General features: G+C 67.6%; 18 protein-coding genes (2 of these 18 only partly in view). 11 read left to right on the plus strand and 7 right to left on the minus strand.

Annotated elements, in window-relative coordinates; translation table 11 throughout:
• From AAHK21_RS24220 to AAHK21_RS24230, 3 genes are all read right to left on the minus strand, one after another.
• On the minus strand, nucleotides 1–7094 hold the 5' end (the start) of the coding sequence (locus tag AAHK21_RS24220; RefSeq protein ID WP_367858588.1) for an amino acid adenylation domain-containing protein. Its footprint begins 7429 nt before the window's first position; the window shows 7094 of its 14523 coding nt (coding positions 1–7094); the start codon lies at nucleotides 7092–7094; the stop codon falls past the left edge of the window.
• On the minus strand, nucleotides 7091–42037 hold the full coding sequence (locus AAHK21_RS24225; protein ID WP_367858589.1) for a non-ribosomal peptide synthase/polyketide synthase: 34947 nt from the start codon (nucleotides 42035–42037) through the stop codon (nucleotides 7091–7093). Before AAHK21_RS24225 ends, AAHK21_RS24220 begins: the two co-directional genes overlap by 4 nt.
• A 213-nt stretch (nucleotides 42038–42250) precedes the next feature.
• Nucleotides 42251–43276, minus strand: a complete 1026-nt coding sequence (locus tag AAHK21_RS24230) for an Ldh family oxidoreductase (protein WP_367858590.1) — start codon at nucleotides 43274–43276, stop codon at nucleotides 42251–42253.
• A 143-nt stretch (nucleotides 43277–43419) separates the two neighbouring features.
• Between AAHK21_RS24230 and AAHK21_RS24235 the strand changes: the two genes are divergently transcribed.
• The 7 genes from AAHK21_RS24235 (at nucleotide 43420) to AAHK21_RS24265 (ending at nucleotide 50328) form a co-directional block, all read left to right on the plus strand.
• A complete protein-coding gene (locus tag AAHK21_RS24235) occupies nucleotides 43420–44292 on the plus strand; it encodes a MurR/RpiR family transcriptional regulator (RefSeq protein WP_367858591.1) in 873 nt (290 codons plus the stop codon).
• Nucleotides 44293–44318: 26 nt separating this feature from the next.
• On the plus strand, nucleotides 44319–45071 hold the full coding sequence (locus AAHK21_RS24240) for a transporter substrate-binding domain-containing protein (RefSeq protein WP_023632571.1): 753 nt from the start codon (nucleotides 44319–44321) through the stop codon (nucleotides 45069–45071).
• A gap of 104 nt (nucleotides 45072–45175) precedes the next feature.
• Nucleotides 45176–45895 carry an ABC transporter permease gene (locus AAHK21_RS24245; RefSeq protein ID WP_046855416.1) on the plus strand — a complete coding sequence of 240 codons (720 nt, stop codon included), beginning with the start codon at nucleotides 45176–45178 and terminating at the stop codon, nucleotides 45893–45895.
• Nucleotides 45892–46602 carry an ABC transporter permease gene (locus AAHK21_RS24250; protein WP_367858592.1) on the plus strand — a complete coding sequence of 237 codons (711 nt, stop codon included), beginning with the start codon at nucleotides 45892–45894 and terminating at the stop codon, nucleotides 46600–46602. Before AAHK21_RS24245 ends, AAHK21_RS24250 begins: the two co-directional genes overlap by 4 nt.
• Before the next feature lie 16 nt (nucleotides 46603–46618).
• The gene (locus AAHK21_RS24255; protein ID WP_367858593.1) at nucleotides 46619–47863 is read left to right on the plus strand and encodes an FAD-dependent oxidoreductase; all 1245 of its coding nucleotides are present in this window, start codon (nucleotides 46619–46621) and stop codon (nucleotides 47861–47863) included.
• 23 nt (nucleotides 47864–47886) lie between these two features.
• Complete coding sequence (locus AAHK21_RS24260; RefSeq protein ID WP_367858594.1) at nucleotides 47887–48669, plus strand: amino acid ABC transporter ATP-binding protein; 783 nt, start codon at nucleotides 47887–47889, stop codon at nucleotides 48667–48669.
• Nucleotides 48670–49599: 930 nt separating this feature from the next.
• Nucleotides 49600–50328, plus strand: a complete 729-nt coding sequence (locus AAHK21_RS24265) for a DUF899 domain-containing protein (RefSeq protein ID WP_367858595.1) — start codon at nucleotides 49600–49602, stop codon at nucleotides 50326–50328.
• Nucleotides 50329–50340: 12 nt separating this feature from the next.
• On the opposite strand, the gene AAHK21_RS24270 is transcribed toward AAHK21_RS24265, so the two are convergent.
• Nucleotides 50341–51222 (minus strand): LysR substrate-binding domain-containing protein, encoded by an 882-nt coding sequence (locus tag AAHK21_RS24270; protein ID WP_367858596.1) that lies wholly within the window; start codon nucleotides 51220–51222, stop codon nucleotides 50341–50343.
• A gap of 158 nt (nucleotides 51223–51380) precedes the next feature.
• On the opposite strand from AAHK21_RS24270, the gene AAHK21_RS24275 reads away from it, so the two are divergent.
• Nucleotides 51381–52043, plus strand: coding sequence for an ankyrin repeat domain-containing protein (locus tag AAHK21_RS24275; RefSeq protein ID WP_367858597.1), 663 nt, complete (start codon nucleotides 51381–51383; stop codon nucleotides 52041–52043).
• 8 nt (nucleotides 52044–52051) lie between these two features.
• On the opposite strand, the gene pobA is transcribed toward AAHK21_RS24275, so the two are convergent.
• The gene (gene pobA / locus AAHK21_RS24280) at nucleotides 52052–53239 is read right to left on the minus strand and encodes a 4-hydroxybenzoate 3-monooxygenase (RefSeq protein ID WP_367858598.1); all 1188 of its coding nucleotides are present in this window, start codon (nucleotides 53237–53239) and stop codon (nucleotides 52052–52054) included.
• 183 nt (nucleotides 53240–53422) lie between these two features.
• Here pobA and AAHK21_RS24285 point away from each other — a divergent pair, with 183 nt between their 5' ends.
• From AAHK21_RS24285 to AAHK21_RS24295, 3 genes are all read left to right on the plus strand, one after another.
• Nucleotides 53423–54295: a helix-turn-helix domain-containing protein gene (locus AAHK21_RS24285; RefSeq protein WP_217869444.1), complete on the plus strand. Its 873-nt coding sequence runs from the start codon at nucleotides 53423–53425 to the stop codon at nucleotides 54293–54295.
• Between the two features lie 83 nt (nucleotides 54296–54378).
• A complete protein-coding gene (locus AAHK21_RS24290) occupies nucleotides 54379–54780 on the plus strand; it encodes a MerR family DNA-binding transcriptional regulator (RefSeq protein WP_023631568.1) in 402 nt (133 codons plus the stop codon).
• Between the two features lie 20 nt (nucleotides 54781–54800).
• Nucleotides 54801–55700 (plus strand): hydroxymethylglutaryl-CoA lyase, encoded by a 900-nt coding sequence (locus AAHK21_RS24295; protein WP_367858599.1) that lies wholly within the window; start codon nucleotides 54801–54803, stop codon nucleotides 55698–55700.
• A 538-nt stretch (nucleotides 55701–56238) separates the two neighbouring features.
• On the opposite strand, the gene AAHK21_RS24300 is transcribed toward AAHK21_RS24295, so the two are convergent.
• Nucleotides 56239–56769, minus strand: coding sequence for an MgtC/SapB family protein (locus AAHK21_RS24300; protein WP_046855407.1), 531 nt, complete (start codon nucleotides 56767–56769; stop codon nucleotides 56239–56241).
• A gap of 32 nt (nucleotides 56770–56801) precedes the next feature.
• A protein-coding gene (locus AAHK21_RS24305) for an HD domain-containing phosphohydrolase (RefSeq protein ID WP_367858600.1) crosses the window boundary here: on the minus strand, nucleotides 56802–57671 show its 3' end. The gene runs 2007 nt beyond the window's last position; only the last 870 of its 2877 coding nucleotides appear in the window; the start codon falls outside the window, past its right edge; it ends in the stop codon at nucleotides 56802–56804.

Genomic DNA, 57671 nt, shown 5'->3' on the forward strand with positions numbered 1-57671 from the left:
TGCCAGTATTCGCCCTGGCGCTGCAGCGCGTCGCCGGCCAGCCAGCGCCGCTGCCACAGGGCGTAGTCGCCGTACTGGATCGCCAGCGCCGGCAACGGGTCGTCGCGGCCTTCGCTGAAGGCCTGGTACAACGCCGCCAGCTCCTGGGTGAACACCCCCATCGACCAGCCGTCGGCAACGATATGGTGCAAGGTCAGCAGCAGCACATGATGCTCCGCCGCCAGGCACAGCAGGCGGCCGCGCACCGGCAGCTGGTGCGCCAGGTCGAATGGCAGCAACGCCTCGGCCTGCATCAGCTCGGGCAACTGCTGCGCCGCGCCACGCAGGTCGTGCCAGGCCAGGGCGAAGCCGCCCCGTCCGGGCGCCACCCGCACCCGCGCCTCGGCGCCTGCCTGGGTGAAGTGGCTGCGCAGGCTCTCGTGGCGCTCGACGATGCGCTCCAGCGCCCGCTCCAGGGCGGCACGGTCCAGCGGACCGTGCATGACCAGGCCCAGGGGAATATGGTAGGCGGCGCTGGCATCGTCCATCTGTGCCAGGAACCACAGCCGTTGCTGGGCGAACGACAGCGGCAGGGACTGGCCGCGCGGCGCCGGCTCGATGGCCGGCAGTACGTCATGGCGCTCCTCGGCCAGGGTCGCCGCCACCGCCAGCAGGCGGTCGTCGGCGAACAGCTCGCCCAGCGACAGCTCCAGGCCCAGCCGTGTGCGCACCTGGCCGACCATGCGCATGGCCAGCAGCGAATGGCCGCCCAGTTCGAAGAAACGGTCCTGACGGCCTACCCGTTCCAACTGCAGCAGTTCGCACCACAGCTCGGCCAGCGCCGTTTCCAGGGCGCCTTCAGCGGCCTCGTGGGCCTGGCTGGCCGACGCTTCGCGCTCGGGCAACGGCAGCGCCCGACGGTCGACCTTGCCGTTGGCGGTCAGCGGCCAGGCGTCCAGGCGCACCAGGGCCGCAGGCACCATGTAGGCCGGCAGACGCTGTTGCAGGGCGGCGCGCAGGGCGCCGACCGGCTGCGCCTCGGTGCCAGCGATGTAATAGGCCACCAGGCGCGGCTGGCCGGGCTGGTCCTCGCGGGCCAGCACCAGTGCTTCGGCGACACCAGGCAAGGCCAGCAACTGCGCCTCGATCTCGCCCAGTTCGATGCGCAGGCCGCGCACCTTCACCTGATCGTCGTTGCGCCCCAGGTACTCCAGAGTGCCGTCGGCGTTCCAGCGGGCCAGGTCCCCAGTGCGGTACATGCGTGCGCCAGGCTGCTCGCTGAACGGATCGTCGAGGAAGCGCTCAGCCGTCAGTTGCGCGCGGTTCAGGTAGCCACGCGCCACCCCGGCACCGCCCACGTAGAGCTCGCCGGTCACCCCGCACGGTACCAGTTGCCGTGCCTCGTCCAGCAGGTAGACACGGGCGTTGGCGATTGGCCGGCCGATGTCCAGGGCCCCGCCCGGCAGCACCAGGCCGGAGGTGGCGACCACCGTCGACTCGGTGGGGCCATAGTTGTTGACCACCACGCAGCCCGGGTCGCCGCTGAACTGGCGCAGACGGTCGCCACCGATCAGCAGTGTGCGCAGGGTCGGATGGCGCAGCCCCTGGGTAAAGGCATATTCGGCGACCGGCGTCGGCAGGAACGCCACTTTCAACGGTTGCTCCAGCCACCAGGCCAACAGCCCGTCGAGCTGCTCGTTGCCCAGCTCGGCCGGCGGCAGATGCAGCACCGCGCCGGCGCACAGGGCCGGCCAGACCTCCCAGGCCATCGCGTCGAAACCGAAGCCGGCGACGCTGGCGGTGTGCTCGCCGGCGTCCAGCTCGAAGGCCTTGCAGTGCCATTGCACCAGATTGCCCAGGGTACGGTGCTCGACCATCACGCCCTTGGGCTGGCCGGTGGAGCCGGAGGTGTAGATCACGTAGGCCAGGTGGCTGGCCAGCAGGCCAGGCAGCTGAGGGTTGTCCATGCGCGCCGGCCAGTCCGGCCGGTCCAGCGCCAGCACGGGCACGGTCAGCCCATCCAGGCGCGCCAGCAGCACCTGCTGGGCCAGGATCACCACCGGGGCGCTGTCCTCGAGCAGGTAGCGCAGGCGCTCGTCCGGATGCGCCGGGTCCACCGGTACATAGGCGCCACCGGCCTTGAGCACCGCCAGCAGCGCGACCAGGGTATCCACGCCGCGCCGGGCGACCACCGCGACCCGCTCGTCGGGCCCCACGCCCCGTTCGATCAGGTGATGGGCCAGGGCGTTGGCGCGCTGGTTCAACTCGCCGTAGCTCAGGCGTGCATCGCCGGACACAGCAGCCAGCGCCTGCGGCGCTCGGGCCACCTGGGCCTCGATCAGCGCCTGCAACGGCTGGCCGCTTGGGAACACCCGGGCACTGTTGTTGAAGGTATGCAGCAGGCGCCGGCGCTCGGCGGCGCCAACCAGTTCGACCTCGGCCAGCGGGGCCTGGTCGTTGGCAGCCATTGCCCGCAGCAGGGTCTCGAAGTATCCGGCGAAACGGCGCACGGTGCTTTCATCGAACAGCGCCGTGGCGTACTCGAGGCTGCCGACCAGTGCCTCGCCCTGCTCGCCCATGCTCAGCGACAGGTCGAACTTGGCCACCTGGTTGGCCTGGGCCACACCCTCCAGGCGCAACCCCGCCAGGCTCGCTGCGGCGCCCTCGGTGGCCAGCCAGTTGAGGGTGGTCTGGAACAACGGCGTATGGCCGAGGCTGCGCGCCGGGCGGACGATCTCCACCACCTGCTCGAACGGCAGGTCCTGGTGCGCCTGGGCATCGAGCAGGCGTGCCTTCACCTGGGCCAGCAGGCGTTCGCTGCTTGGCGCGCCCGACGTGTCGATACGCAGCGCCAGGGTGTTGACGAACAATCCCACCAGCGGCTCCAGCTCGGCATGGCCGCGCCCGGCCACCGGGCAGCCCACCACCACCTCACTCTGGCCGGACAGCCGTGCCAGGGTCGCGGCCCAGGCACTGAGCAGCACCATGTACAGAGTCGTCTGCTGCCGTTGGGCCAGGGCCCTCAGGGCTGCCCCCAGGCGCGCATCCAACTGCAGCGCCAGGCTGGCGCCGCTGAAGTCCTGGCGTGGCGGCCGTGGCCGATCGCTTGGCAGACTCAGCAAGCTCGGCGCGCCGTCCAGCGCCTGGCGCCAGTAGTCGGCCTGGCGTTGCAGTTGCTCACCGGCCAGCCAGCGCCGCTGCCACACGGCATAGTCGCCGTACTGGATAGCCAGGGCCGGCAACGGATCGGCCAGGCCCTGGCACATGGCCGGGTACAGCGCGCCCAGCTCACGGGTCAGCACGCCGAGGGACCAGCCGTCGGCGACGATATGGTGCAGGGTCAGCAGCAGCACATGGTGCTCATCCCCCAGGCGCAACAGGCTGGCGCGTAGCAATGGCCCCTCGACCAGGTCGAAAGGTACTACGGCCTCGGCTTGCAGGTGCCCGGCCAGATCATCGGGCGCCAGGCTCAGGCGTCGCAACCAACCGGGTTGCGGCGTGGCGGCGACGTGCACTTCGGCGCTGTCGCCTGTGGGCACGAAGCGGCTGCGCAGGCCTTCATGACGGGCAACGATGCACAGCAGGGCGCGCTCCAGCGCGTCGCCATCCAGTACCCCGCGCAGGCCCAGGGCCAGCGGCACGTTGTAGGCCTGGTTGCCGCCCTCCAGCTGGGCCAGGAACCACAGGCGCTGCTGGGCGAACGACAACGGCAACGGCTGCTCGCGGTCAACCGCGACAATCGCCGGCAGCTCAGTGTGACCCGCATTGGCCAACACCTGCGCCAACGTAGCCAGTTCGGAATTGGCGAACAGATCCGCCAAGTGCAGTTCCACTCCCAGGCGCAGGCGTACCTGGGACACCAGTCGCATGGCCAGCAGGGAATGGCCACCCAATTCAAAGAAGTGGTCGTGGCGGCCGACCCGCTCGATCTTGAGCAGCTCAGCCCAGATTGCCGCCAGAGCGCTTTCTATCTCGCCCTGCGGTGCCTCGAAGGCGCGACTGACCACAGCCTCGCTGCCCGGCTGCGGCAAGGCGCGGCGGTCGAGCTTGCCGTTAGCGGTCAGTGGCAGCGCATCCAGACACACGTAGGCCGACGGCAGCATATAGTCCGGCAGTTGGCCTTGCAGTTGTCGGTGCAGGTCGGCGATCGCCTGATGCCCCGTGAAATAGGCCACCAGCCGCTTGTCGCCCGGCACGTCCTCACGCACGATCACGGCGGCGTCACGCACACCCGGGCATTCGCCCAGACGCGCCTCGATCTCGCCCAGTTCGATACGGAAGCCACGCAGCTTGATCTGCTGGTCGGCACGGCCCAGGTAACGCAGGGTGCCGTCGGCCTGCCAGCTGACCAGGTCACCACTGCGGTACATCGTGCCGCCGTTGAACGGATCCGGCAGGAAGCGCTCAGCCGTTAGCTCCGGCTGACCCAGATACCCCAGGGCGACACCGTCACCGGCGATGTACAACTCGCCCACCACCCCCACCGGCAGCAACTGCTGCCGGGCATCGAGCACGTAGCAGCGGCTGTTGCCGATCGGTTTGCCAATCGGGATGCTGCCCTCGCCCACCTCGATAATTTCGTGGGTGGTGCTGAAGGTGGTGGCCTCGGTCGGGCCGTAGCCGTTGAGCAGGTGTTGCGGCGCGCCATCGCGCAGCACCCGGGCGATCACTGCCGGGTCCAGCACGTCGCCACCGACCATCAGGTAGCGCAGTTTGCGCAATGCCGGCAGCAGGTCGTCGGCGAACTGGTGGAACAGGCCGGCGGTCAACCACAGCACGGTGACGCCCTGTTCCAGCAGCACTTCGCGCAGCCCCTGACGCGACAGGACCGTGTTCTGCTCGATCACCACCACCGCACCGCCGTTGAGCAGCGGCGCCCAGACCTCCAGGGTGCTGGCGTCGAACGCCGGGTTGGAAGCGAACGCCACGCGGTCCTGGCTATTGAAGTCGGCAAAACCGTTGTTGATCACCAGGCGCACGATGGCCCGGTGCGGCACCTGCACGCCCTTCGGCGTACCGGTGGAGCCAGAGGTGTACATGATGTACGCCGCACTGCCGGCATCCACCGCCAGGCCCAGCGGCGCATCGGCATAGTCGCTCAAGTCGAGCCGATCAAGTTCGACCCGGCGTGCGCCTTCCACTTGAGGCTGCTCACTGTGGGTCAGCACCAGCCGCGCCTGGCTGTCGTGCACCATGAACGCCTGCCTCTCGACCGGGGCATTGCCGTCCAGCGGCACGTATATCGCCGCGCATTTGCTTACGGCCAGTTGAGCTGCCAGCAGATCGAACGAACGAGGCAGCAGCAAGGCCACGCGATCACCGGCGCGCACGCCCTGTTCGAGCAAGTAACAAGCCAGGCGATTGGCCTGGGCCTCGAGCTGGGCAAAGCTCCACCGACGCGGACCATGGACCACTGCCAACGCGTCCGGCGAATTCGCGGCCCGGGCCTCGAACAACCGGTGCACGGCCAGGTCACGCGGATAGTCCCGCGCCGTGGCGTTGAACTGACGTACCACCCGCTCGCGCTCCTGCGCAGGCAGCGCAAACAGCTGTTGCAGAGGAGTGCCTGGAGCGCTCTCCAGCGCCTGGGCCAACTCTGCCAGGACACCCTGGAACAGCTGGCAGACCAGACCTCCGTCCACGGGTGCCACAGTCTGCAGGGTCAGGGAAAAACCGCTGCCCAGGTCATCGACGCTGACCACCAGCGGGTAGTTGGTGGCCTCGGCCGCATGCATGATCTCGATCCCGGCCCAGCCGGCGCGCAGCACCGCTTCAGACCCCGAGACCGCGCTGTGGCGGTAGTTGAGCAAGGCGTTGAACAGCGGCGTCGGCGCCGCCACACCGCTGCAGCGCTGGGCCAGGGCCAGGGGCGCGTGCTCGTGGCGCATCAGCGTGCTCAGCCGCTGGTGGGTGGCCTTGATCGCGCAGGCCAGGTCGGCACCGTCCAGATCCACCCGCAGCGGCAGCGTGTTGATGAAGATACCCAGCGCCCGATCAGTGCCTTCGGCGCCTTGCAGGCGGCCCATCAGCACGGTGCCGAACACCACCTGATCGCGTCCGGTCAGGCCGCCCAGCACCCGTGCCCAAGCCAGGTGGAACAGGCTGGCGACGCTCACGCCCTGGCTGCGGGCCTGGGCGCGCAGTTCGTGGCACAGCGTCAGGTCGAGGTTCAGCACGTGTTCGCTCAACGCCGCGCCGTCACCCTGCACGTCGGCCAAGCCATAGGCCAGGGTTGGCGCATCCACGCCGCCAAGCATCTCGCGGAAAAACGCCTCGTGCTCGGCCTGGCTGACGCCCAGCAGGGCCTGGGCCACATGGTTGCGGAACGGTACCGGGCGGCCCAACTGGCCGCTTTCGCCGAGCAGGAAGGCGAGCATCTCGTGACGCACCACGTCGAGGGCGCTGTGGTCCATGGCCACATGGTGGAACTGCAAGGTCGCGTGGACCCGCCCGTCCACCTCCGCCGCCTGGCATTGCAGGCGGATCAACGGTGCCTGGGTCAGGTCGAAGCCGCTGTCCGGCAACTGGCCCTCGGCAAGCTGGGTGACCCGCAGCCGGGCCTTGCGCCAGACCATCTGCACCGGCGTTTCGAGCGTTTTCCAGTGCACCGAGGTGCGCAGGATGTCGTGGCGGTCGATCACCCCTTGCAAGGCCTGGGCAAAGGCCTCGACCCGGGCGCTGCTGGCGAACACGAAGCGCGCCTGCATCATGTAGGGATCGTGGTCGCCGGCGCTGGCGTGGTGGAACAGCATGCCTTGCTGCAACGGTACCAGCGGGTAGATGTCCTGCACGTTGGCCGCGCCGCCGGGCACACCTTCTACCAGCTGGTCGATGCTGGCCTGGTCGAGCTCGACCAGGCTGAGCATGGCCGGGGTGATTCGCGCGCAGTCGACCGGGATGCGGTTTTCCGGTACCTCGACGCTGCCGTGGCGCACCGCCACATACTCGCCCCGCTCGAGCATCCCCAGCAGCGCAGGCTTGTGCTCGCGCAGTCGGGCCACCAGCGCGGCGTCGCTCAGGGCCTGGCGATTGCCCTGGACCACCAGCTGGCCATCCTTGAGAGCCAGCTGGACATTGTTGGCGGCCAGGGTCGCCAGTAGTTCGTTGATGCTCACAGGACGATCTCCATTCTGTCTGTGATGGCGGCATAGTCTGCCAGCGTCGGGTATTCGAACAGGCTGCGCACGTCGGCCTCCAGACCCGCCTCGCGCAGGCGCGAGGTGAGGGTCACGGCCAGCAGCGAGTGGCCGCCCAGCTCGAAGAAGTTGTCGTGGCGCCCTACCTGCTCCACGCCCAGCAGCTCGCCCCAGATGCGCGCCAGCAGCTGTTCGGTGTCGCCCTGCGGCGCCTCATAGTGGCGTGCCTGCACATCCGGCTGCGGCAGCGCCTTGCGGTCCAGCTTGCCGTTGGGGGTCAGCGGCCAGTTGTCGAGCGCCATGAACAACGCCGGCACCATGTACTCGGGCAATTGCCCCAGCAGTGCCTCGCGCAGGGCCTCGGCAGGCGGCGCATCGCCGGTGACGTAGGCCACCAGGCGCGGGCCGGCCGGCTGGGCGTCGTGCACCAGCACCACGGCTTCGCGTATCCCGGCAACCCGGGTGAGGCAAGCCTCGATCTCGCCCGGCTCGATGCGCAGGCCGCGCAGCTTGATCTGGTGGTCGGTGCGGCCGAGGAACTCGAGGCTGCCGTCAGGGCGCTGGCGCACCAGGTCGCCGCTGCGGTACAGGCGCTCGCCGTCGACGAACGGGCTGGCAATGAAACGCTCGGCCTGTTGCTCCGGCAGGCCCAGGTAGCCCCGCGTCACTCCGGCCCCGCCGATATGCAACTGACCGGCAACGCCGAACGGCACCGGCTGGTCGTGGGCGTCGAGGACGTACAGACGGGTGTTGTCGATCGGCCGACCAATCGGTAGTGCGCCCGGCGTCAACGGATCCTGCGGGTGCAAGGTGCAGACGCTGCAATCGACCGTGGTTTCGGTCGGTCCGTAGACGTTGTGCAACCGTACCTGCGGCAAGCGCTCGCGGACCTGACGGACCAGGGCCTCGGTCAGCTCGCCGCCACCGCAGACGATATCGGTGAGGCTGGCGCAGGCGGCACTGCCGGCGTGCTCGAGGAACTGCTGCAGCAAGGCCGGCACGAACTGCACTACGCCGACCTGTTGCCGCTCGATCAGCTCGGCCAGGTATTGCGGGTCGCGCTGACCGTCCGGCTTGGCCAGCACCAGGCGCAGCCCGCTGCACAGTGGCCAGAACAGCTCCCACACCGAGGCGTCGAAGCTCACCGGGGTCTTGTGCAGCACCGCGCCTTCGCTCGGGAACAGCCCGGCGCTCCAGTGCACCAGGTTGACCACGTTGCCGTGCTCGACCATCACCCCCTTGGGCAGGCCAGTAGAGCCGGAGGTGTAGATCACATAGGCCAGGTGCTGCGAGGTCAGGCCAGGCACCTGCGGATTGCTGTCCGGCAGGTCGCCCCAAGTCGGCTGATCGAGGTCGACCAACGTCGCCGACGAACCCACCAGGGCCCGGGTGGCCTGTTGCACCAGCAACGCCCGCGGCTGGCTGTCGGCAAGCATGTGGCCGAGGCGCTCGGCCGGATAGTCCGGGTCGAGCGGCACATAGGCGCCACCGGCCTTGAGGATCGCCAGCAAACCGACCACCAGCGGCAAACCGCGCTCGACACAGATCGCCACCCGGTCGTCGGGCTGCACGCCCAGCGCGATCAGGTGATGGGCCAGGCGGTTGGCCTCGGCGTTGAGCTGTTCATAGCTGAGTTCACCCTGCTCGGCGCTGAGCGCAACCGCTTTAGGCGCACTCAGGGCTTGAGCCTCGAAAAGCTCCTGGAGAGTCAGGGTCAGGTCGTGGGGCTGCGCCGTACGGTTGAAGTCGTGCAACAGCTGGTGGCGTTCCTCGACCGAAAGCACCGGCAGTTGCAGCAGCCCTTGCCGTGGCTGCTGTGCCAAGGCTTCGGCCATGACTTCCAGCACACGCCGCATCTGCGTGCAGATACGCGTAGCACCAACCGCCGCCGGAGCCAGCGCGACCAGGCGGAAGCCTTCACCGATATCGTCCACGCTCAGGCTCAGCGGATAGTTGCTGCGCTCGATGCTGTCCAGGGTCTCGATGCCCTGCAGAGCCAGGCGCCGATCGTCGTCTGCCTGGCCGCCGTGGCGGTAGTTGAGCATGGCGCTGAACAGCGGCGCCGGGGCCGGCACGCCACTGCAACGCTGGGCCAGGGCCAGCGAGGCATGCTCATGGGCAAGCAAGGCACTGAGGCGCTGCTGGGTCTGCTGCACCGCATCGCGCAGGTCGATACCGGCCAGGTCCAGGCGCAGCGGCAAGGTGTTGATGAACATGCCCAGCGCCTGGTCAGCTCCCTCCCCGCCTTCCAGACGACCGAGCAGCACGGTGCCGAACACCACGCTGTCGCGGCCACTGGCGGCGGCCAGCAGGCGAGCATAGGCCAGGTGGAACAGGCTGGCGACGCTGATACCCAGTTGCCGGGCCTGCTGACGCAGACCGCTGGCCAGGGTTTCGTCCAGCCACAGCTGGGCCTCTTCGATGCCGAGGCCGTCGACCTGCACATCGCCCAGGCCGAACGGTAGGGTCGGCTCGTCGATATCACCCAACTGCTCGCGGAAGAACGCCTCGTGCTCGGCCTGGCTGACGCCCAGGCGCGCCTGGGCCACGTAGTTGCGGTACGGCACGCCCTGTTCGGCGGGCACCGACGCGCCGTGCAGGTAGCCGACCAGCTCCCGGCCGAGCACATCCAGCGCGGTATGATCGAGGACAATATGGTGGAACTGCAACGCTGCCAGCAACCCTGGACCTTGCGGGTCCGGCCAGTGGTACAGGCGCACCAGTGGCGCCTGCTCCAGGGCCAGGGCATGGGGCACCGCAGTCTCGTCAGCCACCTCGAACACCGCCAGAGCGGCCTGGCGCCACACCACCTGCACTGCCTGCGGCAGGCCGTCCCACAGTACCGAAGTACGTAGTACGTCGTGGCGGGCGATGACCTTGCCCAAGGCATCGACGAAGGCATGCAGGCGTTCTTGGCTGGCGAACGCCATGCGCGAGGCCAGCACGTAGGGATCGTGCTCCGGCGAACTGAGGTGGTGGTAGAGGATGCCCTCCTGCAACGGCGCCAACGGGTAGATATCCTGCACGTTGGCCGCCCCGCCCGGCACCGTGGCGACGATGCGCTCGATGGCAGCCGGTTCAAGATCCACCAGTGGCAGCATGTCCGGGGTGATCTGGGTGCAGCCGGCCGGGATCCGGTTGGCCGGGACCTCGACCTGACGGCCCTGGCCCAGGGTCGCCGCCAGCGCCGCTACCGTCGGCTGGCCGAACAGGGTGCGCACGTCGGTCTGCAGGCCGGCCTGGCGCAGGCGCGCGGTGAGGCTAACGGCCAGCAGCGAGTGACCGCCGAGCTCGAAGAAGTTGTCGTGGCGACCAACCTGCGCAACGCCCAGTACCTCGGCCCAGAGTGCGGCGATGGTGGTTTCCACCGGGCCTTCCGGCATGGCATAGGCCTGACCGGGGAGCATGGCTGGTTCCGGCAAGGCCTTGCGGTCCAGCTTGCCGTGGCTGGTCAGCGGCAGCTCGACCAGGCGGACGAAGGCCTGCGGTACCAAGTGCCCCGGAAGGCTGGCTTGCAACCCTTGGCGCAAGGTGTCGAGATCGACCTCGGCGGTTTCGGTGAACCAGGCCAGCAGACGCTCGTTACGTACCAGCACCACGGCATCCGAAATACCCGGCTGGGCCTTCAGCGCGGCTTCGATCTCACCCAATTCGACCCGTACGCCACGGATCTTCACCTGGTCGTCGTTGCGGCCCTGGTAGTCCAGCGTGCCATCGGCGTTCCAGCGCACCAGGTCACCGGTGCGGTACATCCGGCCGCCGCTGAACGGATCGTCGAGGAAGCGCTCGGCGGTGAGGTCGGGGCGGTTGAAGTAGCCACGGGCGACCTGGGCGCCACCGATGTACAGCTCGCCGGTCACGCCGACCGGTACCGGCTGGCGCTGCTCATCCAGCACATAGACATGGGTGTTGGCGGTCGGCTTGCCGATATGCAGCGCGCCGCCCGGTTGCAGTTGCCCCGACGTCGCCACCACGGTGGTCTCGGTCGGGCCGTAGTTGTTGACCAGCACGAAGCCCGGATCACGCTCGAACTGGCGCAGGCGATCGCCACCCACCAGCAGCGTGCGCAGGGTCGGGTGCTGGCGTTCGCGGCGCAGCGCCTGCTCGGCGACCGGCGTCGGCAGGAAGCTGACCTGCAGCGGCTGCTCCAGCCACCAGTCGAGCAGTTCGTCCACGTGCTCGCCGCCAATCTGCGCCGGCGGCAGGTGCAGCACCGCCCCGGCGCACAGCGCCGGCCAGGCCTCCCAGGCCATGGCGTCGAAGCCGAAGCCGGCGACGCTGGAGGTGTGGCTACCGGCGCCCAGGTCGAAGGCCTGGCAATGCCAGTGGACCAGGTTGGCCAGGGTACGGTGCTCGACCATCACCCCTTTGGGCTGCCCGGTGGAACCGGAGGTGTAGATCACATAGGCCAGTTGATGCTCGTCCAGGCCCTGAACAACCGGATTGTCATCGGCTTGGTCCAGCCACTCATCGCTGTCCAGTGCGACCTTGGCCACCTCGCCCACCAGCGACTCAGTGCTCGATTCGACCAGCACCAGCGTCGGCGCACTGTCACTGAGCAGATAGGCAATGCGCTCCGCCGGATAACCCGGATCGACCGGCACATAGGCCGCGCCGGCCTTGAGCACGGCCAGCATCGCCACCAGCCGTTGCGGGCCACGCTCCAGGCACAGTGCCACGCGGTCGCCCAGCATCACGCCACGCTCGATCAGGTGATGAGCCAGGCGGTTGGCGCGCTGGTTCAGTTCGCCATAGCCCAGGCGCTGCTCGCCCTGCACCACGGCCAACGCCTCGGGTGCCTGGGCCTCGACCAGCGCATGCACGGTGTGCCCTTGCGGGTAGCTTGCAGCCGTGGCATTGAAGCCTTCGAGCACTTGGCCCAGCGCTGTGTGATCGAGGATGGGCAATGTGTCGACCTGCACCGCGCCACCTTGCTCCAACGCCAGGATCAGCCCGGCCACAGCCGCGTTCATCCAGCCCGCGACCCGCTCGGCGCCGATCCCCAACAGGGCCAGCACGCTCAGGGTGAAGCCTTCGCCGTGGTCGTCCACGCTCAGGGTCAGCGGGTAGTTGCTGCGTTCCTCGCCGCCCAACTGGTGCATACCTTGGAAGCTGTCGCCAGCTGCTGCGGCGACATCAACCGGACTGTGACGGTAGTTGAGCAAGGCGCTGAACAGTGGCGACGAGGCCGCCACCCCACTGCAACGCTGGGCCAGCGCCAGCGATGCATGCTCATGGCCAAGCAGCGCCGACAGCCGCTGGTGGGTGAGCCGTACCGCGTCACTGGCCCCCTTGGCCGTGTCGATGCGCAACGGCAAGGTATTGATGAACACGCCCAACGCACGGTCGGCGCCCTCGCCGCCTTGCAGGCGGCCCATCAGCACGGTGCCGAACACCACGTCGTGACGCCCCGCCAGCACGCCGACCACGCGGGCCCAGGCCAGGTGCATCAGGCTCGCGGCGCTGACACCCTGCGCCCGCGCCTGTTCGCGCACCCGGCGCGATAAGGCGGGATCCAGTGGCAGGCGGGCTTCCTCGATATCACGCCCGTCACCCTGCACATCGGCCAGGCCCATGGGCAGGGTCGGCTCGTCGACATCGCCGAGCATGTCGCGGAAGAACGCCTCGTGCCCCGCCTCGGCGGCGCCCAGGCGTACCTGGGCCACATAGGTGCGGTACGGCACGGGTGCGCTCAGCAGGTGCTGGCGCCCGGACAGCAACGCCTGCATTTCATGGACAATGACCTCCATCGCCGTGTGGTCCAGGGCCAGGTGATGGAAGTGCAGCACCGCGACCACGCGCTGCCCGGCCGGGTCCATGGCGTAGGTCAGGCGCAGCAGTGGCGCCTGGGTCAGGTCCAGGCGCTGCGAGCGTGCGTCGAAATGATCGTGCAGGCGCTCGATCACCGCCTCCTCGCCCAGCCCAGTGACTTCGTGCACGTCCAGGCGGGCTTGGCGCCAGACCACTTGCACCGGCTCCGCCAAACCTTCCCAGACCACCGAAGTGCGCAGGATGTCGTGGCGGTCGATGACCTGCTGCAAGGCACCGGCACAGGCTTGCAGCCGTTCCAGGCTGTCGAAGGCCAGGCGGGTCTGCAGCAGATAGGGGTCACCCTGCTCCGCGCTCAGGTGGTGATAGAGGATGCCTTCCTGCAATGGCGCCAGCGGGTAGATCTCCTGCACATTGGCGGCGCCACCCGGCACTCTGGCGACAATGCGATCGATGCTGGCCTGGTCGAGATCAATCAGGCTGAGCATCTCTGGCGTGATCCGGGTCGCATCGTGTGGGACACGGTTCTCGGGTACGGCCACCTCTCGTCCAGAGCCCACCGCCGCCGCCAGCGCGGCCAGAGTCGGCTGGGCGAACAGCACGCGCACATCGGCAGCCAGGCCGGCCTTGCGCATGCGCTCGACCAGGCTCACCGCCAGCAGCGAGTGGCCGCCCAGTTCGAAGAAGTGGTCGTGGCGACCGACCTGCTCAACCTTGAGCACATCGGCCCAGATCGCGGCCAGTGCCGTCTCCACCTCGCCCTCCGGCGCCTCGAAGACGCGGCTGACCACGGCCTCGCTGCCCGGCTGCGGCAGCGCACGGCGGTCGAGTTTGCCGTTGGCGGTCAATGGCAAGGCTTCAAGTCGCACATAAGCCGACGGCAGCATGTAGTCCGGCAGCACGCCTTGCAGGCGCTCGTGCAGTTCGCCGATGGCCGCAACGTCACCGGTGAAGTAAGCCACCAGGCGTTTGTCCCCCGGCACGTCCTCACGCACGATCACGGCGGCGTCACGCACACCCGGGCATTCGCCCAGGCGCGCCTCGATCTCGCCCAGTTCGATACGGAAGCCACGCAGCTTGATTTGCTGGTCCGCGCGGCCCAGGTAACGCAGGGAACCGTCGGCCTGCCAGCTGACCAGGTCGCCGCTGCGGTACATTGAACCGCCGTTGAACGGATCCGGCAGGAAGCGCTCGGCCGTCAGCTCCGGCTGGCCCAGGTAACCCAGGGCCACGCCGTCGCCGGCGATGTACAACTCGCCCACCGCCCCCACCGGCAGCAGTTGCTGACGGGCATCGAGCACGTAGCAGCGGCTGTTGCCGATCGGTTTGCCGATCGGGATGCTGCCCTCGCCCACCGCAGTGATTTCGTGGGTGGTGCTGAAGGTGGTGGCCTCGGTCGGGCCGTAGCCATTGAGCAGGTGTTGCGGCGCGCCATCGCGCAGCACCCGGGCGATCACTGCCGGGTCCAGCACGTCGCCACCGACCATCAGGTAGCGCAGTTTGCGCAACGCCGGCAGCAGGTCGTCGGCGAACTGATGGAACAGGCCCGCAGTCAGCCACAGCACCGTCACGCCCTGCTCCAGCAGTGTTTCGCGCAGGCCCTGGCGCGACAGCACCTGGTCCTGGTCGATCACCACCACCGCGCCGCCGTTGAGCAGCGGCGCCCAGACTTCCAGGGTGCTGGCGTCGAACGCCGGGTTGGAAGCGAAGGCCACCCGATCCTGACTATTGAAGTCGGCGAATCCATTGTTGATCACCAGGCGCACGATGGCCCGGTGCGGCACCTGCACGCCCTTCGGCGTACCGGTGGAGCCCGAGGTGTACATGACGTACGCCGCACTGCCGGCGTCCACCGCCAGGCCCAGTGGCGCATCCGCGTAGCCGCTCAGGTCAATGCAATCGAGTTCGACCCGGCGAGCCCCCGAAACCAGCGGTTGGTCACTGTGAGTCAGCACCAGCACCGCCTGACTGTCGGCCACCATGAACGCCTGACGCTCGGCCGGCGCGTTGCCGTCCAGCGGCACGAACACCGCCGCGCACTTGCACACTGCAAGCTGAGCTGCCAGCAGATCGAACGAACGAGGCAACAGCAAGGCCACGCGATCACCGGCTCGCACGCCCTGTTCGAGCAAGTAACAAGCCAGGCGATTGGCCTGGGCCTCGAGTTGGGCGAAGGTATACCGACACTGACCATGGACCGCTGCCAACGCATCCGGCGAATTCGCGGCCCGGGCCTCGAACAACCGGTGCACGGCCAGGTCACGGGGGTAGTCCCGCGCCGTGGCGTTGAACTGCCGTGCCACACGCTCACGTTCGGCGTCCGGCAAGGCGTTGATACGGTTCAACGGCGCCGTCGGCGTGTCCGCCAGCGTATCGGCCAACCGTGCCAGGGCCGTCTGCAGCAACTGACAGACCAATGCCCCATCCACTTGCGGCACCGCCTGGACGGTCAGGGCGAAACCGTCACCCAGATCGTCGACGCTGACCACCAGCGGGTAGTTGCTGCGCTCATGGGCGACCAGCAATTCGATGCCCTGCCAGGCCTGCGCCCGCTCGGCGCCGGTGGCTGCGCTGTGGCGGTAGTTGAGCAGGCTGGTGAACAGCGCCTGGGAAGCCGGCACGCCACTGCAGCGCTGGGCCAGGGCCAGGGACGCCTGCTCGTGAGCCAGCAGCCGCGCCAGGCGCTGGTGAGTCAGGCGCACGCCTTCGACCACGTCCATGTCGCCCACGCTGACCCGCAGCGGCAAGGTGTTGATGAACATGCCCAGCGCCCGCTCGGCGCCTTCGCCGCCCTGCAGGCGACCGAGCAGCACGGTACCGAATACCACCTCGTCGCGGCCGGACAACTGCGCCAGCACCTGCCCCCAGGCCTGGTGCACCAGGCTGGCGACGCTGATCCCCAGCGCCCGTGCCTGACCGCGCAAGCGTTGCGCCAGGCTGTCGTCCAGGTACTGACGATGGTCAAGCACATGGCTGCCATCGCTCAGCGCGTCACGCAGGCCGAACACCTCGGTCGGCGCATCGATATCGCCCAGCAGCTGGCGGAACATCGCCTCCTGCGCCTGACTGTCGTCGCGCAGTCGCGCATGGGCCACATAGTTGCGGTACGGCACGCTGTCGCTCTCGGGCATGCGCCCCAGCAACACATCGCCGACCTCGGCCACCAGCAGCTCCATGGCGGCGTGGTCGAGGAGGATATGGTGCAGCAGCAGGGTCGCCTGCAAGCGCCCTTGCTCCACGTGACTGCTCAGGTGCATCAGCGGAGCGCGGCCCAGGTCCAGGCGCACGTTGTCCAGGGCCGGCTGGATCTCCAGGCGCGCTTCACGCCAGACCACCTGCACCGCTTCGTCGAGCCCCTGCCAGTGCACGCTGGTGCGCAAGATGTCGTGGCGGGCGATGACCTGGTTCAGCGCCGCGACGAAGGCATCCAGCTCGGCCTGGCCGGCGAAGGCGAAGCCCAGTTGCAGCACATAGGGGTCGACCTCGGTGCTGGCCAGGTGATGGTAGAGAATGCCCTGCTGCAACGGCGCCAGAGCGTACAAGTCCTGGATATTGGCCGCGCCGCCAGGGATCCGCTGCACCAGACTGTCGAGTGCAGTCTGTTCCAGCCTTGCCAGCGGCAGCATGTCGGTGGTGATGCGCGTGCAGCCCGCCGGGATACGGTTTACCGGTACCTCCGGCGTCACTTCACCGCCCACCGCCGCCGCCAGCGCGGCCAGGCTCGGCTGGCCGAACAGCACCCGCACATCCGCCGCCAGGCCCGCCTGGCGCAGGCGCGCAGTCAGGGTCACGGCCAGCAGCGAGTGGCCGCCCAGTTCGAAGAAGTTGTCGTGGCGCCCTACCCGCTCCACGCCCAGCAGCTGAGACCAGATCTCGGCCAGCAGCAGCTCGGTTTCGCCTTCGGGCGCCTCGTATTGGCGCGCCTGCACATCCGGTTGCGGCAACGCCTTGCGGTCGAGCTTGCCGTTGGGGCTAAGCGGCAGCGCCTCGAGGTGGGTGAACGAGGCCGGCACCATGAACTCCGGCAACTGGCCCAGCAGCGCCGAGCGCAAGCTGTCCGACGCCTGCAGGGCGCCGGTGTAGTACGCCACCAGACGCTGCTCGCGGGCCAGCACCACCGCCTCCTTGACCCCTTCGACACGGGTCAGGCAAGCCTGGATCTCACCCAGTTCGATACGCAGGCCGCGGATCTTCACCTGGTCGTCGTTGCGACCCAGGTACTCCAGGTTGCCGTCGGCCAGGTAGCGGGCCAGGTCGCCGGTGCGGTACATCCGCCCGCCGGCTCCAAGCGCGAACGGATCATCAAGGAAGCGTTCGGCGGTCAGTTGCTCGCGGTTGAGATAGCCGCGCGCCACCTGCACGCCACCGATGTACAGCTCGCCGGCCACGCCTACCGGCACCGGCTGACCCTGGGCGTCCAGCACGTACAGCGCGGTATTGGTGATCGGCTTGCCGATCGGAGTGTTGTCCGGTGCCGTTATGCAGTGCCAGGCACTGACATCCACCGCCGCCTCGGTCGGTCCGTACAGGTTGTGCAACTCGACCGTCGGCAACTGTGCGTGGAAACGCCGCACCAGGCTGCCGGGCAAGGCTTCGCCGCTGCACAGCACACGTTTGAGCTGATGCGGCAGGGCTTCACCATGGGCGAGAAACACATCGAGCATCGACGGCACGAAGTGCAAGGTACTGACTTGCTCGTCACGGATGATCTCGCGCAGGTACTCGGGATCGCGATGCCCGCCTGGACGCGCCATCACCAGGCGCGCTCCGGTCTGCAGCGGCCAGAGGAACTCCCACACCGACACGTCGAAGCTGAACGGGGTTTTCTGCAGTACCACGTCGTCTGCGCCCAACCCATAGGCGTCCTGCATCCACAGCAGGCGATTGACCACCCCGGCGTGCTCGTTCATCACGCCCTTGGGCAGGCCGGTGGAGCCGGAGGTGTAGATCACATAGGCCAGGTGCCGCGGGGTCAGCCCGGATACCTGTGGGGCCTGCGCCGGCTGCGCCTGCCAGGTCGGTCGGTCAAGATCCACCAGCGGCGCCTCGGCCAACTGCGGCAAGTCACGGGTGGCGCCGTGCACCAGCACCGCCAGCGGCGCGCTGTCATCGAGCATGTGGCGGATGCGCTCGGCCGGGTACTCCGGGTCCAACGGTACATAGGCGCCACCGGCCTTGAGAGTCGCCAGCAGGCCGACCACCATCGACAGGCCGCGCTCGACGCAGATCGCGACACGGTCGTCGGGCCGCACGCCCAGCGCGATCAGGTGATGGGCCAGGCGGTTGGCCTGCTCGTCGAGTTGACGATAGGTCAACTCGCCTTCCTCGGCCCTTACGGCCATGGCGTCCGGAGTGCGTCGTACCTGGGCCTCGATCAGCCCGTGCAGGGTCTGCTCAAGGTCGTAGTCCACTTGTGTTTCGTTGAATTCGACCAGCACTTGGCGCCGCTCCTCGGCACTCAGCACCGGCAAGCGATTCAACGGCTGCTGCGGATGCTGTTCTAGCGCCAGCAGCAGGCCGTCGAGCACCTGCAACATCTGCGCGCAGATCCGCTGCGCCCCCACCTGGGCCGACACCTGCACGCCCAGGCGCAGGCCATCGCCGAAATCATCGACGTTCAGGCTCAGCGGATAGTTGCTGCGCCCTTCGCCGCCCAGGGTCTCGATCCCCTCCCAGGCCTGTGACTGCGGCGCAGTACGGCTGCTCTGCCGATAGTTGAGCATCGCGCTGAACAGCGGTAGCGGCGCGGCCACCTGGCTGCAGCGCTGGGCCAGGGCCAGCGAGGCGTGCTCGTGAACCAGTAGCGCCGACAGCTCGCGGTGGGTGGCCAACACGCCGTCGCGCACGCCCAGCCCGTCCAGCTCGACCCGCAGCGGCAGGGTGTTGATGAACATGCCCAGTGCCCGCTCGCTGCCCTCGCCGCCCTGCAGGCGGCCCAGCAGCACGGTGCCGAACACCACGCGGTCCTTGCCGCAGGCCACCGCCAGCAGGCGCGCCCAGGCCAGGTGTACCAGGCTCGCGGTGCTCACCCCCAGCTGGCGGGCCTGGTCGCGCAGGCGGCCATAGCGGGCGCCGTCGAACTCCACCTCGGCCTCGTCGAGAGGCTGGCCTTCGCCCTGCACCTCGCGCAGGCCGAACGGCAGGCTCGGTTCGTCGATGTCGCCCAGCCGGGCGCGGAAGAACGCCTCGTGCTCAGCCTCGCTGACACCCAGGCGCGCCTGCGCCACGTAATTGCGGTACGGCACCGAGGCCGGCAGCGGCTCGGTCTGGCCCAGCAGGTAGCCACGCAGCTCCGCATGCACCACCTGCATGGCGATATGATCGAGCACGATATGGTGGAACTGCAGCACCGCCTCGACTCGCTGACTGCCCGGCTCGCTACGGTGCAGCAGGCGGATCAGCGGCGCCTGGCCAAGGTCCAGGCGTGCCAGGTGGGCGTCATCGAGAGGCGCCAATTGCAGCGGCGCCTGGCGCCAGACCACCTGCACCGGCTGCGGCAGGCCGTCCCAGAGCACCGCGGTGCGCAGGATGTCATGGCGGGCGATGACCTGTTGCAGGGCCTGGGCGAACACCCGCAGGCGCGCCGGGCTGTCGAAGCGCAGCCGGGTCCGCAGGGCGTAGGGGTCGGCGTCCACGGCGCTGAGGTGCAGATAGAGGATGCCCTCCTGCAGCGGCGCCAGGGGGTAGATGTCCTGCACATTGGCCGCGCCGCCCGGCACCATGGCGACGATGCGCTCGATGGCGGCCGGTTCCAGCTCTAGCAACGGCAGCATGTCCGGGGTGATATGGGTGCAGCCCGCCGGGATCCGGTTGGCCGGCACCGCCACCGCGCCGCCCTGGCCCAAGGTGGCCGCCAGCGCGGCCACGCTCGGCTGGCCGAACAGGGTGCGCACATCCACTTGCAGGCCTGCCTGGCGCAGGCGCGCAGTCAGGGTCACGGCCAGCAGCGAGTGGCCGCCCAGCTCGAAGAAGTTGTCGTGCCGCCCTACCCGCTCCACGCCCAACAACTGCGACCAGATCTCGGCCAGCAGCTGTTCGGTGTCGCCCTGCGGCGCCTCATAGTGGCGTGCCTGCACATCCGGCTGCGGCAGCGCCTTGCGGTCCAGCTTGCCGTTGGGGGTCAGCGGCCAGTTGTCGAGCGCCATGAACAACGCCGGCACCATGTACTCGGGCAATTGCCCCAGCAGCGCCTCGCGCAGGGCCTCGGCAGGCGGCGCATCGCCAGTGACGTAGGCCACCAGGCGCGGGCCGGTCGGCTGGGCGTCGTGCACCAGCACCACGGCTTCGCGTATCCCGGTAACCCGGGTGAGGCAAGCCTCGATCTCGCCCGGCTCGATACGCAGGCCGCGCAGCTTGATCTGGTGGTCGGTGCGGCCAAGGAACTCGAGGCTGCCGTCAGGACGCTGGCGCACCAAGTCGCCACTGCGGTACAGGCGCTCACCGTCAACGAACGAGCTGGCGATGAAACGCTCGGCCTGTTGTTCCGGCAAGCCCAGGTAGCCCCGGGTCACCCCGGCCCCGCCGATGTGCAACTGCCCGGCAACGCCGAACGGCACGGGCTGGTCATGGGCGTCGAGGACGTACAGGCGGGTGTTGTCGATCGGCCGTCCGATCGGCAATGAGCCCGCCGGCAGCGAATCCCCCGCTTCCAGGGTCCAGACGCTGCAGTCGACCGTGGTCTCGGTGGGGCCATAGACGTTGTGCAGGCGCACCTGCGGCAAGCGCTCGCGTACCTGGCGGGCCAGGGCTTCGGTGAGCTCACCACCGCCGCAGACGATGTCGGTAAGGCTGGCGCAGGCGGCGCTGGTGTCCTCGTCGAGGAACTGCTGCAGCAAGGCCGGCACGAACTGCACTATGCCGACCTGTTGCCGCTCGATCAGCTCGGCCAGGTATTGCGGATCGCGCTGGCCATCCGGGCGCGCCAGCACCAGGCGCAACCCGCTGCACAGGGGCCAGAAAAGCTCCCACACCGAGGCGTCGAAGCTCACCGGGGTCTTGTGCAGCACCGCGCCTTCGCTCGGGAACAGCCCAGCGCTCCAGTGCACCAGGTTGACCACGTTGCGGTGCTCGACCATCACCCCCTTGGGCAGGCCGGTGGAGCCGGAGGTGTAGATCACATAGGCCAGGTGCTCCGAGGTCAGGCCAGGCACCTGCGGATTGCTGTCCGGCAGGTCGCCCCAAGTCGGCTGATCGAGGTCGACCAACGTCGCCGACGACCCCACCAGGGCCCGAGTGGCCTGTTGCACCAGCAACGCCCGCGGCTGGCTGTCGGCGAGCATGTGGCCGAGGCGCTCGGCCGGATAGTCCGGGTCGAGCGGTACATAGGCGCCACCGGCCTTGAGAATGGCCAGCAAACCGACCACCAGCGGCAGACCGCGCTCGACACAGATCGCCACCCGATCGTCGGGCTGCACGCCCAGCGCGATCAGGTGATGGGCCAGGTGGTTGGCCTCGGCATTGAGCTGGGCATAACTCAGCTCACCCTGCTCCGCGCAGATGGCCACGGCCTCGGGCGTACGCAGGGCCTGGGCCTCGAACAGCGCCTGGAGGGTCTGGGTCAGGTCGTGGGGCTGCGCCGTACGGTTGCAGTCGTGCACCAGCTGACGGCGTTCCTCGACCGAAAGCACCGGCAGTTGCAGCAACGCCTGGCGTGGCTCGCGCGCCAGCGCTTCGGCCATGACTTGCAGCACCTGCCGCAGTTGCCCGCAGACCCGTGCGGCACCGACCGCCGCCGGTGCCAGGGCCACCAGACGGAAGCTTGCACCGACGTCATCCACGCTCAGGCTCAGCGGATAGTTGCTGCGCTCGTTGCTCTGCAGGGTCTCGATACCCTGCAGCGCCAGGCGCTGGGCCTCGTCGACCTGGCCGCCGTGGCGGTAGTTGAGCATGGCGCTGAACAGCGGCGCCGGCGCCGGTACGCCGCTGCAGCGCTGGGCCAGTGCCAGCGAGGCATGCTCGTGGGCGAGCAAGGCGCTGAGGCGCTGCTGGGTCTGATGCACCGCCTCCTGCAGGGTCGCGGCCTGCAGGTCCAGGCGCAGCGGCAGGGTGTTGATGAACATGCCCAAGGCCTGTTCGGCGCCCTCGCCAGCTTCCAGCCGGCCCAGCAGCACGGTGCCGAACACCACGCTGTCGCGGCCGCTGGTGGCGGCCAATAGACGGGCGTAGGCCAGGTGGAACAGGCTGGCGACGCTGACGCCCAACTGCCGGGCCTGTTGCCGCAGGTCTGCGCACAGGGTCTCGTCCAGCCACAGCTGGGCCTCCTCGATACCCTGGCCATCGACCTGCACGTCGCCCAGCCCGTAGGGCAAGGTCGGCTCGTCGATATCACCCAGTTGCTCGCGGAAGAACGTTTCGTGCTCGGCCTGGCTGACGCCCAGGCGCGCCTGGGCCACGTAGTTGCGGTACGGCGCGCCCTGCCCGGCGGGCATCGCTGCGCCCTGCAGGTAACCGACCAGTTCCCGACCGAGCACATCCAGGGCGGTATGGTCGAGGACGATATGGTGGAATTGCAACGCGGCCAGCAAACCCGGACCTTGCGGGTCCGGCCAGTGGTACAGGCGCACCAGCGGCGCCTGGTCCAGGGCCAGGGCGTGAGGCACCGCCGCTTCATCCGCCACCTCGAACACCGCCAGAGCGGCCTGGCGCCAGACCACCTGCACAGCCTGCGGCAGGCCGTCCCACAGCACCGAGGTGCGCAGCACGTCGTGGCGGACGATCACCTTGCCCAGGGCATCGACGAAGGCGTGCAGGCGTTCTTGGCTGGCGAACGCCATGCGCGAAGCCAGCACGTAGGGGTCGTGCTCCGGCGAGCTGAGGTGGTGGTAGAGGATACCCTCCTGCAACGGCGCCAGCGGGTAGATATCCTGCACGTTGGGCGCGCCGCCCGGCACCGTGGCGACGATGCGCTCGATGGCGGCCGGGTCCAGATCCACCAGTGGCAGCATGTCCGGGGTGATCCGGGTGCAGCCGGCCGGGATCCGGTTGGCCGGGACCTCGACCTGACGGCCATGGCCCAGAGTCGCCGCCAGCGCCGCCACCGTCGGCTGGCCGAACAGCGTGCGTACGTCGGCCTGCAGGCCGGCTTGGCGCAGGCGCGCGGTCAAGCTCACCGCCAGCAACGAGTGGCCGCCGAGTTCGAAGAAGTTGTCGTGACGACCAACCTGCTCGATACCCAGCACTTCGGCCCAGATCGCGGCCATCGCCTCCTCTGTCGCGCCGCTTGGCGCGACATAGACCTGGCGTGCCAGGGCCGAGGGATCAGGGTCCGGCAGTGCCTTGCGGTCCAGCTTGCCGTGGCTGGTCAGCGGCAGCTCGTCCAGGCGGACGAAGGCCTGCGGTACCAAGTGCCCCGGAAGGCTGGCTTGCAACCCTTGGCGCAAGGCGTCGAGATCGACCTCGGCGGTTTCGGTGAACCACGCCAGCAGACGTTCGTTACGTACCAGCACCACGGCATCCGAAATACCCGGCTGGGCCTTCAGCGCGGCTTCGATCTCACCCAATTCGACCCGTACGCCACGGATCTTCACCTGGTCGTCGTTGCGGCCCTGGTAGTCCAGCGTGCCATCGGCGTTCCAGCGCACCAGGTCACCGGTGCGGTACATCCGGCCGCCGCTGAACGGATCGTCGAGGAAGCGCTCGGCGGTGAGGTCGGGGCGGTTGAAGTAGCCACGGGCGACCTGGGCGCCACCGATGTACAGCTCGCCGGTCACGCCGACCGGTACCGGCTGGCGCTGCTCATCCAGCACATAGACATGGGTGTTGGCGGTCGGCTTGCCGATATGCAGCGCGCCGCCCGGTTGCAGTTGCCCCGACGTCGCCACCACGGTGGTCTCGGTCGGGCCGTAGTTGTTGACCAGCACGAAGCCCGGATCACGCTCGAACTGGCGCAGGCGATCGCCACCCACCAGCAGCGTGCGCAGGGTCGGGTGCTGGCGTTCGCGGCGCAGCGCCTGCTCGGCGACCGGCGTCGGCAGGAAGCTGACCTGCAGCGGCTGCTCCAGCCACCAGTCGAGCAGTTCGTCCACGTGCTCGCCGCCAATCTGCGCCGGCGGCAGGTGCAGCACCGCCCCGGCGCACAGCGCCGGCCAGGCCTCCCAGGCCATGGCGTCGAAGCCGAAGCCGGCGACGCTGGAGGTGTGGCTCCCGGCGCCCAGGTCGAAGGCCTGGCAATGCCAGTGGACCAGGTTGGCCAGGGTGCGGTGCTCGACCATTACCCCCTTGGGCTGGCCGGTGGAGCCGGAGGTGTAGATAACATAAGCCAGTTGATTCTGGTCCAGCCCGGCGACGACGGGATTACTGGCTTGGTGGTCGAGCCAGTCATCGCCATCCACCATGACCTTGGTTACATCACCCACCAACGCTTCGGTAGCCGATTCGACCAGCACCAACGTCGGCGCACTGTCACCGAGCAGGTAGGCAATCCGCTCCGCCGGATAGCCCGGATCGACCGGCACATAGGCCGCGCCGGCCTTGAGCACCGCCAGCATCGCCACCAGCCGTTGCGAGCCCCGCTCCAGGCACAACGCCACGCGGTCGCCCAGCATCACGCCACGCTCGATCAGGTAATGAGCCAGGCGATTGGCGCGCTGGTTCAACTCGCCATAGCTCAGGCCTTCCTCGCCCTGTACAACGGCCAGTGCTTCAGGCGTCTGGGCTTCGACCAGCGCGTGCATGGTGTGCCCTTGCGGGTAGCTCACGGCCGTGGCATTGAAACTTTCGAGCACCTCGCGTCGCTGAGTACCGACGAGGATGGGCAGCATGTCAACCTGCGCCGCGCCACCTTGCTCCAATGCCTGGATCAGCTGGCTAACGGCAGAGGTCATCCAACCTGCGACCCGTTCGGCACCGATCCCCAGCTGAGCCAGCACGCTCAGGCTGAAGCCTTCGCCGTGGTCGTCCACGCTCAGGGTCAGCGGGTAGTTGCTGCGCTCTTCACCGCCCAGCTGATGCATGCCCTGGAAGCTGGCGGCATCCACATCGTCCCTGTCCGTCGGGCTATGGCGGTAGTTGAGCAAGGCGCTGAACAGCGGCGCCGAGGCCGCCACGCCGCTGCAACGTTGAGCCAACGCCAGCGACGCATGCTCGTGGCCAAGCAGCGCCGACAGCCGTTGGTGGGTGGCCTGCACCGCATCGCGGGTGCCCCTGGCGGTGTCGATACGCAACGGCAAGGTGTTGATGAACACCCCCAACGCCCGGTCGGCGCCCTCGCCGCCTTGCAGGCGGCCCATCAGCACGGTGCCGAACACCACGTCGTGACGCCCCGCCAGCACGCCGACCACGCGGGCCCAGGCCAGGTGCATCAGGCTCGCGGCGCTGACCCCGAGCGTCCGCGCCTGCTCGCGCACCCTCCGCGACAAGACCAGATCCAGCGGCAGGCGCGCCTCCTCGATATCACGCCCGTCACCCTGCACATCGGCCAGGCCCATGGGCAGGGTCGGCTCCTCGACATCGCCGAGCATGTCACGGAAGAATGCCTCGTGCCCCGCCTCGGCGGCGCCCAGGCGCACCTGGGCCACGTAGGTGCGGTACGGCACGGGTGCGCTCAACAGGTGCTGGCGACCGGACAGGATCGCCTGCAGTTCATGGACGATCACCTCCATCGCCGTGTGGTCCAGGGCCAAGTGATGGAAGTGCAGGATAGCCACCACCCTTCGATTGTCAGGGTCCATGGCGTAGGTCAGGCGCAGCAACGGCGCCTGGGTCAGGTCCAGGCGTTGCAGGCGGGCATCGAAGTGCGCGTGCAACCGCTCGATCACTGCCTCTTCACCCAGGCCGGTGACTTCGCTGACGGCCAGGCGCGCCTGGCGCCAGACCACTTGCACTGGCTCTCCCAGTCCCTCCCAGACCACCGAGGTACGCAGGATGTCGTGGCGGTCGATGACCTGTTGCAGGGCCTCGGCACAGGCCTGCAACCGATCCAGGCTGTCAAAGGCCAGGCGGGTCTGCAGCAGGTACGGGTCACCCTGCTCGGCACTGAGGTGATGGTAGAGAATGCCTTCCTGCAATGGCGCCAACGGGTAGATCTCCTGCACGTTGGCGGCGCCACCCGGCACGCTGGCGACGATGCGGTCGATGCTGGCCTGGTCGAGATCAATCAGGCTGAGCATCTCTGGCGTGATCCGGGTCGCATCGTGTGGGACACGGTTCTCGGGTACGGCCACCTCTCGTCCAGAGCCCACCGCCGCCGCCAGCGCGGCCAGAGTCGGCTGGGCGAACAGCACGCGCACATCGGCAGCCAGGCCGGCCTTGCGCATGCGCTCGACCAGGCTCACCGCCAGCAGCGAGTGGCCGCCCAGTTCGAAGAAGTGGTCGTGGCGACCGACCTGCTCAACCTTGAGCACATCGGCCCAGATCGCGGCCAGTGCCGTCTCCACCTCGCCCTCCGGCGCCTCGAAGACGCGGCTGACCACGGCCTCGCTGCCCGGCTGCGGCAGCGCACGGCGGTCGAGTTTGCCGTTGGCGGTCAATGGCAAGGCTTCAAGTCGCACATAAGCCGACGGCAGCATGTAGTCCGGCAGCACGCCTTGCAGGCGCTCGTGCAGTTCGCCGATGGCCGCAACGTCACCGGTGAAGTAAGCCACCAGGCGTTTGTCCCCCGGCACGTCCTCACGCACGATCACGGCGGCGTCACGCACACCCGGGCATTCGCCCAGGCGCGCCTCGATCTCGCCCAGTTCGATACGGAAGCCACGCAGCTTGATTTGCTGGTCCGCGCGGCCCAGGTAACGCAGGGAACCGTCGGCCTGCCAGCTGACCAGGTCGCCGCTGCGGTACATTGAACCGCCGTTGAACGGATCCGGCAGGAAGCGCTCGGCCGTCAGCTCCGGCTGGCCCAGGTAACCCAGGGCCACGCCGTCGCCGGCGATGTACAACTCGCCCACCGCCCCCACCGGCAGCAGTTGCTGACGGGCATCGAGCACGTAGCAGCGGCTGTTGCCGATCGGTTTGCCGATCGGGATGCTGCCCTCGCCCACCGCAGTGATTTCGTGGGTGGTGCTGAAGGTGGTGGCCTCGGTCGGGCCGTAGCCATTGAGCAGGTGTTGCGGCGCGCCATCGCGCAGCACCCGGGCGATCACTGCCGGGTCCAGCACGTCGCCACCGACCATCAGGTAACGCAGGCCACGGAACGCTGGCAGCAGGTCGTCGGCGAACTGGTGGAAAAGGCCGGCAGTCAGCCACAGCACGGTGACGCCCTGTTCCAGCAGCACTTCGCGCAGCCCCTGACGCGACAGGACCGTGTTCTGCTCGATCACAACTACCGCGCCACCGTTGAGCAGCGGCGCCCAGACTTCAAGGGTGCTGGCGTCGAACGCCGGGTTGGAAGCGAACGCCACGCGGTCCTGGCTATTGAAGTCGGCAAAACCGTTGTTGATCACCAGGCGCACGATGGCCCGGTGCGGCACCTGCACGCCCTTCGGCGTACCGGTGGAGCCAGAGGTGTACATGATGTACGCCGCACTGGCGGCGTCCACCGCCAGCCCTAGCGGCGCATCGGCATAGTCGCTCAGGTCGAGCCGGTCGAGTTCGACCCGGCGCGCCCCCGCGACTTCTGGCTGGTCGCTGTGGGTCAGCAGCAGCGCCGCCCCGCTGTCGCCGACCATGAACCCCTGGCGCTCGACCGGGGCATTGCCGTCGAGCGGCACGAACACTGCCGCGCACTTGTTCACCGCCAGTTGGGCCGCCAGCAGGTCAAAGGAGCGTGGCAGCAGCAAGGCCACGCGATCACCGGCGCGCACGCCCAGTTCCAGCAGATACCCGGCCAGCCGATTGGCCTGCCGGTCGAGGGACTGGTAACTCCAGCGCCGCGTACCATGGGTCACCGCCAGCGCATCCGGGCTGGCCTTGGCCTGCGCTTCGAACAGTGCATGCACCGGCAGGTCACGGGGATAGTTGCGCTGGGTAGCGTTGAACTGCAGCAACACGCGCTTGCGTTCCGCGTCTGGCAAGGCGTTGATACGGTTCAACGGCGCCGTCGGCGTGTCCGCCAGCGTATCGGCCAACCGTGCCAGGGCCGTCTGCAGCAACTGACAGACCAATACCCCATCCACTTGCGGCACCGCCTGGACGGTCAGGGCGAAACCGTCACCCAGATCGTCGACGCTGACCACCAGCGGGTAGTTGCTGCGCTCATGGGCGACCAGCAATTCGATGCCCTGCCAGGCCTGCGCCCGCTCGGCGCCGGTGGCTGCACTGTGGCGGTAGTTCAACAGGCTGGTGAACAGCGCCTGGGAAGCCGGTACGCCACTGCAGCGCTGGGCCAGGGCCAGGGACGCCTGCTCGTGAGCCAGCAGCCGCGCCAGACGCTGATGGGTCAGGCGCACGCCTTCGACCACATCCATGTCGCCCACGCTGACCCGCAACGGCAGGGTGTTGATGAACATGCCCAGCGCCCGTTCGGCACCTTCGCCGCCCTGCAGGCGACCGAGCAGCACGGTGCCGAATACCACCTCCTCGCGCCCGGTCAACTGTGCCAGCACCTGGCCCCAGGCCTGGTGCACCAGGCTGGCGACGCTGATCCCCAGCGCCCGTGCCTGCTGACGCAGGCGCAAGGCCAACGCTTCGTCCAAGCGTGTACGGTGGTCAAGCACGTGGCTGCCGTCACCCAACGCCTCGCGCAGGCCGAACACTTCGGTTGGCTCGTCGATATCGCCGAGCAGATCGCGGAACATCGCCTCGTCGGCCTGTGGATTGCCGCGCAGCCACGCCTGGGCCACATAGTTGCGGTACGGCACGCTGTCGCCCTCGGGCATGCGCCCCAGCAGCACATCGCCGACTTCGGCCACCAGCAGTTCCATGGCGGCGTGGTCGAGGAGGATATGGTGCAGCAGCAGGGTCGCCTGCAAGCGCCCTTGCTCCACGTGACTGCTCAGGTGCATCAGCGGAGCGCGGCCCAGGTCCAGGCGCACGTTGTCCAGCGCCGGCTGGATGTCCAGGCGCGCTTCACGCCAGACCACCTGCACCGCTTCGTCGAGCCCCTGCCAGTGCACGCTGGTGCGCAGGATGTCGTGGCGGGCGATGACCTGGTTCAGCGCCACGACGAAGGCATCCAGCTCGGCCTGGCCGGCGAAGGCGAAGCCCAGTTGCAGCACATAAGGATCGACCTCGGCGCTGGCCAGGTGATGGTAGAGAATGCCCTGCTGCAACGGTGCGAGGGCGTACAGGTCCTGGATATTGGCCGCGCCGCCAGGGATCCGCTGCACCAGGCTGTCGAGCGCGGCCTGTTCCAGCCTTGCCAGCGGCAGCATGTCGGTGGTGATGCGCGTGCAGCCCGCCGGGATACGGTTTACCGGTACCTCCGGCGTCACTTCACCGCCCACCGCCGCCGCCAGCGCGGCCAGGCTCGGCTGGCCGAACAGCACCCGCACATCCGCCGCGAGGCCCGCCTGGCGCAGGCGCGCAGTCAGGGTCACGGCCAGCAGCGAGTGGCCGCCCAGCTCGAAGAAGTTGTCGTGCCGCCCTACCCGCTCCACGCCCAGCAGCTGAGACCAGATCTCGGCCAGCAGCAGCTCGGTTTCGCCTTCGGGCGCCTCGTATTGGCGCGCCTGCACATCCGGCTGCGGCAGCGCCTTGCGGTCCAGCTTGCCGTTGGGGGTCAGCGGCAAGGCATCGAGCGCCATGAACAGCGCCGGCACCATGTACTCGGGCAATTGCCCCAGCAGCGCCTCGCGTAGGGCCTCGGCAGGCGGCGCATCGCCGGTGACGTAGGCCACCAGGCGCGGGCCGGCCGGCTGGGTGTCGTGCACCAGCACCACGGCTTCGCGTACCCCGGCAACCCGGGTAAGGCAAGCCTCGATCTCGCCCGGTTCGATACGCAGGCCACGCAGCTTGATCTGGTGGTCGGTGCGCCCGAGGAACTCGAGGCTGCCGTCAGGGCGCTGGCGCACCAAGTCGCCACTGCGGTACAGACGCTCACCGTCAACGAACGGGCTGGCAATGAAACGCTCGGCCTGTTGTTCCGGCAGGCCCAGATAGCCACGGGTCACCCCGGCGCCGCCGATATGCAGTTGGCCGGCGACTCCCAATGGCACGGGCTGGTCGTGGCCGTCCAGCACGTACAGGTGGGTGTTGTCGATGGGTCGACCAATCGGTAGTGCGCCCGGCGTCAACGGATCCTGCGGGTGCAAGGTGCAGACGCTGCAATCGACCGTGGTTTCAGTAGGACCGTAGACGTTGTGCAACCGTACCCGTGGCAGGCGCTCGCGGACCTGACGGACCAGGGCCTCGGTCAGCTCACCGCCACCGCAGACGATATCGGTGAGGCTGGCGCAGGCGGCACTGCCGGCGTGCTCGAGGAACTGCTGCAACAAGGCCGGCACGAACTGCACCACGCCGACCTGTTGCCGCTCGATCAGCTCGGCCAGGTATTGCGGGTCGCGCTGACCGTCCGGCTTGGCCAGCACCAGGCGCAGTCCGCTGCACAGCGGCCAGAACAGCTCCCACACCGAGGCGTCGAAGCTCACCGGGGTCTTGTGCAGCACCGCGCCTTCGCTCGGGAACAGCCCGGCGCTCCAGTGCACCAGGTTGACCACGTTGCCATGCTCGACCATCACCCCCTTGGGCAGGCCGGTGGAGCCGGAGGTGTAGATCACATAGGCCAGGTTGGCGGCGGTCAGGCCCAGTACTTTCGGGTTGTGGCTTGGCTGACGGGTCCAATCCGCCTGGTCGAGGTTGACCAGCGGCACCGCCGCCTCGCCAACCAGCGTCCGGGTGCTTTGTTGCACCAGCAGCGCCCGTGGCTGGCTGTCGACCAGCATGTGGCGGATCCGCTCGGCCGGATAATCCGGGTCGAGCGGCACATAGGCGCCACCAGCCTTGAGGATCGCCAGCAGGCCGACCACCAGTGGCAGGCCGCGCTCGACACAGATCGCCACCCGATCGTCCGGTCTTACCCCCAGCGCAATCAGGTGATGGGCCAGGCGGTTGGCCTCGGCATTGAGCTGCTCATAGCTGAGTTCACCTTGCTCGGCACTGAGCGCAACCGCCTCAGGCGCACGCAGGACTTGAGCCTCGAACAGCTCCTGGAGGGTCTGGGTCAGATCGTGGGGCTGCGCCGTACGGTTGAAGTCGTGCAACAGCTGGTGGCGTTCTTCGACCGAAAGCACCGGCAAGCGGTTCAGTGGCTGCTGCGGATGCTGTTCGAGCGCCAGCAGCAGGCCATCAAGCACCTGCAGCATCTGCGCGCAGATCCGCTGCGCACCCACCTGGGCCGACACCTGCACGCCCAGGCGCAGGCCATCACCGAAATCATCGACGTTCAGGTTCAGCGGATAGTTGCTGCGCCCTTCGTTACCCAGGGTCTCGATCCCCTCCCAGGCCTGTTGTTGCAGAGCGGCGCGGCTGCTCTGCCGGTAGTTGAGCATCGCGCTGAACAGCGGCAGCGGCGCGGCCACCTGGCTGCAGCGCTGGGCCAGGGCCAGCGAGGCGTGCTCGTGAACCAGCAGCGCCGACAGCTCGCGGTGGGTGGCCAGCACGCCGTCGCGCACGCCCAGCCCATCCAGCTCGACCCGCAGCGGCAGGGTGTTGATGAACATGCCCAGCGCCCGCTCGCTGCCCTCGCCGCCCTGCAGGCGGCCCAGCAGCACGGTGCCGAACACCACGCGGTCCTTGCCGCAGGCCACCGCCAGCAGGCGCGCCCAGGCCAGGTGTACCAGGCTCGCGGTGCTCACCCCCAGCTGGCGGGCCTGGTCGCGCAGGCGGCCATAGCGGGCGCCGTCGAACTCCACCTCGGCCTCGTCGAGAGGCTGGCCTTCGCCCTGCACCTCGCGCAGGCCGAACGGCAGGCTCGGTTCGTCGATGTCGCCCAGCCGGGCGCGGAAGAACGCCTCGTGCTCAGCCTCGCTGACACCCAGGCGCGCCTGCGCCACGTAATTGCGGTACGGCACCGAGGCCGGCAGCGGCTCGGTCTGGCCCAGCAGGTAGCCACGCAGCTCCGCATGCACCACCTGCATGGCGATATGATCGAGCACGATATGGTGGAACTGCAGCACCGCCTCGACTCGCTGACTGCCCGGCTCGCTACGGTGCAGCAGGCGGATCAGCGGCGCCTGGCCAAGGTCCAGGCGTGCCAGGTGGGCGTCATCGAGAGGCGCCAATTGCAGCGGCGCCTGGCGCCAGACCACCTGCACCGGCTGCGGCAGGCCGTCCCAGAGCACCGCGGTGCGCAGGATGTCATGGCGGGCGATGACCTGTTGCAGGGCCTGGGCGAACACCCGCAGGCGCGCCGGGCTGTCGAAGCGCAGCCGGGTCCGCAGGGCGTAGGGGTCGGCGTCCACGGCGCTGAGGTGCAGATAGAGGATGCCCTCCTGCAGCGGTGCCAGGGGGTAGATGTCCTGCACATTGGCCGCGCCGCCCGGCACCGTGGCGACGATGCGCTCGATGGCGGCCGGTTCCAGCTCTAGCAACGGCAGCATGTCCGGGGTGATATGGGTGCAGCCCGCCGGGATCCGGTTGGCCGGCACCACCACCGCGCCGCCCTGGCCCAAGGTGGCGGCCAGCGCGGCCACGCTCGGCTGGCCGAACAAGGTGCGCACATCCACTTGCAGCCCTGCCTGGCGCAGGCGTGCAGTCAGGGTCACGGCCAGCAGCGAATGACCGCCCAGCTCGAAGAAGTTGTCGTGCCGCCCTACCCGCTCCACACCCAACAACTGCGACCAAATTTCGGCCAGCAGCGCTTCGGTCTCGCCTTCGGGCGCCTCGTACTGGCGCGCCTGCATATCCGGCAGCGGCAACGCCTGGCGATCGAGCTTGCCGTTGGGGGTCAGCGGCCAGTTGTCGAGATGAATGAACAGCGCCGGCACCATGTACTCGGGCAACCGCGTCAGCAGCGCTTGACGCAACACATCGGCCGGCTGCGGCTCGCCGCGGTGGTAAGCGACCAGGCGATCGCCGCCGTGGGGATGCCGGTTGACCAGCACCAGAGCCTCGCGCACGCCAGCCACGCAATTAAGGCAGGCCTCGATCTCACCCGGCTCGATGCGCAGGCCGCGCAGTTTGATCTGATGGTCGGTACGGCCAAGGAACGTCAGGCTGCCGTCGGCGGCCTGGCGCACCCGATCGCCGCTGCGGTACAGGCGCTCGCCTTCGACGAACGGGCTGGTGATGAAGCGTTCGGCCTGTTGCTCCGGTAACCCCAGGTAGCCGCGCGTCACTCCGGCGCCACCGATATGCAGCTGGCCGGCGACGCCCCAGGGTACCGGCTGGTCGTGGGCATCGAGCACGTACAGGCGGGTGTTGTCGATGGGTCGACCAATCGGCAAGGCGCCAGGCGGAATCGGTTGTCCGGGTTCCAGCGTGAAGACGCTGCAGTCGACCGTGGTTTCGGTGGGGCCGTAGACGTTGTGCAACCGTACCTGTGGCAGGCGCTCGCGCACCTGGCGGGCCAGGGCCTCGGTCAGCTCACCGCCACCGCTGACGATATCGGTGAGGCTGGCGCAGGCGGCGCTGGCGTCCTCGTCGAGGAACTGCTGCAGCAAGGCCGGCACGAACTGCACGACGCCGACTTGTTGCCGCTCAATCAGCTCGGCCAGGTACTGCGGGTCGCGCTGACCATCCGGGCGCGCCAGCACCAGGCGCAGTCCGCTGCACAGCGGCCAGAACAGCTCCCACACCGAGGCGTCGAAGCTCACCGGGGTCTTGTGCAGCACCGCGCCTTCGCTTGGGAACAGCCCAGCGCTCCAGTGCACCAGGTTGACCACGTTGCGGTGCTCGACCATCACGCCCTTGGGCACGCTAGTAGAGCCGGAGGTGTAGATCACATAGGCCAGGTGCGCGCCGCCCAGGCCAGGGACCCGTGGGTCGCTGGCCGGCTGGTCGCTCCAGCACGGCTGGTCGAGGTCGACCTGCGGCAACACCGCCTCGCCGACCAACGCACGGGTGGCCTGTTGTACCAGCAATGCCCGTGGCTGGCTGTCGGCGAGCATGTGGCCGATACGCTCGGCCGGGTAGTCCGGGTCGAGCGGCACATAGGCGCCACCGGCCTTGAGAATGGCCAGCAGGCCGACCACCAGCGACAGGCCGCGCTCGACACAGATCGCCACCCGGTCGTCGGGCTGCACGCCCAGCGCGATCAGGTGATGGGCCAGGCGGTTGGCCTCGGCATTGAGCTGGCGATAGCTCAGTTGTCCGTCGTCCGCCTGCACGGCAATCGCCTCGGGATCCTGCGCCACCTGCCGCTCGAACAACGACTGGATAGGCTGTTCGCGATCGTTGGCCTGGGCTGTCGCGTTGCAGGCCTGCAACAGATGCTCACGCTCCTCGGCCGGCAATACTGGCACCTCCAGCAGCGCCAGTCGTGGCTGTGCCTCGAGGCCTTCGACCATGGCCTGCAACACATGCCGCAATTGCCCACAGACCCGTTGTGCGCCGACGCTCGCCGGGGTCATTGCCACCAGACGGAAGCCTTCGCCCATGTCGTCCACGCTCAGGCTCAGCGGGTAGTTGCTGCGTTCCTGGCCATCGAGGAACTCGATGCCCTGCCACTCCAGGCGCCGGGCTTCGCTCGCCGCCTGGCCGTGGCGGTAGTTGAGCATGGCGCTGAACAGCGGCGCCGGGGCCGGCACGCCACTGCAACGCTGGGCCAACGCCAGCGAGGCATGCTCGTGGGCGAGCAAGGCGTTCAGGCGCTGCTGGGTCTGGCGCACCGCCTCGTGCAGGTCGATGTCGGCAAGATCCAGGCGCAGCGGCAAGGTGTTGATGAACATGCCCAGGGCCTGGTCAGCTCCCTCACCGCCCTCCAGGCGACCGAGCAGCACCGTACCGAACACCACCCGGTCGGTGCCGCTGACGGCAGCCAGCAGGCGGGCGAAGGCCAGATGGAACAGGCTGGCCGGGCTGGTGCCCAACTGCCGCGCCTGTTGCCGCAGGCGCGCGGCCAGGGTCTGGTCCAGCCATAGTTGGGCTTCCTCGATGGCCTGGCCGTCGCCCAGCACATCGTTCAGGCCATAGGGCAGCGTCGGCTCGTCGATATCACCCAGTTGCTCGCGGAAGAACGCCTCGTGCTCGGCCTGGCTGACGCCCAGTCGCGCCTGGGCCACGTAGTTGCGGTACGGCACCGGAGCCTGCACCGGCGCTGCGCTACCCTGCAGGTAGCCCAGCAGTTCCGCGCCGATGATCTCCAGTGCGGTGTGGTCGAGGACGATATGGTGGAACTGCAACAATGCCTCGACCCGCTGGCTGTCGGCATCGGCGCTGTACAGCAGGCGGATCAGCGGTGCCTGGCTCAGGTCCAGGCGTTGCAGGTTCTGCCCTTCAAGCGGCGCAACCAGCAGCGGCGCCTCGCGCCAGACCACCTGCAGCGGTTGCGCCAGGCCCTCCCAGAGCACGGCGGTACGCAGCACGTCGTGGCGTGCAATGGCTTGGCGCAGCGCACCGGCGAAGGCTTCGAGTCGCGACAGGCTGTCGAAGGCCATGCGCGACTGCAGCACATAAGGGTCGTGCTCCGGCGAGCTGAGGTGGTGGTAGAGGATGCCCTCCTGCAACGGCGCCAACGGGTAGATATCCTGCACGTTGGCCGCGCCACCCGGCACCGTGGCGACGATGCGCTCGATGGCAGCCGGTTCAAGATCCACCAGTGGCAGCATGTCCGGGGTGATCTGGGTGCAGCCGGCCGGGATCCGGTTGGCCGGAACCTCGACCTGCCGGCCCTGGCCCAGGGTCGCCGCCAGCGCCGCTACCGTCGGCTGGCCGAACAGGGTGCGCACGTCGGTCTGCAGGCCGGCCTGGCGCAGGCGCGCGGTGAGGCTAACGGCCAGCAGCGAGTGACCGCCGAGCTCGAAGAAGTTGTCGTGGCGACCAACCTGCGCAACGCCCAGTACCTCGGCCCAGAGTGCGGCGATGGTGGTTTCCACCGGGCCTTCCGGCATGGCATAGGCCTGACCGGGGAGCATGGCTGGTTCCGGCAAGGCCTTGCGGTCCAGCTTGCCGTGGCTGGTCAGCGGCAGCTCGACCAGGCGGACGAAGGCCTGCGGTACCAAGTGCCCCGGAAGGCTGGCTTGCAACCCTTGGCGCAAGGTGTCGAGATCGACCTCGGCGGCTTCGATGAACCAGGCCAGCAGACGCTCGTTACGTACCAGCACCACGGCATCGGCGATGCCCGGCTGGGCCTTGAGCGCGGCCTCGATCTCGCCCAGCTCGACCCGCACGCCACGGATCTTCACCTGGTCGTCGTTGCGCCCCTGGTAGTCCAGGGTGCCGTCGGCGTTCCAGCGCACCAGGTCGCCTGTGCGGTACATCCGCCCACCGTTGAACGGATCGTCGAGGAAGCGCTCGGCGGTGAGGTCGGGGCGGTTGAAGTAACCGCGTGCCACCTGTGCGCCACCGATGTACAGCTCGCCGGTCACGCCGACCGGTACCGGCTGGCGCTGCTCATCCAGCACATAGACACGGGTATTGGCGGTCGGCTTGCCGATATGCAGCGCGCCGCCCGGTTGCAACTGACCGGATGTCGCCACCACGGTGGTCTCGGTCGGGCCATAGTTGTTGACCAGTGCGAAGCCCGGATCACGCTCGAACTGGCGCAGGCGATCGCCACCGACCAGCAACGTGCGCAGGGTCGGGTGCTGGCGTTCGCGGCGCAGTGCCTGCTCGGCGACCGGCGTTGGCAGGAAGCTGACCTGCAGTGGCTGCTCCAGCCACCAGTCGAGCAGTTCGTCCACGTGCTCGCCGCCGATCTGCACCGGCGGCAGGTGCAGCACCGCCCCGGCGCACAGCGCCGGCCAGGCCTCCCAGGCCATGGCGTCGAAGCCGAAACCGGCGACGCTGGAGGTGTGACTGCCCTCGCCCAACTCGAAAGCCTGGCAATGCCAGTGGACCAGGTTGGCCAGGGTGCGGTGCTCGACCATCACCCCTTTGGGCTGACCGGTGGACCCGGAGGTATAGATCACATAGGCCAGCTGATTGGCGTCCAGCCCGGCGACGACGGGATTACTGGCTTGGTGGTCGAGCCAGTCATCGCCATCCACCCTGACCTTGGTTACATCATCCACCAACGCTTCGGTAGCCGATTCGACCAGCACCAACGCCGGCGCACTGTCACTGAGCAGATAGGCAATGCGCTCCGCCGGATAACCCGGATCGACCGGCACATAGGCCGCACCGGCCTTGAGCACGGCCAGCATCGCCACCAGCCGCTGCGGACCGCGCGGCAGGCACAGCGCGACACGGTCGCCCAGCACCACGCCACGCTTGATCAGGTAATGGGCCAGGCGATTGGCGCGCTGGTTCAGCTCGCCATGGCTCAGGCTCTCCTCGCCTTGCACCACGGCCAGCGCCTCGGGCGCCTGGGCCTCGACCAGCGCGTGCACGGTCTGACCTTGCGGATAGGTCACAGCTGTGGCGTTGAAGTTCACCAACACCTGCCGCGAGGCCTCGTCGTCCAGCATCGGCAGACCTTGCAGCAGTTGCCCGGGGGACTGCTCCAGCGCCCGCACCAGTTGCTCCAGGGTATTGACCATCCAGCCGCCGACCTGCACCGCCGGCACCCCCTCGGCGGTCAGTACGCTCAAGGCAAAGTCCTCGCCCAGGTCGTCGACGCTCAAGGTCAGCGGGTAGCTGCTGCTTTCCTTGCCACCGAACAGGCGCACACCCTCCCAGATGCCCTGGCCCTCATGGACGAAACCTTTGGTGCTGGGGCGGTAGTTGAGCAAGGCGCTGAACAACGGCGCCGAGGCCGCCACCCCGCTGCAACGCTGGGCCAGGGCCAGGGGCGCGTGCTCGTGGCCGAGCAAGGCCGACAGGCGTTGATGGGTGACACGCAGCGCCTGGTCCACTGGCAACGCAGTGTCCACCCGTAAAGGCAGGGTGTTGATGAACATGCCCAGCGCTCGGTCGGCGCCCTCGCCGCCCTGCAGGCGGCCCATCAGCACGGTGCCGAACACCACGTCGTGACGACCGGCCAGCACGCCAACCACACGGGCCCAGGCCAGGTGCATCAGGCTCGCGGCACTGACCCCGCGCTGCCGGGCCTGCTCACGCAGGCCATGGGCCAGGGCGCGTGGCAGCATCAGCTCGGCATGCTCGACCCGTCCACCGTCGCCCTGCACATCGACCAGGCCATACGGCAGGGTCGGCTCGTCGACATCACCCAGTTGCGCGCGGAAGAACGCCTCGTGGCGGGCCTGATCGTCACCGAGGCAGACCTGGGCGACATAGTTGCGATAAGGCACCGCGGCCGGCAACGTGGCGCCACGCCCTTCCAGCAACGCCTGCATTTCCTCACCGACCACGGCCATGGCGGCGTGGTCGAGGGTCAGATGGTGGAACTGCAGCAAGGCCACCCACTCGCCATGGCGGGGATCCTCGGCATAGACCAGGCGTAGCAAGGGCGCCTGGGTCAGGTCCAGGCGCTGCTGACGGGCATCGAACCGGGCCAGAAGTCGCTCGGTCACCGCGTCCTGGTCCAGGCCGGTGACTTCGCTGACCGTCAGACGCGCCTGGCGCCACACGACCTGCACCGGCTCGTCCAGCCCCTCCCACACCACCGAGGTGCGCAGGATGTCGTGGCGGTCGATGACCTGCTGCAGGACCTCGATCCAGCTCTGCAGGCGCTCGAGGCTGTCGAAGGCCAGCCCCGACTGCATCAGGTACGGATCGCCCTGTTCGGCACTCAGGTAGTGGTACAGGATGCCTTGCTGCAACGGCGCCAGCGGGTAGATTTCCTGCACGTTGGCGGCGCCACCCGGCACGCTGGCGACGATACGATCAATACTGGCCTGGTCCAGTTCGATCAGGCTGAGCATGTCTGGCGTGATATGCATCGCATCGCTTGGGACACGATTGGCTGGCACCTCGACTTCACGCCCGGAACCCACCGCCGCCGCCAGCGCGGCCAGGGTCGGCTGAGCAAACAGCACACACACGTCGGCATCCAGTCCGGCCTTGCGCATGCGCTCGAGCAGGCGCACCGCCAGCAGCGAATGGCCGCCCAGCTCGAAGAAGTTGTCCTCACGCCCCACCGCCTCGACGCCCAGCAGGTCCGCCCAGATCGCCGCCAGGGCGGTCTCGATCGGGCCCTGGGGCGCCTGGTACTGGCGCACTGGCGCTTCGGGGGTCGGCAGGGCCTTGCGGTCGACCTTGCCGTTGGGCGTCAGCGGCATGCCATCGAGGTGGATGAACAGTGCCGGCACCATGTACTCCGGCAATTGCTCCAGCAGACGCTCGCGCAGGTACTGCGCGGCGTGATCCTGGCCAGTGTGGTAGGCCACCAGGCGCTGGCCGCTGTGCGGGTGTTCGTGGACCAGCACCAGCGCCTCGCGCACGCCGTCCACGCGGTTCAGGCAGGCTTCGATCTCACCCGGTTCGATACGCAGGCCGCGCAGCTTGACCTGGTGATCGTTGCGGCCGAGGAACTGCAACGAACCGTCAGCGCGCTGGCGCACCAGGTCACCGCTGCGGTACAGGCGCTCGCCGCGCACGAACGGGCTGTCGATGAAGCGTTCGGCCTGTTGCCCGGCCAAGCCCAGGTAGCCACGCGCTACCCCCACGCCACCGATGTGCAGGTGCCCGGCCACGCCCCACGGCAGCGGCTGGTCCGCGCCGTCCAGTACGTACAGGCGGGTGTTGTCGATTGGCCGGCCGATCGGCAGCGCGCCGTCCGGCACGGGCTGATCGGGCTCCAGGGTGCAGACGCTGCAATCGACCGTGGTTTCGGTGGGACCGTAGACGTTGTGCAGGCGCACTTGCGGCAGGCGCTCGCGCACCTGGCGCACCAGGGCTTCGGTCAGCTCGCCACCGCCGCAGACGATGTCGGTGAGGCTGCCGCACTGCGCGCTGCGCGCCTGTTCGAGGAACTGCTGCAACAGCGCCGGCACGAACTGCACCACGCTGACCCTGGACTCGATGATCCGCCGCGCCACATAGTCCGCGTCACGCTGGCCGTCCGGCCGCGCCAGCACCAGGCGCAGGCCGCTGCCCAGCGGCCAGAACAGCTCCCACACCGAGGCGTCGAAACTGATCGGGGTCTTGTGCAGCACCGCGCCGTCCACCTTCGCGGGGCACAGCCCGGCGCTCCAGTGCACCAGGTTGACCACGCTGCGGTGCTCGACCATCACGCCCTTGGGCAGCCCGGTGGAGCCGGAGGTGTAGATCACATAGGCGAGGTGGCGCGAGGTCAACCCGGCCACCCGTGGGTCGGTCGCCGGCAGGCTTTCCCAGCCCGCCTGGTCGAGGTCTATCTGCGGCACGTCCAGCGCGCCCGGCACCTCGCGGGTGGCGGCATGCACCAGCACTGCCAGTGGCGCGCTGTCGACGAGCATGTGGCGGATGCGCTCGGCCGGGTAGCTCGGGTCCACTGGCACATAGGCGCCACCGGCCTTGAGGATGGCCAGCAGGCCGACCACCATCGACGGGCCACGCTCGACGCAGATCGCCACCCGGTCGTCGGGGCGCACACCCAGGGCGATCAGGTGGTGGGCCAGGCGGTTGGCCTGTTCGTTGAGCTGCCGATAGGTCAGCTGTTCACCTTCCGCCTCGATGGCCACCGCTTGTGGATGCAGCAGCGCCTGGCGCTCGAACAACGCGTGCAGCGGCTGGTCGAGGTCGTGTTCGGCGGCCGTGGTGTTGCAGCCAGTCAGCAGTTGATGGCGCTCCTCGGGCGTCAGCACCGGCAGCGCCAGCACGGGCAGGTCGGGGGCGCGCTCGAGCGCCTCCACCAGCCCCTCGAACACCTGTCGCAGTTGTCCGCACAGCCGCTCGGCGCCCCATTCGGCAAGGGCCTGGACCGTCAGGCGCAGATCGTCACCCAGATCGTCGACCGCCAGGTTCAGGGGGTAGTTGGTACGCTCCTCGGTGCCGACCACATCGATGCCCGGCGCCACCGCGATCACCGCGGCGGCGTCACCCGCCGCGCTATGGCGATAGTTGAGCATGCTGTTGAACAACGGCATCGGCGCCACCACACCGCTGCAACGCTGGGCCAGGGCCAGTGGCGCCTGTTCGTGGCCGAGCAGCGCGGTCAACTGGCGGTGGGTCAGCAACAGTGCATCCCGCACACCCTGCCCCTGCAGGTCGACCCGCAGCGGCAAGGTATTGATGAACATCCCGAGGGCGTGTTCGCCGCCCTCGCCCACCGCCATGCGCCCCAGCAGCACGCTCCCGAACACCACCGACTCGCGCCCGGACCACGCGCCCAGCAGGCGCGCCAGCCCCAGGTGCATGATGCTGGCCGGGCTGACCCCGAGCGACCGGGCCTGGGCGCGCAGACGTTGGCTGAGGTCGGGCGCCAGGGTTACCCGGGCTTCCTCCATGGCTTGGCCGGCCACCTCCTGGACGCCGAAAGCCAGGGTCGGTGCGTCGATATCGGCCAGCATGGCGTCGAAGAATGCTTCATGGGCCTGTTCGTCCTGGGCCTGTCGGCTCCTGGCCAGCAGGTCACGGAACGGCACCGGGGCTGGCAGCCGCTCGCCATCGCCTGCGAGATAGGCTTGGATCTCGCGGCGCACGATGTCCAGGCCGGTGTGGTCCATGACCGTGTGGTGGAACAGCAGCAGGCCCAGCACCCGGCCATCGCGATCCTGGCCATGTACCAGGCGCAGCAAGGGGGCCTGGGCCAGGTCCATGCGGTAATGACGCGAGTCGAAACGGGCGCGCAGTTGCTCCAGCGGCTCGTCACCGTCCAGGCTCCCGACTGCCTCGCACGCCAGCGGCGCCTTGCGCCACACCACCTGCAGCGGCTGGTCCAGGTATTCCCAGGCCAGTGCCGTGCGCAGGATGTCATGGCGCTGGATCACCCAGTCGAGCGCCTCGGCGAACGCCTGCAGGTGCGCCGGGCTGGCGAAGCGCAGCTGGGCCTGCAGCACATAGGGGTCGCCCTCGGCGGCCGTGAGGTGGTGGTAGAGCATGCCCTCCTGCAGCGGCGCCAGCGGGTAGATGTCCTGCAGATTCGCCGCGCCCCCGGGCAGCGTGGCGACGATGCGGTCGATGGCGGCCTGGTCGAGCCCGGCCAGGGGCAGCATGTCGGGGGTGATGCGCAGCGCCGGGCTCAGCCAGCCATCCTCCAGGCCCGCGAGCATCTCCAGCAGCGCTGGCTTGTGCGCCGCCAATGCGTCCCACAGCGCGTCATCGAGGGTGTCGTCATCGCCCTCGACGATCAGGTCGGCCTCCTCGCGCTGGAGTCGGATCGCACGGGTGGAAAGCGCTGCCATGAGTTCGCTGAAGAGCATTGGTAAGCATCCTGCTTTAGCCAGTCGGAAATGCTCGGAACGCTAATGGATCGCGGGGGGGCGGGCTGACATGGGAAGGGGGGACAACGGCAGGAGCAGCGGGGTTCAACACCAGGGAGGCGCAGCGCTCACGGTGTGAGCAGAGTGCGGTGGAAGGCCGGACACCGGTGCGAAGCAGGTCCGCACCGGTACCCTGAACAATGGAACTTGGGTTCAGCCAGCGAGTGTTTGCAACTCGGCCAGCTCCCGTTCGGACAATCCCACGCCTTCGCGCAGTGCCACTTCACGCTCACGGTAGCGCCGTTCCCCCGGCATGCGCGTCAGCCCCGCTTCCTGCATCTGCTCCACCAGTTCACGGCTGCGCTGGGCAAAACGCTCGCCTTGCGCCTTGGCCGGATCGATCACGATCAGCAACTGCCCGGTCCATGGGGTCTTTGCCCCCGGATGCCCGGACCAGTCGAACTCCCAGGAAAAATGGCCCCCCGTCAGCGCTGCCGCCAGCAGTTCGACCATCATCGACAGCGCCGAGCCTTTGTGGCCGCCGAACGGCAGCAAGGCGCCGCCTTCGAGAATCGCCTTGGGGTCAGTAGTCGGCTGGCCGGCGGCATCCACGCCCATGCCCGGCGGCAGCTGTTCGCCAGCCCGGGCGGCGATCTGCACGTCGCCATGGGCCATGGCACTGGTGGCCATGTCGAAGACGATCGGGTCGTGCCCCGCGCAAGGCGCGGCGAAGGCGATGGGGTTGGTGCCGAACAGCGGTTTGCGCGCACCGTGGGGCACCACGCAGGTCATGCTGTTGACCACGCTCAGGGCCACCAGGCCTTCATCGGCGAATGGCTCGACATCCGGCCACAACGCGGCGAAATGGTGCGAATTGTGGATCGCCAGCACCGCGATGCCGGCCGTGCGCGCCTTCGCCACCAACAGCGCGCGTGCCGCGGCCAGGGCCGGCTGGGCAAAACCGCCCTTGGCATCGACTTGCACATAAGCCGGTGCCAGGTCGGTTACCTGCGGCTCGGCGCGGCCATCGACCCAACCGCTGGCCAGGGTCGAGACATAACCGGGAATACGGAACACCCCGTGGCTGTGGGCACCGTCACGCTGGGCGCTGGCGCAGTTGTCGGCGAGCACGGCGGCCACTGCCGCGCTGCAGCCATGCCGCGCGAAGATAGCCTGGAGCAATGCCTGCAGTTCGGTAAAAGGCACGCGCACGACAGGGCCGGTGGAAGGTGAAGACATCTGGAGCTCCTTTCTTGGAATTGGAATCGCTACAGCGCAACTGCACAGACTTTCCCGCCAATGACAGCTATCTGTCAAATATTGACTTGATGACAGAAAACAGCCATTTTGGCTTCCACGCCAGAAATCAACCGGAACCGACCATGAGCCAATCGATCAAGCAACGCCTGGAAAGCAGCCTGCACACCGCTGCCGCCTCGGGCCGCCAGATCGCCAGCTACATGCTCGCCAACCTCCACGAACTGCCCTTCCAGACCTCGGCCAGCATCGCCGCCAAGCTGGGCGTGAGCGAATCGAGCGTCGGCCGCTTCTGCCGCGCCCTGGGCTATGCCCACCTCAAGGCCCTCAAGCAGGACCTGCAGAACGACCTGGGCGACGGCCCGTGGCTGGCCGGCGACCGCCTGCAGGCGTTTCGCCAGCAACCCGAGGACGACCAGCGCTCAGGCAGCCTGGAGCTGGAAATGGCCGCGCTGGTGCGCGTGCACGAGTACAGCCGCAGCGAGACCTGGCAACAGGTCGCCCGGCGCCTGGCCGACAAACCCCGGGTATTCGTCGCCGGCTTTCAGACCGAGCGTGGCGTGGCCATGTGCATGAGCCACCTGCTGCAGTACCTGCGCGACGGCGTGCAACTGGTCGATGGCAGCGCCGGGCATTTCGGCGAGGTACTGCTGGGGCGCCCGCAGGACTGCACGCTGGTGGTGTTCGAAGCACGCCGCTATTCGCGCCACGCCCGGCAGCTGTGCCACAAGGCCCGTGCGCTGGGCATCCCGGTGACCCTGGTCACCGACACTTTCTGTGACTGGGCCGATGCCGAAGCCGACGAGGTGTTCCGCATCCCCACCGAATTCAACCTGTTCTGGGAATCCACCGCGACCATGCTGTCGTGGGTGCACCTGATGGTCAACGAGGTCTGCAAGCAGCTCGGACCGGATGTTGAAAAACGCTTGGAAGCAACTGCCGCTCTACATAACGAGTTCGTCGGCTACACCTCGTGGCCGGCGGGCAAACAACAATAGCAAGAGTGCGATGACCGAGGTGCGAGATGAAAGGAACCATGGCTGTGGTGGGTGCGTGCGCCCTGCTGCTGGCGGGCCACGCCAGTGCCGAGACCCTGCGCTTTGCCACTGAAGGCGCATATCCCCCCTTCAACTACGTCGACGCCGACAACAAGCTGCACGGCTTCGACATCGACATCACCCATGCCCTGTGCGAACAGATGAAGGTCGAGTGCACCCTGGTGGCCCAGGACTGGGAAGGCATCATTCCGGCGTTGATGGCGCGCAAGTACGACGCGGTGGTGGCCTCGATGATCGACACCGAGGAACGGCGCCGGAAGATCGCCTTCACCGACCACTACTACCGCACCCCACTGACCGTGGCCGTCGCCAAGGACAGCCCGATCAGCGACGCGCAGACCGACTTCAAGGGCTACACGGTCGGCGCGCAATCCGCCTCGACCCAGGCGATCTACGCCGAGGACGTATACGGCAAGGCCGGCGCGGACGTGAAGCTGTACCCGACCCTTGACGAAGCCAACGCAGACCTTGCCGCCGGGCGCCTGGACGGGGTGATCGCCGACAAGTTCCCGCTGCACGAATGGCTGAACAAGAATGGCAAGGACTGCTGCAAGATCCTCGGCGATGTCGACGGCACCAAGGCCGACGCGGCGATTGCCGTGCGCAAGGACGACCAGGCCCTGCGCACCCGGCTGAACGAGGCGCTGGCGGCGATCGTGGCCAATGGCACCTACCAGAAGATCGCGAGCAAGTACTTCGCCTTCGACATCTACCAGTAATCTCGTGGAGGCCGGCCTGCCGCGCGATGGCGCCTGATCAGTGAACCACGCCATCGCGGGGCAAGCCCGCTCCCACCAGGGCACCTGTTTCCTGGGGGTTAGCCATGCTCGATCAACTCTCCCTGCTTTCCTTCGCCAGCGGCGGCTGGGGCCAGGCGTTGCTGGCCGGCGCGCTGGTGACCGTGTCGCTGGCCCTGGCCTGCCTGCCCATCGGCCTGCCACTGGGCCTGCTGGTGGCGCTCGCCGCGCGCTCGCGCAAACGCCTGCCGCGGGCCTGGGCCACCCTCTTCTCCACGGTGTTTCGCGGCCTGCCCGAACTGCTCACCCTGCTGATCATCTACTACGGTTGTCAGATCGCCGCGCAGAAGCTCCTCGCCGCCTTGGGCTATGAGGGCGAGGTGCTGATCAACACCTTCCTCGCCGCCATGGCCGCCTTCAGCCTGGTGTTCGCCGCGTTCTCCAGCGAGATCTGGCTGATGGCCTTCAAGACCCTGCCCAAGGGCCAGCTGGAGGCCTGCGCGGCCCTGGGCCTGGGCAAGCGCACCGGGTTCTTCAAGGTGGTGCTGCCGCAACTGACGCGCATCGCCTTGCCGGGCCTGTCGAACAACTGGCTGAGCCTGCTCAAGGACACTTCGCTGGTCTCGACCATCTCGCTGATCGACCTGATGCGCCAGACCAACCTCGCGGTCAGCGTGACCAAGGAGCCGATGCTGTTCTACGGGGTGGCCTGCCTGGTCTACCTGCTGTTCTCGGCGCTGTCGGGCAGGGTCTTCGCCCTGCTCGAGCGGCGCAGCAACCGCCACCTGCAAGGAGCCCGCCCATGAGCCTGGAGCAACTGCTGGCCTACGTGCTCGACCCGGACTTGCTGGACCGTTACGGCGTGCGTTTCGTCGATGGCCTGCTGGTCACCGCCAAGCTGGTGGCGATCTCGTTCACCCTCGGCGCGCTGCTGGGCATGCTCCTGGCGCTGGCGCGCATGTCACCCAGCCGCGTGCTGCGGCGCCTGGCGGCTGGCTACGTATATTTCTTCCGCGGTTCACCGCTGCTGGCCCAGCTGTTCCTGCTGTACTACGGGCTGGGTTCGCTCAAGGGTTTCTGGCAGGAGATGGGCCTCTGGTGGTTCTTCCGCGAGGCCTGGTATTGCGCCCTGCTCGCCTTCACCCTCAACACGGCGGCCTACCAGGCCGAGATCTTCCGTGCCAGCCTGATGGCGGTCGCGCCGGGCCAGTACGAGGCGGCCAAGGCACTCAACCTCAAGCGCTCGACCACCTTCTTCAAGGTGGTCCTGCCGCAGTCGCTGCTGGTGGCCATCGGCCCGCTGGGCAACGAGCTGATCATGATGATCAAGGCCAGCGCGATTGCCTCGCTGGTGACGATCTACGATTTGATGGGGGTGACCAAGCTGGCCTTCTCGCGCAGCTTCGACTTCCAGATCTACCTGTGGGCGGCAGTGCTCTACCTGCTGATCGTCGAGGTGGTCCGGCGCACCTTGAAACACCTGGAAGCCCGCCTGGGCCGCCACCTGAACTGACTGAAGGAAATCTTCCATGCATTGCCAGACCATCGTCCTGGGCGCCGGCATCGTCGGCGTCAGCACCGCCCTGCACCTGCAGGCCCGCGGACGCCAGGTGATCCTCATCGACCGCGACGAGCCAGGCAGCGGCACCAGCCATGGCAACGCCGGGCTGATCGAGCGTTCCAGCGTGATCCCCTATGCCTTCCCGCGCCAGTACAGCGCCCTGCTGCGCTATGGCCTGAACCGCCAGCCCGACGTGCGCTACAGCCTCGCCCACCTGCCCAAGGCCGCGCCATGGCTGCTCAGCTACTGGCGCCAGTCCACCCCCGGACGCCTGGCCAAGGCCGCCGCCGACATGCTGCCGCTGGTGCAGCGCAGCGTCGAGGAACACGATGCGCTGATCGAAGCCGCCGGCCTGCAAGGGCTGGTGCAGGCCAAGGGCTGGATCGAGGTGTACCGCGACGCCGCGCTGTTCGCCCAGGCCAAGCGCGACCTTCAAGGCCTGGCCCGCTACGGCCTGCGCTACGAGATCCTCGAACGCGAGCAACTGCAGGCTCGCGAGCAGCAACTGGACGGTGGGGTGATCGGTGGCATCCACTGGCTCGACCCGAAGACCGTGAGCAACCCCGGCGGCTTGACCCGTGGTTATGCCGCGCTGTTCGTCCAGCGTGGCGGCCAGTTCCTCCACGGCGATGCGCGCAGCCTGCGCCAGGTCGAGGGCGGCTGGCAGGTGGACAGCCGCCGCGGCACGCTGACCGCCGACGAGGTGGTGGCCTGCCTCGGCCCGCAGTCGGCCGACCTCTATGAACGGCTGGGCTACCGCTTTCCGCTGGGGATCAAGCGCGGCTACCACATGCACTACGCGACCCGCGACGGCGCCGAACTGGGCCACTCGATCTGCGACACCCAGGGCGGCTATGTCCTGGCGCCGATGGCCCGGGGCGTGCGCCTGACCACCGGCATCGAGTTCGCCGCCAGCGATGCCCCGGCCAACGAGATCCAGCTGCGCCGCTGCGAGGCCCTGGCGCGCAAGCTGTTCCCGGCCCTGGGCGAGCGCCTGGACGACAAGCCCTGGCTGGGCCGTCGCCCCTGCCTGCCGGACATGCGCCCGGTGATCGGCCCGGCGCCGCTGCACAAGCACCTGTGGTTCAACTTCGGCCATGCCCATCATGGCCTGACGCTGGGCCCGGTCAGCGGCCGCCTGCTGGCGGAACTGATGACCGGCGAGCGCCCCTTCACCGACCCTGCGCCCTACAGCGCCGCACGCTTCGCCTGAACCTTGAGCGGGAGAACAACAAGATGACCGCACCCTTGAGCCTTGCCTGCCTGCACCCTGCCCCCGACCCGCGCCCGGAGCTGATCCGTATCGAGGGCCTGAACAAGCATTACGGCGCGTTCCATGTGCTGCACGATATCGACCTGTCGGTGCGCGAGGGCGAACGCATCGTGCTCTGCGGCCCCTCGGGCTCGGGCAAGTCGACGCTGATCCGCTGCATCAACCGCCTGGAGATCGCCCAGCAGGGCAGCATCCGCGTGGCCGGCACCGACCTTGCCAGCACTGGCCGAGAGGCCGCCAAGGTGCGCAGCGAGATCGGCATGGTGTTCCAGCACTTCAACCTGTTCCCGCACATGAGCGTGCTCGACAATTGCCTGCTGGCACCGATGAGCGTGCGCGGCCTGTCGCGGCGGGACGCCGAGGAACGGGCGCGCTCGTACCTGAGCAAGGTCGGTATCGAAAGCCAGGCGCACAAGTACCCCAGCCAGCTCTCCGGCGGCCAGCAGCAGCGGGTGGCGATCGCCCGGGCGTTGTGCATGAAGCCGAGGATCATGCTGTTCGACGAGCCGACCTCGGCGCTCGACCCGGAGATGGTGGCCGAGGTACTGGATGTGCTGGTGCAACTGGCCGGCACCGGCATGACCATGCTCTGCGTGACCCACGAGATGGGCTTTGCCCGACAGGTGGCAGAGCGGGTGTTGTTTCTCGAAGGTGGGCAGATCATTGAGGACTCTTCACCGGAAGTGTTCTTCGGGCAGCCCAGGACGGCGCGGGCACAGGCGTTTTTGAAGCAGATTCTGCATTAGTGGTTCGTGGTCCTGCGCAGATATACGCGACCCAGTCCGCCTCCCGCAAAACAGCGATGCAATATATGAAGATTTAATCTTGATCTTGATCGGTTCTTGCTCTGCTTTTGCTTCTAAGTGCGCGATAGTTCAGGCGACACAAATTGCGACTTCAGGAGGCCGAACGGAGGGCTTGCGCAGGGAGGTGACGGGCATGGATGCCCGTCAAGCGCCGATCAGGCCATGGATGGCCCGTCGGCGCGTCCTCCCGGAGCAAGCCCGGAGTGAGGGGACCCCGGAGCGAAGCGTAGGGGCCGGATGAACGGAGCCGAACGGTTTTGCCTCCTTTTCCCAAGAGAAAAGGAGGTCGCCGTAAAGGCGAAAAGGTGACTGTACATCGACATGGTTAATGAATGCGGATATAACTTTCAAAACATACGCTGTGAAAATCAAAATCAGAGTCAATCGGCATCGGTTTTTATAGTTGTAAGTGCATTCATTTGCGATGTCGACGCATACTCACCTTTTCGCCTTTACGGCGACCTTCTTTTGCACGCGGGCAAAAGAAGGCAAAAACCGCTCGCTCCATTCATCCGGCCCTCCGCTTCGCTCCGGGTCCCCTCACTCCGGCCTTGCTCCCGGGAGGACCGCGCTGAACGCCCCATCCTGGGGCGCAGCGCTTGACGGGCATCCATGCCCGTCACCTCCCTCCGCAAGACCTCCGTTCGGCCTCCTGAAGTCGCAATTTGTGTCGCCTGAACTATCGCGCGCTTAGAAGCAAAAACAGAGCAAAAAAAGAGCAAAAACAGAGCAAAAACAAGCTGCTCGTGATCGACGGTAAATGCAAACTCCCGGCTCCGGAGCAACCATTCGTCGATAACGGATAAAACCTGTCGAATTACCCAAAGGCCACCCGACTACGGGATGAACCCCCAAGCGTGGAGTCACGCCATGAGCCATCCCACTCCCAAACACACCGTGGCAACCCGCAGCCAATGGCTCGCCGCCCGCCACCAGCTCTGGCTGCACGAGAAAGCCTTCACCCATCAACGCGACGAGCTTGCCGCCGCCCGCCGCGCCCTGCCCTGGGTAGCGGTGGAACAGGACTACCGTTTCCAGGGCCCGGACGGCGATCTAAGCCTGGGCGAGCTGTTCGCCGGACGCAGTCAGTTGCTGGTCTATCACTTCATGTTCGCCGACGGCTGGCACGAAGGCTGCCCGGGCTGCTCGTTCCTGGCCGACCACTTCGACGGCGCCAACCTGCACCTGGCCCACCACGATGTTTCCCTGGTGGCGGTTTCGCGGGCGCCCTATGCCGAGTTCCAGGCGTTCCGCCGGCGCATGGGCTGGCACTTCCCATGGTTTTCATCGCACGGCAGCCGCTTCAACCAGGATTTCGGCGTCACTGTCGCCACCGATGGCAGCGCCCAGTACAACTACGAACCCTACACCGGCGACGAAACGGAGCTGCCCGGGCTCAGCGCGTTCTACCGTGATAGCGACGGCAGCCTGTACCACACCTACTCCACCTATGCCCGGGGGCTGGACATCCTGGTCAACGCGTACAACTTCCTCGACCTGGCGCCCCTCGGGCGCAACGAGGACGGGACGATGGACTGGGTGCGGCATCATGATCGCTATGAAAATCCGAGTGACAAGCCGCATTGCTGCAAGGAGTGAGTTTCCGGCGGATCAGATCGCCTGCACCGCCAGCAACTCCGTCAAGACCTCGGCCAGTGCCTTGACCATCACATCCGCCGTGGGCCGGTGCACGATGACGATCTCGTAGCTGTCCACCTCCGGCAGCCCCTGCTCGATGCCCAGTACCCGGTGCTCGGGCAGCGCCGCCCGCGGCGGCAGCAGGCTGATGCCCATGCCGTCGGCCACCGCCGCCTGGATACCGCTGAGGCTCGAGCTGGTGAAGCTGATGCGCCAGCGCCGGCCCATGCCTTCGATCGCGCTGATCATGTCATCGCGGTACAGCCCGCGTGGCGGAAAGGTCACCAAGGGAATCGGGTCGAGATCGAAGGACGGTATGCGCGCGCTGTCGATCCATTGCAGGCGCTCCGGCCAGCAGGCCACGCCCTCGCGGCTGTTGCGCCGCTGCTTGAGCAGCACCAGGTCGAGCTCGCCGTTGTCATAGGCCTGGCTGAGATCGCGGCATAACCCGCTGGTGACTTCCAGCTTGACCTGGGGGTGCTGCCGGCTGAACGCGGACAGCGCATTGGTGGTACGCCCGCCGACGAAATCCTCCGGCACACCCAGGCGCACGGTTACCCCGACCATGGCCCCGGCCAACGCCTCGAGCATCTGGTCGTTGAGGGCCAGCATGTGTCGGGCATAACCAAGCAGGGTCTGCCCGGCATCGGTGGGCAGCACATCGCGGTTGCCCCGCACCAGCAGGCGGTGACCGACCATGTCCTCGAGGCGGCGGACCTTCTGGCTGATGGTCGACTGCGTGGAATGCAGGCGCGCCGCGGCGGTGGTGAAACTGCCGCAGTCAGCCACCACGACGATGGCGCGCAGCAGGTCGAGGTCGAACAGGGCCCTATTCGGTTTTGCGCTGGCAGACATCTTGATATTCGACTTCTGAATGACAAGCCTGACTTCTACCACGGGTACCGATACCCGGCAACATGCGCAAATACACTGGGATCCATCCAGATTATTCACTTCTGCTACAAACACAGGCCCCCTAGCATGGGCCCTCGTCCTATCAGGAGCCGACCACCATGCGCCTGCCGTTCACCGCCTTGCTGCTGACCTTGTTCACCAGCCTTGCCTGCCACGCCGAGACCCCCGCCATGAACACTGCGTTGCTCGATGCCGCCCACCGCGGCGATACCCCCGCCGTGCGCCAACTGCTCAACCAGGGCGCGCAGGCCGATACCCGCAACGACCAGGGCCAGACCGCGTTGCTGGTGGCCACCCACGCCAATGAAGTAGAAGCCGCCAAGGTGCTGATCGAGGCCGGCGCCGACGTCAACGCCAAGGACAACATCAGCGACAGCCCCTACCTGTACGCGGGCGCACGGGGGCTGGACGACATCCTGCGCCTGACCCTGGCCCATGGCGCCGACCTGAAGAGCACCAACCGCTACGGTGGTACCGCGCTGATCCCGGCCGCCGAACGCGGGCATGTGAGCACCGTGCAGTTGCTGATCGCGGCCGGTGTCGATGTGAACCACCTCAACCGCCTGCACTGGACCGCGCTTCTCGAGGCGGTGATCCTCGGCGATGGCGGCCCGCGGCATGTGGAAATCGTGCGCCAGTTGCTGGCGGCCGGGGCGGACCCGCTAATTGCCGACAAGGACGGCGTGACCGCGCTGGAGCATGCGCGCCAACGCGGTTATCGCGAGATGGTCGCCTTGCTGGAAAGCCCCAGCCGCCGCTGACGCGCCGGTTATTCCACAGCCTCGAACGGCAGCCCCACATAGTTCTCGGCGATATTCGCCAGCCCCGCCGCCGACCCCAGGTAGTACTCGCGATCGGCCGCCTGCATCTTGCGGTCCCAATCATCCTGGTGCTCGCCGAAGTCGTGCAGCAGCTGGGTCATGAACCAACTGAAGCGCTCGCCCTTCCATACCCGCCGCAATGCCATGGGCGAATACTGCGCCAGCAGGTCGGTGCGCCCCTCGCGGTAGACCTTGACCAGGATCCGGTACAGGTAGTTGACGTCCGAGGCTGCCAGGTTCAGGCCCTTGGCGCCGGTGGGCGGCACGATGTGCGCGGCGTCGCCGACCAGGAACAGGCGGCCATGCTGCATCGGCTCGACCACCAGGCTGCGCAGCGGCGCGATGCTTTTCTCCAGCGCAGGCCCGGTCACCAGTTGCTCGGCCACCGCCTGTGGCAGGCGCGCCTTGAGCTCGGTCCAGAAGCGCTCGTCGGACCAGTCCTCGACCCGCTCTTGCAGCGGCACCTGCAGGTAGTAGCGGCTGCGCGTCTGCGAGCGCTGGCTGCACAGCACGAAACCGCGTTCGTGATGGGCGTAGATCAGCTCATGGTTGACCGGCGGGGTATCGGCCAGCAGTCCCAGCCAGCCGAACGGATAGACCCGCTCGTACACCTTCAGCACGCTGGCCGGGATGCTCTGCCTGGCCACGCCATGGAAGCCATCGCAGCCGGCGATATAATCGCACTCGACCCGCTGCTGGCGACCGTCCTTGTCGAACGTCAGGTAGGGCCGCGGCCCCTCGATGTCATGGGGCTGGACATTGTTCGCCGCATAGATGATCGGCGCCCCACTCTGCTCGCGAGCCTGCATCAGGTCGCGGGTGACCTCGGTCTGGCCGTAGACCATCACCGTCTTGCCACCGGTCAGTGCCTTGAGGTCAAGACGCTGGCGATGGCCACCGACCAGCAACTCGACCCCTTCATGAACCAACCCTTCGCGACCCATGCGCTGGGCCACGCCGGCTTCGCGCAGCAACTCGACCGTGCCCTGTTCGAGCACGCCGGCACGGATGCGCCCCAGCACATAGTCCGGGGTCTGGCGCTCGACGATCAGCGTGTCGATGCCGGCATTGTGCAGCAACTGGCCGAGCAGCAGGCCGGACGGGCCGGCGCCGATGATTGCAACCTGAGTCTTCATTGTTGTTGTCTCGCGATGACGATGCCGGCTTTGCACTGGCAATGGCCGCGCATCTGCTGTTAGGGTTTGCACCTGTATTTTTACTGATGAAAAATGCGCAGAACGTGCTAAATCCGCTTTGAAAACTGCACTTTCTTGAAATTCGTTCGATTAACGGACAGGCCCCACCCCATGCACAGCCCCATGCACAGCCCCCTTCCCGGCATCCCGTTGTTCCAGCTGTATGGCGAGCACCGTGCCTGGCCGGATACCGACCTGCTGCACTGCGAGTCGATCCCGGCGCGCAGCCGTCTGCACCACTGGGAGATCAAACCGCACCGGCACGCCGAACTGTTCCAGCTGCTCTATGTGCAGCGCGGCGAGGCACAGGTGGAGATCGAGGGCGAACGCCGGGTGATTCGCGAGGCGGCGATCCAGGTGGTGCCGCCGCTGACTGTCCATGGTTTTCGCTTCAGTGCCGATATCCAGGGGCATGTGCTGACGTTCGGCACGGCCTTGGTGGTCGATCTGGAAAAGCGCCTGGGCGCCCCCCTGAGCGTGCTGGCGGCGGCGCGGTGCTACCCGCTGGGCAAGGACCGCGTGCGCCTGCACGGCCTGATCGACACGCTGCAGCAGGAGTACCAGGGCAGCGCCCCGGCCCGCGGCCCCATGCTGCAGGCACTGGTCACTGCGCTGATGGTGTGGATCAACCGCCAGCAAGCCGCCTTGCCAGCGCGCAGCCAGGACGAACGGGACCAGCAGTTGCTCGGCCGTTACCTGCGCCTGGTCGAGGCGCATTACCGCGAGCACCTTGCCGTGGACGATTTCGCCGCGCGCCTGGGCATCACCAGCCTGCTGTTGAACCAGCTGTGCCGGGCGCTGGCCGGGCAATCGGCGTTGCAGGTGATCCACCAGCGCCTGCTGCTCGAAGCACGGCGCAATCTTGCCTACACGCGCATGAGCATCGGCCAGTTGTCCGACAGCCTGGGGTTCAGCGACCCGACCTACTTTGCACGATTCTTCAAACGGCTCGACGGGCAGACGCCCAAGGCCTATCGCAAGTCCGTGAATGCCTGAGCGGGGCTGCGAGCACAGCCCTTGCTTGACGTATACGTCAACCTGGCATTAGGTTACTCGCATTCCCTCCCCCGAGCGCAAGCATGAGCAGCCAGACCTACAGCATCTCCGACCTGTCCCGCGAACTGGACATCACCACCCGCGCCATCCGCTTCTATGAGGAGCAGGGTCTGCTCAGCCCTGAACGACGCGGCCTGGAACGCATCTACTCGGCCCGCGACAAGGTCACGCTCAAACTGATCCTGCGCGGCAAGCGCATCGGTTTCTCGCTGGCCGAATGCCGTGAACTGATCGAACTCTACGACCCCTCCGGCGGCAACCAGAAACAGCTCACCAGCATGCTGGCGAAGATCGCCGAACGCCGCGCCCAGCTCGAACAGCAGATGCTCGACATCCAGCAGATGCACCTGGAGCTGGACACCGCCCAGGAGCGTTGCGAGCAGGCCCTGGCCGCCACCCTGAACCCGCCGCACACCCACCGTTGATCCGCCACAGGAAGCCCGCCATGTCATTGCCCAAGAATGTCCGCCTGGTCGAAGTCGGCCCGCGCGACGGCCTGCAGAACGAAGCCCAGCCCATCAGCGTCGCCGACAAGGTGCGCCTGGTGGACGACCTCACCGACGCCGGGCTCTCCTACATAGAAGTGGGCAGCTTCGTCTCGCCCAAATGGGTCCCGCAGATGGCCGGCTCCGGCGAAGTGTTCGCCGGTATCCGTCAGCGCGAGGGCGTCACCTATGCGGCGTTGGCGCCCAACCTGCGCGGTTTCGAGGATGCCCTGGCCGCCGGGGTGAAGGAAGTGGCGGTGTTCGCGGCGGCGTCCGAAGCGTTCTCCCAGCGCAACATCAATTGCTCGATCAGTGACAGCCTCAAGCGTTTCGAGCCGATCATGGAGTCTGCCCGCAGCCAGGGTGTGCGGGTGCGCGGCTATGTCTCCTGCGTGCTCGGCTGCCCCTACGAGGGACGCATCAGCGCCGAGCAGGTGGCACCGGTGGCCAAGGCCCTGCATGACATGGGCTGCTATGAAGTATCGCTGGGCGACACCATCGGCACCGGCACCGCCGGTGACACCCGCCGCCTGTTCGAGGTGGTCTCGGCCCAGGTGCCCCGCGCGCAGCTGGCCGGGCACTTCCACGACACCTACGGCCAGGCGCTGGCCAATGTCTATGCCAGCCTGCTCGAAGGCATCAGCGTGTTCGACAGCTCGGTGGCCGGCCTGGGCGGCTGCCCCTACGCCAAGGGCGCCACCGGTAACGTCGCCAGCGAGGATGTGGTGTACCTGCTGCAAGGGCTGGGCATCGAAACCGGCATTGACCTGGACCGGCTGATCGCCGCGGGCCTGCGTATCAGCGAAGTGCTCGGGCGCGCCACCGGTTCGCGGGTGGCGAAGGCCCGCGGCGTTCGCTGAGTCACACGCTTGTCACACAGGTGTGGGTGGAGTGTTACCGCCTACACGCTGTGCAGAAGAAAATCGGGTAACAGGGAAACAATTCGACAAATTTTCACGTGCCAATCCACTCTGCAAAATCACCAAGCCATTGATTTTAAAGGGTTTGTAAAAGTTGGCACGCCACCTGCTATATCTTTAGGCATAACAAGAACAAAAAACGCGATACCCAATAAAAACAACAGTAAACGGCTCTGACATAACAAGAACAACACGGCAGAGGCGTAGCAAGCAGATTTTTTTGGAGTCGACGTGCATTCCAGGGGTTACGGCCCCGCAACCTGGCAAGAACAATAAAACTACCTCCGAGGTAGCGGCAGTCAAGGTTGGATCACGTTGGATGAACGCAGGTCAGCGCTCAAAAAAATACGTTTGCTCTTGGCCCCGGTTGGGGGCCCCGCAGTGCAGAGACGACAGCCGACAAAAACAACAACAGGCCAGTCTCCAATAATAAGAAAAGAGCAGGCAACAACGCTTATGAGGGGAGCTTCGGCTCCCCTCAGTGCTTCCTGCCCTCCTCCTCCTCGCGCTTGTCCTCATGCTCACCTTCGACCTTTTCCACCAGCAACGGCATGCTCGCCAGCACCAGCAGCGCCAGCACCGTGCTGACCAGTGCCGTGGCCTCGCGCCCCATGCCGGCGGCCGTGCCGATGGCGGCGGTCATCCATAACCCGGCCGCGGTGGTCAGGCCCTTGACGTGACTGGTGTCGCGGCCATTGCCCTTGAGGATCGTGCCCGCGCCAAGAAAGCCAATCCCGGCGACGATGCCCTGGATCACCCGGCTCAACGCCTGCGCATCCGCCCCGGCCATGCTCGGCGCCAGGACGAACAAGGCCGCGCCCATGGACACCAGCATGTGGGTGCGCACGCCGGCCGACTTGCCCTTGCTCTCGCGCTCGAAACCCAGCACCGCCCCCAGCAAGGCCGCCATCAGCAGGCGGATGAGGATCCGGGAGACCTCGCGCGCGTCGGCAACATCGGCGAATTCGGTCTGCAACGCCGCCAGAAAGGCTTGCCAGAATGCTTCCATCGGATGCCTCCAGAGATCCCGCCGAACAGGTCTCAAGGAGTGTAGGTGGATTGCTCTGGCGTGAAACCCTGCAACTGCTCCAACCAGTACGCCACGTCCAGTTCGTCGATCTGCTCGGGGCGCAGGAAGCGCTCGGCATATTGCCGGTACACCCCGCTACTCAGGAACAAGCGCAGCAACTGCCCGTCGACATGCTTGTCCCGCGCCATGAACACCAGGATCTTCACCGACTCGGACAAGGTCTTCGGTGCCTTGTAGGGCCGGTCCGCCGCGGTCAGCGCCTCGAAGATGTCGGCGATCGCCATCACCCGCTCGGGGATGCTCAACGCCTCCTGGCCGAGCCTGCGCGGGTAGCCGCTGCCGTCCATCTTCTCGTGATGGTTGCCGGCGATTGACGGCACGCGCCTGAGTTGGCGCGGGAACGGCAGTGCGCTGAGCATGATGATGGTCTGCACGATGTGCTCGTTGATCTTGAAGCGCTCTTCATCGTTGAGCGTGCCGCGGCGGATCGACAGGTTGTACAGCTCGCCGTGGTTGCTGGCATGGGCCGGCAGGCGCATGTCGAAACCCCAGTGGTTGCGCGGGTCGTCCTTGGCCACCGGCGGCGTACGATCGCCCCAGGGCACCCGGTGCTCATCGCGGTCGGCAAGCAGGGGCTCGTCCACTGGCAAGGTTGCCGCCGAGGTGTCGGTGAACCGCTCCGCCTCATCGCGGGAGATGCCCAGGCGGTTGTCGAAGTGCCGCCGCCAGCGGCGCTGGCCGATAGTGCGCAGGCGGTCGATATCGGCCTCCTGCATGAACTCGCCACCGATGTTGGCGTTGGCGACGAAGGCGAACTCCTCCTGCAAGGTTGCCCGGCATGCCTCCAGCGTGCGCCGCAGCGCCGGCTCATCATCGCCGTT

This window comes from Pseudomonas sp. TE50-2 (assembly GCF_040813665.1).
Classification (GTDB): Bacteria; Pseudomonadota; Gammaproteobacteria; order Pseudomonadales; family Pseudomonadaceae; genus Aquipseudomonas; species Aquipseudomonas soli.

What these genes read in the sequence shown, in the direction of transcription:
- AAHK21_RS24240 (WP_023632571.1), top strand. Translation starts at nt 44,319, where the DNA reads ATGAAAGGAACCATGGCTGTGGTGGGTGCGTGCGCCCTGCTGCTGGCG.
- pobA (WP_367858598.1), bottom strand. Translation starts at nt 53,239, where the DNA reads ATGAAGACTCAGGTTGCAATCATCGGCGCCGGCCCGTCCGGCCTGCTG.
- AAHK21_RS24245 (WP_046855416.1), top strand. Translation starts at nt 45,176, where the DNA reads ATGCTCGATCAACTCTCCCTGCTTTCCTTCGCCAGCGGCGGCTGGGGC.
- AAHK21_RS24270 (WP_367858596.1), bottom strand. Translation starts at nt 51,222, where the DNA reads ATGTCTGCCAGCGCAAAACCGAATAGGGCCCTGTTCGACCTCGACCTG.
- AAHK21_RS24230 (WP_367858590.1), bottom strand. Translation starts at nt 43,276, where the DNA reads ATGTCTTCACCTTCCACCGGCCCTGTCGTGCGCGTGCCTTTTACCGAA.
- AAHK21_RS24285 (WP_217869444.1), top strand. Translation starts at nt 53,423, where the DNA reads ATGCACAGCCCCCTTCCCGGCATCCCGTTGTTCCAGCTGTATGGCGAG.
- AAHK21_RS24265 (WP_367858595.1), top strand. Translation starts at nt 49,600, where the DNA reads ATGAGCCATCCCACTCCCAAACACACCGTGGCAACCCGCAGCCAATGG.
- AAHK21_RS24275 (WP_367858597.1), top strand. Translation starts at nt 51,381, where the DNA reads ATGCGCCTGCCGTTCACCGCCTTGCTGCTGACCTTGTTCACCAGCCTT.
- AAHK21_RS24225 (WP_367858589.1), bottom strand. Translation starts at nt 42,037, where the DNA reads ATGCTCTTCAGCGAACTCATGGCAGCGCTTTCCACCCGTGCGATCCGA.
- AAHK21_RS24295 (WP_367858599.1), top strand. Translation starts at nt 54,801, where the DNA reads ATGTCATTGCCCAAGAATGTCCGCCTGGTCGAAGTCGGCCCGCGCGAC.
- AAHK21_RS24290 (WP_023631568.1), top strand. Translation starts at nt 54,379, where the DNA reads ATGAGCAGCCAGACCTACAGCATCTCCGACCTGTCCCGCGAACTGGAC.
- AAHK21_RS24300 (WP_046855407.1), bottom strand. Translation starts at nt 56,769, where the DNA reads ATGGAAGCATTCTGGCAAGCCTTTCTGGCGGCGTTGCAGACCGAATTC.
- AAHK21_RS24235 (WP_367858591.1), top strand. Translation starts at nt 43,420, where the DNA reads ATGAGCCAATCGATCAAGCAACGCCTGGAAAGCAGCCTGCACACCGCT.
- AAHK21_RS24250 (WP_367858592.1), top strand. Translation starts at nt 45,892, where the DNA reads ATGAGCCTGGAGCAACTGCTGGCCTACGTGCTCGACCCGGACTTGCTG.
- AAHK21_RS24255 (WP_367858593.1), top strand. Translation starts at nt 46,619, where the DNA reads ATGCATTGCCAGACCATCGTCCTGGGCGCCGGCATCGTCGGCGTCAGC.
- AAHK21_RS24260 (WP_367858594.1), top strand. Translation starts at nt 47,887, where the DNA reads ATGACCGCACCCTTGAGCCTTGCCTGCCTGCACCCTGCCCCCGACCCG.